Below are 56,664 nucleotides of genomic sequence, written 5' to 3'. Positions count from 1 at the left end.
GGGCGACGAGGTCGCGCAGCTCAACGACTACTCGTACCGCGATGATCCCGCCGAGGCCGGCGACAGCCGGTGGGTGCACCGCCCGCACCGCCCCGAGCAGAACTACGCCGACCGGACGGATGCCACGACCCCCGCTGGCCGCGTGTTCTCCCGGCTCACACGGCTCATCGACGTGCGCCGGTCGACGCCCGAACTCGCCGGCAACGAGCTCGTCGCGTTCGACGCGCACATCGACGCGGTCGTGGCGTTCCTGCGCCCCGGTGACGCGGGCGCGGCGGTGCTCGTGCTGGCGAACGTCGCCGATCACGCGGTCGAGATCGACGCCCTGACCCTGTCGGGCCTCGACCCGGATGCCGTCGACCTCATCGCCGGACGGCCCGTCGCGCTGGCCGGCGGGCTGACGCTCCCCCCGCACGGGGTGTTGTGGTTGCGGGTGGGAATGCGCTGATCCACCAGGATCACTCGCCCGAAGTGCCGGCTACAGGACTTGAACCTGCAACCCCCGTATTACAAGTACGGTGCGCTACCAATTGCGCCAAGCCGGCGGGACCGCCAGTCTATCGACGCTCGGGGCGTCGTTCGGAGCGGTCAGCCCGCGGGTGTCGCGGTCGGCGTCGGGGTGGGCGTAGCCGTGGAGTAGTAGGCGTTGCTGTCGACGGTGAGCACGAACTGGGCGAACTCCTTGGGGTCGTCCATCCGTCCCACGTAAGGGGTGCCGTTGACCAGCACGGTCGGAGTCGCGGTGAGCGCCTGACCCTTGGTGTCGGGCAGCCCCTTGATCGCGCGGTCGGTGGCCGCCTTCGCCCACGACGTGAACGTCTCATCCTCGATGCACGAGCGCACCGTGTCGGGGTCGCCGACGCCGGCGCCCTGCGCCATGTCGGCGAGCTTCTCGTCGCTGTAGCCGTCGGAGTCCAGCGCGGGCTGGTTCACGAGCAGTTCGTGATTGAACACGAAGAACTTGTCGGACGCGTGAGTCGCGACACAGGCGGCGGCACCGGCGGCGCGGAGGCTGTACTTCGTGCCGTTCGACTTCGAGGTGAGCATCGCCACCGGGTAGTACGTCAGGGATGCGGCATCCTGCGACACCCACTTGGAGAGCTGCTCGGCGTTGGCCAGCTGGAACTCGCGCGCCTCGGTGGAGAGGTAGTCGACGTACACGCGGATGTCGACGGGAGCCGCCGTCGTCGTGGGCGCCGGCGTGGGGGTCGCGGTGGGAGTGGCCTCGGCGGCCATGGCGGAGGCGTTGCCGTCGACGGTCTGGTCGGCCAGCGGGTCGGCGATGCCGGTCGCGGCGGTGACGACGAAACCGTCGTTGGAGGCGGCATCCGGGAGCGCCTGCGACCGCGTGTCCCGCGACGACAGGGCGTAGCCGACGCCCGCGGCACCGACCGCGACGACCGCGACCGCGCCGATCGCCACCAGCGACCGGCGGACGATGCGCGCCCGCGTTTGCCGGGCCTTCACCTGCTGCGCCTTCTCGCGCACAGCCTCACGGCGAGCGCTTTCGGCGGGCAGATTCGGCGTCTGGTCGTTGGACATGGGACCTCTCGGGCGCGGACGGAAACCGCTGACGATGATGGGAACGCACGGGTAGGCGAACGAGCACCGATGGTAGTAAGCCTGGCTGAGAAATGCCCAGACGCATGGCATACTGACCCTGCGCCCAACGTCGTGCGCGCTCGGGGTCGCCCCCGTTCATTCCATTCACTACGGATCGTCCGGCACGTACCTGCCGGTGAAGGAGAAGAAGAAATGGCGTCCGTCACCTTTGACAACGCAACCCGCCTGTACCCCGGTGGCACTCGTGCCGCGGTCGACAAGCTGAACCTCGAAGTCGCCGACGGCGAGTTCCTCGTTCTCGTCGGCCCCTCGGGCTGCGGTAAGTCCACGTCGCTGCGCATGCTCGCCGGCCTCGAAGAGGTCAACTCCGGCCGCATCCTCATCGGTGACCGTGACGTCACCGACGTGCCGCCGAAGGACCGCGACATCGCGATGGTCTTCCAGAACTACGCGCTGTACCCCCACATGACCGTCGCCGAGAACATGGGCTTCGCCCTGAAGATCGCCGGTGTCGGCAAGGAAGAGCGCGCTGCCCGTGTGCTCGAGGCCGCCAAGCTCCTCGACCTCGAGGAGTACCTGACCCGTAAGCCGAAGGCCCTCTCGGGTGGTCAGCGTCAGCGCGTCGCCATGGGTCGCGCGATCGTGCGTCAGCCCCAGGTGTTCCTCATGGACGAGCCGCTGTCGAACCTCGACGCCAAGCTCCGCGTCCAGACCCGCACCCAGATCGCGTCGCTGCAGCGCCGCCTCGGTGTCACCACGGTCTACGTCACGCACGACCAGACCGAGGCCCTCACCATGGGCGACCGCATCGCGGTGCTCAAGGACGGTCTGCTCCAGCAGGTCGGCACCCCGCGCGACCTGTACGAGAAGCCGAAGAACGTCTTCGTCGCCGGCTTCATCGGCTCGCCCGCGATGAACCTCTTCACGGTCGACCTGGCCGAGGGCGGCGTGCGCTTCGGCGACCTCGTCGTCCCCGTCGAGGCCGACGTCATCGGAAAGGCGCACGGCAGCGAGGTCACCATCGGTGTCCGCCCCGAGGACATCCAGGTCGCCCCGGCCGACGGCCGCGGCCTGTCGGTCGTCGTCGACCTCGTCGAGGAGCTCGGCGCCGACGGCTACCTCTACGGCCACACCGAGATCAACGGCAAGCGCACCGACATCGTCGCGCGCGTCGACGGCCGCCGTCACCCGAACGCGGGCGAGACGGTCGTGCTGGCACCGGTCCCCGGTCACGTGCACGTGTTCGACCTCGAGTCGGGCGAGCGCCTCACCGACAAGGCCATCGCTTCGGCCTGATCCAACGCACCGTCGCGGCGCGGGGAGTCTTCGACGACTCCCCGCGCCGCACCCGTTTTCCCGGAGGAACCGTGGCCGAATCCCTCAGCATCACCGCCAGCACCGTAGACCCGGGGCTTCTGCAACTGCCGTGGTCGACCGGTCTCGCCGAGTGGCCGAGCTCGCACATCGTGGCCCTCCCCAAGGGCATCTCCCGCCACCTCGTGCGTTTCGCGAACCTGTCCGGACGCGTGGTCGCCATCAAAGAGACCACCGAAGAGATGGCGCGTCGCGAGTACGACATGCTCGGCAACCTCGACCGTCTGGACGCCCCGTGCGTCGACCGCGTCGCCGTGATCGCGGGACGCACGGATGCCTCGGGCCGCCCCTTGCCCGCGGCCCTGGTCACCGCCCACTTGCGCTTCTCGCTCCCCTATCGCGCACTGTTCACCCAGGTGCTGCGTCCGCACACGGCCACGCGCCTGGTCGACGCGCTGGCAGTGCTCCTCGTGCGCCTGCACAACGTGGGGTTCTACTGGGGCGACGTGTCGCTGTCCAACACCCTTTTCCGTCGCGATGCGGGCGAGTTCGCCGCCTACCTCGTGGATGCCGAGACCGGTGAGCTGCACGGCAACCGTCTGACCCCGGGGCAGCGCGCGCACGACCTCGACATCGCGCGCACCAACATCGCCGGCGAGATCATGGACCTCGAGGCCGGTGGACGCCTCGAGGGCGGGGTGGATGCCGTGGCGATCGCCGACGGCCTGGTGTCGTCGTACCACTCGCTGTGGGGCGCCCTCACCGACAAGGAGACGTTCGGCGTCGACGAGTCGTGGCGCATCACCGAGCGGGTGCACCGCTTGAACGCCCTGGGATTCGACATCGGTGAGATGTCGATCCAGACCACCGGCGACGGAACGCGCGTCTCCATCCAGCCCAAGGTCGTCGACGCCGGCCATCACCAGCGTCGCCTGCTCCGTCTGACCGGACTCGACGTCGAGGAGAACCAGGCCCGCCGTCTGCTGAACGACCTCGACGAATTCCGCGCGCGCGTGTCCCGCCTCGGCGCCGACGAGGAGATGGTCGCGCACGAGTGGCTGACGCGCGTGTTCGAACCCATCGTCATGGCGATCCCCTTCGACCTCCGCGCCAAGCTCGAACCCGCCGAGGTCTTCCACCAGGTGCTCGAACACCGCTGGTACATGTCGCAAGCGCGCGGCCGGTCCGTCCCCCTGGCCGAGGTCGTCACCTCGTACATCGACGATGTGCTCAGCCACCGCCGCGACGAGGCGACGGTCATGGGCCCGCCGACCGACACGATGTCGCTCGCGACGATCTCGGATGCCGCGGCCCCGGCGACGGGAGAAGTGCCCACGACCGACACCGACGTCGTCGACTGGCGCGACCTGGTCTGAACGAACGACGAAGGCGCCGCCCCGGAACCCGGAAGCGGCGCCTCCGTGCGTGGTGTCAGTAGCCGACGGCGAAGTTGTCGCGCGAGTGGCGCGGGTTCTCGATCTCGTCGAGCACGGCGACGGCGAAATCGGCGCCCGAGATGAACGAGTCGCCCTGGTCGTCGACGACGAGCACGTGCCCGCCGTCGCGGTAGGAGCCGGTGCGCTCGCCCGGCGCCCAGGCGCCGAACCCACCGGCGGGGTGCACGTAGAACCAGTCGCGGCCCGAGGTGTCGGCCTGCAGGTCCTCGAGGATGCCGATGGCTTCCCGCGCCTCGGGCTTGTACTCCTCGGTGAAGCCCTCGGTGTCGATCACGCGCGGCCCGCCCTCGGCGACGAGCGATCCGCCCGCACCGCCGACGACTCCCAGTCGCACGTTCTCGGGCAGGACGGATGCCAGGTCGGCGATCGCGGGACGGAGCTGTCCGAGCATGTCGCCGCGCGGAGCCACGGCCGACACCACGACGTCGACACCCTCGAGCTCGGCGACCAGACCGGGGATGTCCAGGACGGTGCCCTCGATGTAGGTGGCCCCCTCCACGCGCTCCGCGGGCACCGAGCGGGCGACCGAGACGACGGTGTGGCCGCGCTGGACGGCTTCGGCGACGATGTGGCTACCGGCGTAGCCGGTTCCTCCGATGACGGCGATACGGGGCACGGGCGTTCCTCTCCTCCGGTCCGCGGACGGTCGCGGACGTATCCTCCCAGCGTGCCGGTTCCCCGCACCGTTGCGAAACGGTGCGTCCAGATCCGGGGTGACTCATAGCAGGATCTGCAGCGGATTCTCGATCCTCGCCACGAACGCCGCCAGCCACTGCGCCGCCAGCGCGCCGTCCAGGACGCGGTGGTCGGCCGACAGCGTCACCGACATCACCGTCGCGGCGGCGAGCGAGCCGTCGGCATCGACGACCGGCCGCCGGGTCGCGGCACCCACGGCGAGGATGCCGGCGTGCGGCGGGTTGATGATCGCCGAGAACGACGTCGTGCCGTACATCCCGAGGTTCGACACTGCGAACGAGCCGCCCTCGAGCTCGTTCTGCTTCAGACGCCCCTCCCGCGCCCGCTCGGCGAGATCGCGGACGGTGGTGGCGAGCTCGCCGATCGAGAGACGATCGGCCTGCCGCACCACGGGGGTGAGCAGCCCGCCGGGAACCGAGACGGCCACGGCGATGTCAGCGTTCGCGAAGCGCCGGGTGGCATCCGCAGTCCAGATGGCGTTCGCCTCGGGAACGTCCCGCATCGCGCCGGCGACCGCCTTGACGACGAGGTCGTTGACGGAGATGCGCTGCTCGCGCCCCTCGTTGATCCGCGCGCGCAGTTCCAGCAGGGCATCGACGCGGCAGTCGGCCTGCAGGTAGAAGTGCGGGACGGTCGCCTTGGACTCGGTGAGCCGTCGGGCGATCGCGCGGCGCATACCGGTGTGCGGCACGTCCTCGTACGCGGCACCGGCCGGGACGGGAGCAGTCGGAGCGGGTGCGGCCTCGGCGGGCGCGACCGGAGCCGGGGCGACGGTGGGCGTCTCGGCATCCGGATGCCGCTCGTCGCGCGCTTGCGTCCACGCGTCCAGGTCGCGGCGGACGACGCGACCGCGCGGCCCCGACCCGGGAACGTCCGCGAGGTCGACCCCGCGCTCGCGCGCGAGACGCCGCACCAGGGGTGAGGCGAAGAGGCGCTGCTCCGCGTCCGCGGCCGCAGGCGCGGCAGCGGGTCCGGCCACCGCGGCGGCGGGCGCGGCGGCGGCGTCCGCGGCCTCCTCGGGAGCGGCGGCGATCGCGGCCTCCTGTGCCCCGGAGCCTCCGCCGGCGGAGGCGAGCGCCGACTCGAGGCTCTCCCCCTCTTCGGCGAGGACCGCGATCGGCACGCCGACGGCGGCGGCATCCCCGGCGGGGAGCAGGATGCCGGCGAGGACGCCGGCGCGTTCGGCTTCGTACTCGACGACGGCCTTCTCGGTCTCGATCTCGACGATCGCCTGCCCCGCCTTCACGGGGCTGCCGACCTCGACCAGCCAGCTCTGGATGGCGGCTTCTGCCGCTCCCGTGGCGATCTCGGGCATCCGCACGACGACGGCCATCAGTTCATCCCTCCCGCGGCGCGCACGCGCTCCAGTCCCGCGACGACCTCTTCGGTGCGGGCGATGGCCGCCCGCTCGAGGACCTTCGAGATGCTCGGACTCGCCTCGCCGCCCGTGACGCGCTCGACCGGCTGGTCCAGCCAGTCGAAGAACCGGCGCTGGATCTCGTCCGCGAGCCAGCCCCCGTAGGACGGACCGCGCGAGCCCTGTTCGACGATGAGGACGGCGTTGGTCTTGCGGATGCTCTCGCCGATGGTGTCCCAGTCCAGCGAGGCCCGGTCCAACCACCGCAGGTCGATCACCTCGGCATCCGTCCCGGTCTGCTCGACGGCTTCGAGGGTGTGTCCGACCATCGACAGGTAGGTCAGCACCGTGACGTCGTTGCCCTCGCGGCGGATCGCGGCGCTGCCCGGCGGGATGACGTAGTCGAGGTCGGTGTCGGGCACGCGGTCGGGCGTGCCGTACAGGTCGACGTGCTCGATCACCAGCACGGGGTCCTCGAGCGCCAGGGCGGCGTTCATGAGACCGACGTAGTCCGCCGCGTTCGAGGCGGCCACGATGCGCCAGCCCGCCTGGGTGGCGAAGATGCCCGCCGGATCCATGAGGTGCTGCGAGCCGTACCCCGAACCCATGGCGATCTTCGTGCGCAGCACGAGCGGCACGGTGTTGTTGTCGCCGAACATGTGCCGGGCCTTGCCGACCTGGTTGAACACCTGGTCGGCGGCCACCCACATGAAGTCGGGGTACATGAACTCCACGACGGGGCGGAAGCGCCCGTCCATCGCCATGCCGCCCGCCGCACCGAAGAAGCCGTTCTCGCTGATGGGGGTGCCGATGACGCGCTCCGGGCCGTACTTCTCGACCAGGCCCTTCGTCGCGCCGTTGGTTCCGCCGCCCAGGCGATGCACGTCCTCACCGAGCACGACGATGCGCGGGTCGGTCTCCATGCGCCGGTCCATGGTCTGCGCGACGGCATCGACGAACTTCACGTCGCGCCACGGGCCGGTCCACCGCGCCGGTTCCGCGGCCGAGAGCGCGGCCAGTTCGGACGCGTCGCCCCGGATGCCGGTGTCGACGACGGCCGGGTCGGGCCACAGCTCGGGACGGATGCGACGACGTCCGGGGCGCTCGGGGTCGGGCTCCACGACGGCCGCGACCGATGTCGCGACGGCGGCGACGGCCTGCGCGCGCACGGCCTGCGCCTCGGCGTCGTCGAGGAGCCCAAGGCGGCGCATCTCGGAGGCCATCCGCTCGAGCGGATCGCGCGCCCGCCACTGCCCCTCTTCGTCCTTGGTCCGGTAGCCGAACGCGCTTCCCGGGTACGGGCCGTTCTGGTGGAAGAAGCGATAGACCTCGGCTTCGACGATCGCGGGACCGTCGCCGGCCCGCATCCGCTCCAGCGCCTCGCCCATCGCGAGGTGCACCGCGAGCGGGTCCATGCCGTCGACCCGCCAGGCGGGGATCGAGAAGCCCTGACCGCGCACCGAGAAGCGGGTGTCGGCGCTCGCCTCGTCGGCGCGGGTCGACACCGCGTAGAGGTTGTTCTCGATGAAGAACGCCACCGGCAGCTTCCACGTCGACGCGAGATTCATCGACTCCAGGACCGAGCCGATCTGGCTGGACCCGTCACCGAAGTAGTTGATCGAGACGTCCGAGGTGCCGGCGTGCTTCTGCGCCCACGCGTGGCCGGTGGCCAGCGGCGCCCCGCCGCCGACGATCGCGTTCGTGCCCAGTGCTCCGGCCTCGAGCCACTGCAGGTGCATGGATCCGCCGCGGCCACCGGAGAAGCCTGACGCCAGGCCCAGGATCTCGGACAGCGTCAGGTCGAGGAGCGTCTGCACGTCGGGGGTGACGAGGGCGTTCGGGTCCAGCACGCCGCCCGAGGCGTACTCGAGCGTCTTGGCGAGGAACTGGTGGTGCCCGCGGTGGGAGCCGTTGACGGCGTCGGTGGCCCGCAACCCGACGATGGACCCGACGGCGCCGCCCTCCTGGCCGATGCTGGAGTGCGCGGGACCGTGGACGAGACCCGCGCCCGCGAGGTCGAGCACCGCCTCCTCGAAGGCCCGGATGAGATGCAGCTGACCGAGCATCGTCCCGAGCAGTTCCGGGTCGGCGGCCTTCCAGTCCGCGGCGGTCGTCTCCAGCTGCACCCACTCGACACCGGTGTTCAGCCGTTTCCGCTTGGCCATGTCGCTCCTCACGCGTCGTTGCGTCTACCTATACAGGATGTTCATCATCACTGTACGATCGGATTGTCTCCAATACAAGGCATCCTTGTGGCGAGATACTGGTAACGGGCACCTCTAGAGGCGCCAATGGATCCAATGGAGGAACGGCCATGGCACTTCCCGGTCTGCGCGGCAGCGATCACATCGGCGTCACCGTCCCCGACCTCGACGAGGCCGAAGCGTTCCTGGTGGGCGTCCTGGGCGCCGAGCCGGTGTACACCCTCCCGGGCCGCGCGGGCGAAGGCGACTGGATGACGCGGCAGCTGGGCGTGCACCCGCGTACGCGCATCCGCGAGATCCGCTTCTATCGACTGGGGATGGGCACCAACCTCGAGGTCTTCGCGTACGACGCCGCCGACGGACAGGCCCCGCCCCCGCGCAACAGCGACATCGGCGGGCACCACCTCGCGCTCTACGTCGACGACCTGGATGCCGCGGTCGCCCACCTGCACGCCCATGGCGTCGATGTCATGGGCGAACCCGTCGTCAGCGGCGCCGCCTCGGCAGGGCAGCGCTGGATCTACTTCCGCGCCCCGTGGGGAATGCAGTTCGAACTCGTCAGCTACCCCGACGGCAAGGCGTACGAGCGCGACGCGACGACACTGCTGTGGCATCCGGCAAGGCCCGCCGAATGACCGGCGTGCTCCCCGTCGCCCGCGACCACGGCCGCGCCGGGTCCGGGATCGCCGACACTCTCCGCGGGGAGATCCTGCGCGGCATCCATCCCCCGGGCACCCGCATCCGCCAGGAGGACCTCGCGGCACGGCACACCACGAGCCGCATCCCCGTGCGCGAGGCCCTGCGCATCCTCGAGGCCGAGGGACTCGTCACGCTCGTCGCGAACTCCGGTGCGTGGGTGTCGCGGCTGACCCTCGCCGAATGCGAGGAGCTCTACCTCGTCCGCGAGCGCATCGAGCCGGTGCTGCTCGTGATGAGCGCGCCGCTGCTGACCCCGAACGATCTCGACCTGCTCGACGACCTCGCCACGCACATGGAGCGGGCGGATGCCGAGGACTTCTTGCGGCTGGATCGGGAGTTCCACTTCGCCACGTACGCCCCCACGCAGACGGTCATGCTCGGCGACACGGTCCGGGGCCTGTGGAACCGCACGCACCACTACCGGAGGGCGTTCGTGGGCGCGGCGCACGTGCGACACGATGGCTCCGCGCACCATGACCACCGACTTCTCGTCGCGGCACTCCGCCGCGGCGACGCCGAAGAGGCCGCGCACGTGCTGGAACGGCACATCCGCCGCACGCGCATCGAGCTCGAGCGGCATCCCGAGATCTTTGACAACGCGGCGATCGTCAGGTGATGCGCCACCCGCGGTCGACGTAGAGGTTGGTCGCGGAGATGCCCTCGTTGTGCAGGAGGAAGCGGGTGGCATCCACCACGTCCCTCATCGTCGCAAGCTCGCCGCCAGGCGTGCGGGACGAGTAGCCCTCGAGGACCCCCGCGGGCTTCCCGGCCCAGAACGGACTGTCACCGATGATGCCCGGGTGCAGCGCGTTGACGCGCAGCGGGGCGAGTTCGAGCGCGAGGGCCGTCGTGAGCCCCTCGACGCCGCCGTTGATGGTCGAGACCGTGACCGAGCCGGGGTACGGAGCGTCCTTCGCCCGGCCGCCGAAGAGCACGATGCCGGTCGAGCGCGCGGGCACGAGCCGGTCCAGCAGCGTGTGCACGGTCTCGGTGTACCCCACGAGCTTGAGAGTCACCAGGCGCCGGGCGCGGGCGATGTCGTAGTCGCGCACGGTGTTCGCGTCGCGCTCGATCGCGGCGAGCACGAGGCCGTCGAGTTCGCCGACGCCGGCGAGCGCGGGGGCGATGTCCTCCGGCTCCGAGATGTCGACCGCGATCCCGCGGACGTTCGGTCCGATCTCTTCGGCAATCGCCTGGGCGGCGATCGGATCGCGACCCGTGAGCGTCACCTCGTGGCCGTCCGCGGCGAGCGACGCGACGATCTCGCGTCCGATCCCGGACGTGCCACCCACCACCAGATACCTGCGGCTCATGCCGCACCTCCTTCTCGTTCGTTCTCGGATGCCGACAGGAGCCCCCGCCGGGTGACTTCGGCCGCCGCTCCCCAATCGAGGCGTGCGAGGTCCGGTTCGGCGAGTGCGCGATCGAACACCGCCGTCAGCGCCGAGAGCGCGGGCAAGTACACGCCGGACTCGGCCGCGATCTCGGCGCTCAGCCGCAGGTCCTTGGCGCCGAGGGCGACGTCGAACCCGGGCGGGTCGTAGGACTGCCGCGCGATCATTCCGCCGTAGCCGCTGTAGACGACACCGGCGAACAGCGTCGAGGTCAGGATCTCGATGAACAGTGTGGGGTCGACGCCCCGCGCCTCCACGAGCGCGACCGATTCGCCCATCGCCTGGATGGCGTGGATGATGTCGTAGTTCACGGCGATCTTGACCGCGTTCGCCGTCGACGGCTCCTCGCCCAGGGGCCACAGGCGCGCGGCGAACAGCTGCAGGTAGGGCTCGACCTCGGCGACGACCGCGGACTCCCCCGCCACGAGGATGTTCAGCCGCCCCTCGGCGGCCACCGCGGGCCGCCCGAGCACCGGGGCGGCGACGTAGCGCGCACCCGCCCCCGCGAACCTGCGCTGCAACTCGACCGCGGCGGCCGGACTGATCGACGCCAGGTTCACATGGACACCGCCGGTCGTGGATGCCACGGCCTCGGCATCCAGCACGGCCAGGGCGGCGGTGTCATCCGCGAGCATCGAGAACGACACGTCGTGCGCGAGCGCCTCGCCGGGCGTCGCGCACGGGACGGCTCCGGCCGCGACGAGGTCGTCGACCGGCCCGCGCGAGCGGTTCCAGACGTGGACGCGGTGCCCGGCGTCGACGAGGCGCCGCGCGAGCGCGGCGCCCATCGAACCGAGGCCGAGGAAGCCGACCGACGACATCACGCCTCCCCGCGACCCCAGGTCGTGTTCAGGTGCGACTGCGAGTCGCGCTGGTTGTTCAGCGGACCGCCGACGGCGATGTACCGGGGACCGGCGATCAGCAGCTCCTCCGCCGGGAACTTCGTGATCACTTCGCACCCGGTGGCGGTGACGACGACCTCTTCTTCGATGCGCGCAGCGCCCCACCCGTCGGCGGAGGGCCAGTACGTCTCGAGGGCGAAGACCATGCCCTCCTTGAGCTCCTCGGGGTGATCGAAGGAGACCAGCCGCGAGAAGATCGGCTTCTCCCAGATCGACAGGCCCACGCCGTGCCCGTACTGGAGGGCGAACGCCGCCTCTTCGTCGGCGAAGCCGAACTCCTGGGCCGTCGGCCACACCGAGACGATGTCGGCGGTCGTCGCGCCGGGACGCACGAGCGCGATCGCCCGATCCATGTACTCCCGGGCCCGGGTGTACGCGTCCCTCTGCTTCGTGCTCGCCGACCCCACCGCGAACGTGCGGTAGTAGCACGTGCGGTAGCCGTTCCAGCTGTGCAGGATGTCGAAGAACGCGGGGTCACCGGGACGGATCAGACGGTCCGAGAACACGTGCGGGTGCGGAGAGCAGCGTTCTCCGGAGATGGCATTGACACCCTCGACGTACTCCGAGCCGAGGTCGTACAGCGTCTTGGCGACGAGCCCGACCGCCTCGTTCTCCCGGACGCCCGGGCGCAGGAACCGGTACAGCTCCTCGTACGCCGCATCGACCATCGAGGCCGCCTGGGTCAGGAGCCGGATCTCGTCGCCGGTCTTGATGCGCCGCGCCTCCATGAACACCTGCTGGCCATCCACGACCTGGATGCCGACCTTCTGGAGGGCGAACAGGATCGGCAGTTCGATGACGTCGACACCGAGGGGCTGATCGGCGACGCCGAACTTCTCCAGTTCGCGCTTGATCTTTCGGGCGACCTCCTCGGCGATCCCGGCATCCGGCGGGAACGCACCGCGCAGGGTCGAGATGCCCGCCCGGGCCCCCGACTCGAGCCGCGGGCGCGTGGTGCCCTCGTGCGGCGCGTGCGGATCGGCATCCATCTCCGACGAGGTGACGTCGAGCCACGGGTTGTACAGCGCGTGGTGCTTGGCCGCCGAGCCGAAGTCCCACGAGATCGGATCTGTGTTGCGAGTGAGCAGGCTGAAGCGGATCAGCTTGTCCATAGCCCACGTGCCGATGTGGGTGGCGGTCATGTAACGGATGTTGGAGAAGTCGAACGCGAGAACCGCGCCGAGGTCCGAGCGCTCCAGCTCCGCCTTCACTCGCGCGAGGCGGTCGTCGCGGAGGCGGTCGAAGTCGACGCGCGCCTCCCAGTCGACGCCGTTGGTGCCCGTGGTTCCGGTGTTCTTCATGATGGCCTTCCTGATGCCTGAGGGATTCCGATGGGATGCGGGGCGACCGAGACGCTCAGCCGGCCCGCACCCTCGATGAGCGACCGCGGCGCACGAGCACCATGACGAGGGGGACGACGGCGGCGAACAGGACGAAAGCGCCCTGGATCCAGTACTGCCACGACAGGCCGAGCGAGAGGAACGCCAGCGCGCTCGTCACGGTCTGCAGCAACAACCCGGCCGCGGCCACGGCGAGCGCGGAACCCGAGCCGCCGAAGATGCTTGCGCCGGCGATGACCACCGCGGTCACCGAGGTGAGGGTGAGGGCTTGCGCGGCATTGGCGTCGCCGATGCCGGAGCGCGAGTACACGGCCAACCCCGCGAGGGCGGCGAGCCCGCCCGCCGCGACCGAGGCCAGCAGCCGGGTGCGCGGAACGCGGACGCCCATGCGGTTGGCCTTGACGGGGTCGGAGCCGGCGGCGCGCAGCGCGCGTCCGCCGCGGGTGCGCTGGATCACGAACCACATGACCACCGCGATCGCGACGGCCAACGCCAGGATCATCGGCACACCGGCCACCGCGAGGCCGAGGGTCGTGAGCACGTCCGCGCGGGCGGCTCCCCCGGGGCTGGGCCGGAGCACCTGCGCGAGGCCGAGGACGGCGATCGAGCTCACGAGTGTGGCGATGACCGGGGGCAGCGAGAGGCGCGTCACCAGCAGACCGTTGACCCACCCGACCGCGGCTCCCGCGGCGAGGGCGAGGACGACGCCGATGAGGAAGAACCCGATCCCCTGTTGCGCGAAGAACGACAGGATCACCGCCGACAGCGCGACCACCGATCCGATGCTCAGGTCGATGCCGCCGGTCATGACCACGACCAGCTGCGCGAGACCGACGAGGATGAGCACGCTTGCGGCCGCCAGCAGCTGACTGATGCTCAGGGGACTGAGGAACGCCGACGACACGAACGACGTCACCACCGAGAGCGCGACAGCGAGCCCCAGCAGGACCACCGCTTGCGTCTCTCCCGCGAGGATGCTGCGCGAACGCGGACGACGTGCGGTCACGGCGACCTCCACGGACGCGGTCTCGGACGACAGCACCGCCGCCCCCGTGATCGCGCGCTCGTCGACGTCGTCACCGATCAGGGTGGTCTGCACGCGACCGCGCGAGAACACCACGACCCGGTCGCACAGACCCTCGAGCTCGACGGCATCCGTCGACAGCACGACGACGGCGACGCCCGACGCCGCGAGTTCGCGCAGGAACGCGTAGATGTCCACGCGGGCACCGGCGTCCACGCCCTGCGTGGGGTCCTCGACGAGGAGCACCTTGGGGTTTCCCAGGCGTCCGCGGGCGAGCAGCACCTTCTGCTGATTGCCGCCCGAGAGCGCCGAGACCGGGACTTCGAAGTGGGGCGTCTTGACGGCCAGGCCGGCCACACCGTCGCGGGTCAACTCGTACTCGCGGCTGCGGCGGACGAACCCGCCCGGCATCGCCGCGCGCAGGGCTCCGGCGACGGCGTTCTCGCGGATCGACATCTTGCCGAACATCGCTTCGCCGATGCGGTCCCCGGGGAGGAACACCACGCCGGCAGCGGCCGCCGAGCGGCGCGAGCGGGTCGAGATCTCGTGCCCGCCGACGAGCACACGGCCCCCGGTCGAGCCGCCACCGGCGATCCCCCGGAGGACCCGGCGCTGGCCGTTGCCCTCGACGCCGGCCAAGCCGATGATCTGCCCGGGGAAGACCGAGAACGAGACGTTGTCGTAGCCGGGGCCGCTGAGCTCCAGCACCTCGAGCGCCGGCGCCACGGACGCGGCGGGGGCGGCGGGCTTGTCGGGGAAGGTCGTCTCCAGCGACCGACCGACGATGAGCTCGACCACCTCGTCGGCGGTGAAGTCGGCGACCAGGCCCCGGCCGACGACGCGGCCGTCGCGGAGCACCGTGAGGTCGTTGCCGATCTCCATCACCTCGGGGATGCGGTGGGTGATGTAGACGATCGCGACGCCCTTCTCGAGCAGGCCCCGGACCTGCGCGAACAGCCAGGCCGTCTCCTCGGGACCGAGGGCCTCGGTCGGCTCGTCCAGCACGAGCACACGGGGATCGGATGCCAGGGCGGCGGCGATCTCGACCAGGTGCGCCTCGCGCAACGACAGCGACGACACCAACGCGTGCGGGTCGATCTTCAGCGACAGCCGTTGGAAGTGGGCCGTGACCCACGCGGCGGCGGTCCGGCGCGAGGGGCGCTTGCTCGCCGGGAGCAGGAGGAGCACGGCATCCACCACGCTCAGAGAAGGCGCCAGCGCGGGGATCTGGTACACGATGGCGAGTCCGGCCTCGCGCGCCTCGGCGGGCCGGATGCGGTCGAACTCGCGGCCGGCGAGGCCGATGGTGCCGGAATCCGGCACCACCGACCCCGCCGCGATCCCCACGAGGGTGGACTTTCCGGCGCCGTTCTCGCCGAGCACGGCGTGCACGCGACCGGCGGCGATGTCGACCGAGACCGCGTCCAGCGCGGTGACACCGGGGTAGGTCTTGGTGATGCCCGAGAGAGTGAGTGCGGATGCCACGGTCGTGGGGGTCTCGTTCATCAGCCGAAGAGCTTCGTGATCTCGTCAGCGGTCAGCAGCGTCGACGGCGTCGCGTCGGAGGGCGCCGAGGACAGGCACGCCTTGTCGGGGGTCACGGCGCCGGGAGTCGTGCCGGTGGAGTCCTCGAACAGGGCGAGTTCGTACAGCGAGGGCTCGGCATCCTTCCCACCGAACTTCGCGGCGAGAGCCTTGCGCAGGGCGACGCGGCCGATCCAGGTGCGCGACGAGACCGTGGCGAGCTCGTAGCCCGGGTTCTTGGCCTTGAGGTCGGCGAAGCCGCAGCTGAGGGAGTTGTCGTCCGTCGAGGTGAGGATCGGCAGAGGCTGGCCCGCGGCCTCGTACGCACGGATGACACCCGAGGCCGATGCGCCGTAGTCGGCGATGATCGCGTTGATGGGCTGGCCCTGCGAGAGCACGCCGGCCATCGCCTGCTGGGCCTGAGCGGGGTCCCAGTTCGTCCAGATCGGCTCGGTGTTCACGAGCGTGATCTGCGGGTTGGCGTCGAAGACCTCTTTGGCGCCGGCGAACTCCTGCGTCGAGACCAGGGCGCCCGAGGGGCCACCGAAGAAGACGACGTTTCCGCCCGCGCTGCCGAGCTGATCGACGATCCACTGGGCCTTGGACTTGCCGACGAACGTCGGGATCTGGTCGGTGTAGTCGAGGTAGTCGGTGCCGGCGGTGCCCTGCGGGTCGGAGGCGAAGTTGACCACGATCGACCCGGCCTGGGTGGCCTGCCGGATGGCGGGGAGGTGCGCCTCACCGGGACCGGCATCGGGGATGACGAGGATGATGTCGGTGCCCTTGGCGGCCAGGCTCGTGATGCCCGACGTGGTCGCCTCGAGGTCGCCGCGGCCCGCGATGAACTCGACGCCCGAGATGGCGTCGCACTTGGCCGCTTCGCTCTCGATCTCGGCGAGCACGGTCTTGGACCACGTGTTGGTGCCGTAGCCGTCGACGACGCCCACCGACACCTTCTCTCCGTCGGCGGGGCAGATGTCGGCGATGCTGGCGAACTGGTCCATCGTCCCGACGCTGCCGGCGGCGATGTCGGCGGTGAGGTTGTTCGCGCCCTCGGTGCCGCCGCCGGCGCTGTTGGTGGACGAACAGCCGGCGAGCACGAGCGCGCCGAGGGCGATGACGGCGAGACCTGCTCGCCGTGCGGGTGCTGTGGTGATCATGGGGGTACTCCTCTTCGAGTGGGTGATCGGGTGTGCAGGAACGTGTGGGGGCGCGACGGATCGCCCGTCGACCCGGGCGGGTCGCGGTGGTGGGGTGAGCCGCGGTCAGGCTCCGGGACGCCGTCGCATGAGATTCCGGATGCGGGAGGTGGTGCCGCCCAGTTGCAGTTGGGCGACGATGCCGACGCCGATGATCAGCGCCTGGACGATGTTCTGCACGGCGGTGGCCTGCGTGAACGTCTGGACGAGCTGGGTGAGCTGCGCCAGGAAGAGCGCGCCGAGGGCGGTGCCCACGACGCTGCCGCGCCCGCCGGTCAGCGCGGTGCCGCCCAGGACCACCGCGGCGATCGAGGGCAGCAGGTAGTCGTCGCCGGCGGTGAGGGTCGGCGTGCGCAAGAGCCCCGCCAGCAGAACTCCGCCGGCCGCGGCGAGCGCGGACGAGAGCACATAGGCGACGATCGTGTATCCGCGCGTGCCGATCCCGAGGTTCGCGGCACTGCGGGGGTTCTCCCCGACGAGCTCGAACCGGCGACCGACGCGGGTGAGTTTGAGCACGACGTGGACGATCAGGGTCAGCGCGAGCGCGAAGAACACCAGGACCGGGATGCCGCCCCACCGACTGAGTGCGAACTGGTTCAAGGCGTCCGGGCTCTGGGTGGCGAAGCCCCCCGAAAGCGCCTGCACGGTGCCGATCATCAGGGCGTTCACCGCGATCGTGACGACGAGCGGCGGCAGACCGAACAGCGTGATGACGAGGCCGCTGGCCAGGCCGAAGGCGGCGGTGGCGATGATCGCGGCGGCGATGGCCCCCGGCAGCCCCAGAGCGTCGTCCGCACCGAAGCGGGCGACGATGAGGGCTCCGAGCGTGACGGCGCCGGGGATGGAGAGGTCGAGTCCGCCCTGCTGGATGACGAGCGTCTGCCCGACCGCCACGATCGCGATGAGAGCCGCGAACGGCAGCATCGAGACGATCGCCGTCGGCCCCACGCTCCCCGGCGCGATCACCGGGCTGATCAGGAACAGCGCCGCCACGGCGATGAGCGCGCGGGTCCCCGGCCAGGCCAGGACCATCCGCGCCGTGGGACCGTGGTCCTTCGGCGCGATGCGGGCGGGAGCGGCGAGGTCGGTCATGCCGTCACCAGTGTGGGGTGCCAGGTGCCGTCCAGGCGCGCCTCGGGCATCTCGCCCAGCAGGTAGCTGCGGGAGGCCTCGGCATCCGCCTTCAGGCGGCCGAGGTCCACCCCCACGAGCTCGCCGTCCTTCTTCACCCGGCGCCCCTGCACGAAAACGTCGCGCACGAGACCGGGGTGGGCGGAGTACACGAGGCTGCCGATCGGGTTGTTCAGCGGCGTCAGTGCGAGCGAACGGTCGTCGAGGACCACGATGTCGGCGGCCTTGCCCACGGCGATCGAACCCGTGGTCTCGGCCAGGCCCGCGGCGTGCGCGCCGTCGATCGTGGCGAACTGCACGACGTCGGCGCACGTGAGGCTGATGCGTTCGAGGACCTCGCCGGTGTCGACCGAGGGGGCGTTGTCGAGGGCGCGCTGCATCCCGATGGCGGTGCGCATCGTGGCGAACATGTCGCCGCCGTTCGAGCTGCACACGTCGATCGAGAAAGTCGGGCGGATGCCGGCGCGCAGCAGACGGCCGGTGGCCGGGAAGCCGTGACCCATCTGCATCTCGACGTCGGGCGCGACCGAGGCGGTGCCGCCGCTGTCGGCGATGAGCCGCAGCTCGTCGTCGCTGAGGGTGCAGCAGTGCACGTACGTGGTGCGGTCCGACAGGAGTCCGTCGGCGGCGAGCTTGTGGATCGGGCCGGACTTGCCCCAGTAGCCGTCACCGGCGTGCATCGTGACGCGCAGGTCGAGGTCGGCCGCGAGCCGGAAGTCCAGGACGTTGACCTCGGGGGTGACGAACTGCGGACCGCGCAGCGCGAGCGCCATCGTGACCAGCCCGTCGCTCGAGGCGAAGTGCTCGTCGCGGACGCGGCGGGCGTCCTCGGGGTGCGGGTTGGCCGATGGGAGGCTCCCCCACTGGTCGGCGCCGCCGCCGTGCGCGAACACGGCGCGCATTCCGGTGTCCTTCAGGGCGGCGACGGCGGCGTCGGCGTGCTCGGGGGTCGCGAGGTTGTGCGACCAGTCCACGAGGGTCGTGATGCCGGAGTCGAGGGCCTCGAGGGCGCCGAGGTAGTTGCCGGTGTAGGTGTCCTCGGGGCGGAAGTGCTTGCTGAGCCCGGAGTGCAGTCCCACCAGGTACTCCGTGAGCGACCAGTCCGACGCGAGGTTGCGGACGACCGACTGCCACGTGTGCCGGTGGGTGTCGACGAAGCCCGGGTGCACGATGCGTCCGCGCACGTCGATGACCTCGGCACCCGCGGCATCCAGACCCTGTCCGATGGCCTCGATCGTCCCGTCGGCGCCGATCAGGATGTCGGTGTCGGTGAGGACCTCGCCGGGGCGGACGGCCGTGATGACGGTCCCTCCCCGCAGCAGCGTGCGCTCGCTCATGTGGTGGTGACTCCCTCGTCGAACCGGAGCGTCCTCGCTCCGGTGGTGTGCGTTGATTGGATGCTAAAAAGCCAGACTGAACATGTCAAGTATTTGTTATCACTATGTGCAGTTCGTCCAGCAGGACTGAATTCAGGCGCGCTCGCGGTACAGCGGGATGTCGATCGGCGGCTGCGGGATGAAGGAGCCCGCGCCGCCCATTCGCTCGTACAGGTACTCGTGGGAGCGCTCGAGGGTCGCCGTCGCGGCCGACAGGTCGACGTGAGACAGTGTGCCGCCGCGCTTGACGATCCGGCCATCCACGAACACCGTGTCGATGCAGCCGGCGTGCGCCTGCGAGATGACCGCCCCGGTCGGGTCGGCCCGGTTCCACCCCACCTGGCTGATGCCCGACATATCCACCAGAACGATGTCCGCGCGTTTGCCCGGGGTGAGCGAACCGACGAGATGGTCCACCCCCGCGGCCCGCGCGCCGTTCAGCGTCGCCCATCGCAGCGCGTCCTGCGTCGTCCACGACATCTCCTGCGGTGCCCGCATCTCCGCGTACCCCGGCTCATCGGCGCGATAGCGCGAGGCCTGCAGGACCAGCCGGCTGTGCGAGACCATGTCGCCGCCGTTGCCCGACACGCAGTCGATGCCGAGAGTCGGCCCGGGAGTGAAGGCGGTGGCCTCGCTGATCGCCGGATACCCCATGCCCATCTGCATCTCGGTCTCGGCGCACACCGACACCGTCACGCCGCTGTCCTTCAACAGCTCCCACTCGCGGGGGGTGTTGAAGGTGCAGTGCACGAGGAGCAGATCGTCGGCGAGCAGGTCGTGGGCGTGCAGCACTTCGACGTCCTGGAACAGCTGACGCACCATGACCTGATTGGCGTGCATCGTGACGCGGGCCCCCAGGTCCCGCGCAAGGCGGAACTCGGCGGCCACGTCGGCCACGGGGGCGATCGCCAGCTCCTGGGGCGCGATCCCGAACCGCAGCAGCTGGTCGTCGCTCGCGAAGTACTGGTCCCGGATCTCGCGCGCGAGCCGCGCCCGCGTGGCCAGGGCTGCCGGATCCGATCCGGCCTCCGACCCACCCCGCGACTGACTCCACGTGTTCGTGGTGATCGGGGTGAGCCCGTGTCCGTAGAGCGCCCGGATGCCGGCATCCCGGAGCCCCGTCACAGCGGCGTGGGCGCCGTCGGGGTCGAGGATGTTGTGGCAGTAGTCGACGATCGTGGTGATGCCGGAGTTGAGCGCGTCGAGGGCGCCCACGTAGTTGCCCGCGTACATGTCCTGGGCACGGTAGAGCGGAGCCATGTGCAACCGGATGCCGCGCAGGTAATCGGGGATGTTGCCGTCGGCCAGGATGCCGCGCAGAGCGGTCTGCCAGGTGTGCCGGTGCGTGTCCACCATGCCGGGGATCGCGATCTTGTCGCGCCCGTCCACGATCTCGGCGTCGGCGACCGCGATGTCGGGGCGGATCTCCCGGATGACCCCGTCCTCGATGAGGATGTCGGTGCGGGTCAGGTCCCCCAGGTCGTCATCGACCGTGGCCGCCGCCACGTTGCGGATGAGTGTGCGCATTCTTGCTCGCTCCCTCGCGATCCGTTCGGGTCTTCCTCGACCCGACGTTGTGCTGAACTACACACGAATGTACAGTCGCTCCCAAATTTGTAAAGCAGCAGCGAACGTTTTAATGGCGTCGAGGAGGACCCATGAACACAACGACCCCCCGTATCGCCGTGCTGGGCACGGGCGCACAGGGAGCGAGCATCGGCGCGGATCTCCTGCGCGCCGGGCTCGACGTGACGTACATCGAGCAGTGGCCCGCCCACGTCGAGGCGATGCGTGCCCACGGGATCGAGGTGCGTCTCCCCGACGAGACGCACGTGACCCCCGTCCACCCCCTGCACCTGTGCGAGGTCGCGACGTTGCGGGAGCCGTTCGACATCGTCTTCATCGTCGTGAAGGCCTACGACACTCGCTGGGTAGCCGAGCTCATCGCCCCCCACGTCGCCGACGACGGACTCGTGGTCGGGCTGCAGAACGGGATGACCCAGGATGCCATCGCCGCCGCCGTCGGCGCGCACCGGACCATGGGCGCCGTCATCGAGGTGGCTTCGAACATGTTCGAGCCCGGCATCGTGAACCGGCAGACCCCGGTCTCGGGCTCGTGGTTCGCCGTCGGCGCGTACGACGATGCCGCCCGCGGCCGGGAGCACGAGGTGCAAGCGGTCCTCTCGCACACGGGTCGCGTCGACGTGTCCCCCGACATCCGCTCCTCCAAATGGATGAAGCTCGTCGCCAATGCCGGGGAGCTCGTCCCCTCCGCGATCCTCGACCTCCCGCTCGCGTCCGCCGTCGCCCTCCCCGGCGTCCACGACTTCATGATCGAGTGCGGAAAGGAAGCGGCACGCGCGGCCCTCGCCGACGGGAGCCGACTGGTGCCGATCTTCGGCCTCTCCGACGAGGCCGTGACCGACCCCGATCGCTACGCCTCCGACCTGTTGGGCGAGGTGCTCGACAGCTTCTCGCTTCCCGACACCAAGACCACGGTGCTGCAGGACTGGATGAAGGACCGGCACGCCGAGTACGACGAAGTGAACGGCCTCGTGGTGTCGGTGCTCGCCGCCGCCGGGCAGGCAGCCCCCTACAACGCGCATACGGTCCGCCTCGCCCGCGAGATCGAGGCGGGCCGGATGACGCGCTCCGCCGCCAACGTCGACGTCCTGCTGGACGTCCCCGGGATCGGGTGAGGCCCCGCCGTGTTCAGGCGCGGCGCACACGCTGTGTGCAGAGCGGCGGGTAGCGTGGTGCTCCAAGAGGCGGGACCCCGATGATCGGAGTCGCCGCCTTCGGAAGAGGAGGCGCCGACATGACCGACGACATCGGTGGCAGACTGCGGGACGCGCGGCTGCAGCGGGGGCTGAGCCTGCGAAGCGTGGCGAGTTCACTCGGCGTCTCGGCCAGTCTCATCTCCCAGGTGGAGACGGGCAAGACCCAACCGTCGGTGTCGACGCTGTACGCCATCGTCACTCATCTCGGCATCTCGATCGACGAGCTCCTCGGGGTCTCCGCGAGCCCCGCGGCCGGTGCCGCGGCCCCCGCGCCCGAACCCGCGCTCGCCGACCCGACGGTGCAGCCTGCCGCCGACAACGCCGTGCTCGACATGGAGAACGGGGTGCGGTGGGAGCGCCTGGCCGCCGGCGTCGGCCCGGCCGACGCGCTGCTGGTGACGTACCAGCCCGGCGCGTCCAGCTCCGTCGAGGGCAAGATGATGCGCCACGCGGGCATGGAGTACGCCTATCTGCTCGAGGGCGAGCTGACCCTGCGCTTGGAGTTCGACACGTTCACCCTGCGGCCCGGCGACAGCCTGCACTTCGACTCGGTGCGGCCGCACCTGTACGTCAACCAGAGCGACGCGATCGCGCGCGGCATCTGGTTCGTCGTCGGTCGCCGCGAACAGAACCAGGCCATGCCGTCGGCGGGGCAGCAGCTCGGCGCCCCGCGCGAGACGATCGAGTCAGCGGTCGACGTCCTCCGGGCGATGGACGACCTCGACCGCTGACCGCGCTCAGCGCGTCACGCCGTGACGCGCGGACCGACGCCGCGTCGCGGTGGGGTCGATGATCGTCTTGATCTGCCGTGCGCCGCCGTGGGTGAGCGGACCGAGAGCACCCTCGGCCACGTCGTCGAGCGGGAGCACTTCGTCGGCGACATCCGTCCAGTCCTCCCGAGCCGCGAGCAGTTCGACCGCCCGCGGAAGATCGGCGGCCATCGCGTGGGCGACGGTCCCGACGATCGTGTACTCGCGCAGCGTCCACGATCCCAGCGGAACGGGGACGTCTTCGCGTTGGATGCCGACCGGCACCAGGACCGCACCGGGCAGGGCCGCCGCCACGATCTCGTCCCAGCCGGCGCGCGATCCGCTGACCTCGAACAGCACGTCGGCCTCCCACCCTGCCGCGGCGAGCTCGGCGACGACGGTGCTCTCCCCCGCCACGAACGTCCGCTCGGCGCCGAGGTCGCGCGCGAGGGCGAGCCGCGCCTCGGAACGGTCCACCGCCATGACGCGTGCGCCGACGGCCGCGGCCGCGACGGTCAAGAAGGCCCCGATGCCGCCGATGCCGAGGATCACGGCATTCTGACCCGCCGACAGTCCACTGCGGGCGACGGCGTGGACGGCGATGGCCATCGGCTGCGCCAGGGCGAGCGTGTCGGATGCCAGCCCCCACCCCGTGACGTCCAGCAGTGTGGCAGCGGGGACGCGGACGAATTCGGCCAACCCGCCGTCCACCTGGAGCCCGGCCGTCCGGTAGTGACGGCACAGGTTGGTCCGACCCGACCGGCACGGCTTGCACTCGCCGCACGAGATCCCGGCGCCGCACACGACCTGCGCTCCGACGGCGAGGTCGACTCCCTCGCCGACCGCTTCGACGGTTCCGGTGAACTCGTGCCCCAGGACGACGGGCAGCTGCGTGAGCACCGGCCCCCGGGAGTACTCCGTGGCATCCGATCCGCACACCCCGCACCCCGTCACGCGGACGAGCGCCTCTCCGGGACCGGGCGTCGGCACAGCGCGGCTTTCGACGCGCAGATCGCCCGCTCCGTACAGCACCGCGGCCCGCATGTCGGTCACAGGGTCGTTCCGTCCGGCACGGCGAGCTGCACGGCCTGGCGCGACTCGATCATCCGCGACAGGTGCGCGTCGTACACCGCGGCGTGCGCGGGCGAATCGAGGTACGCGGCGAGCGCCTCCTCGTCCTCGACGAGCGCCACCACGGCGTAGTCGGCGGGGCTCGGACGAAGACGGAGGTTCACGCCGCAGCGATACCCGTGGAGCATGGGCAGACCGGATGCCATCTCCTCCAGCGCCGCGGTCAGCGCCTCCACCTCCTCCGGGCGGACCTCGGGTCTCCAGGTGAACAGTGCGGCGTGCAGGATCATGCGGTCCTCTCAGTCGTCGGAGCGGGCGACGACATGAGCGTCGCCGTCCGTGTAGCGGTAGGGATTCTCGATCTCCTCGTCGACGGGGATCTCGGGGTGCATCCCCTCGGCCCACGCTTGCTCCCCCAGCTTCGAGCGCACGTACTCCACGGAGGCGGCGACCTTGTCGCGGACGGGCGCGAGCGGCAGACCGATGCGCGTGCCCTGGTACTTCACGACCTTGCCGTCGACGACGACCGTGTGTACGTCGGCCGTTCCGGCCTGGTACACGACGTGCGCGTAGGGGTGCAGGATCGGGGTCATCGCGGGCGACTCGTCGTTCTTGATGAGCACGATGTCGGCACGCTTGCCCGGGGTGAGCGAGCCGATGCGGTCCTCCATTCCGAGCGAGAGGGCGCCGCCCATCGTCGCCATGCGCAGCACGTCCTCGGCGCGCAGCCGGTTGGCCACGATCGTCTCCCCGCGCGCGTGCGCCTCGAGATGATCGCGCGAGCGGTCGGCGCTGAGGGTCGCCCGCATGGCCGAGAAGAAGTCAGCGCTCCACCACACGCTCGTGTCCATCGAGAGGGATGCCGAGATGCCGTGCTTGCGGATGGCCCACGTCGAGGGATACCCCTGCCCCGCACTCTGCTCGGACTCGGTCGCGACCGAGACGGTGCCGCCGGTCGCGGCGATCTTCTGGTAGCTCTGCTCGTTCAGCGACGCGGAGTGGACGTAGCAGATCTCGGGAGTCATGAACCCGGCCTCGTACATCTGCGTGATGGCGGTGTCGGTGGTGGCGCCCCACACGCCCGCGTGCGTCGTGACGCGCAGACCGAGCTCGCGCGCGGCTTCGAACGCGCCGCGCTCGGGGAAGTCGGAGGCCCCGGGCACGTCGAAGGCCAACTGCAGGCCCATCATGTCGTTCTGCGCCGAGAAGTTGCGCGAGACGAAGTCGCGGAACTCGGGGGCGTTGGCCCACTCCCACGGCGCCCCGAGGTAGTTGCCGTACCCGAGCACGAAGCGGCCGGGGATCTCGCGCAGCGCCTGCAGCGCGGCCTCGCCGTACTCCGGAGTGCGCAGTCCGTGAGACCAGTCCAGCGTCGTCGTGACCCCGGTGTCGACCGACTCCAGCGCGCTGAGCAGGTTCCCGGCGTACACGTCCTCGGGACGGAAGACCTCACCCCAGTTGAGGTAGTAGAAGACGAAGTACTGGCTCAGCGCCCAATCGCCGCCGTAGCCGCGCAGAGCGGACTGCCACATGTGGCGGTGCGTGTCGACGAAACCAGGAGTGACGATGCCCCCGGAGGCGTCGATCTCGAGGGTGCCCTCGGGCACGTCGAGACGGTGCCCGACCGCGGCGATGTCGCGGCCGATCACGAGGACGTCGGCGTCCTCGAGGACGCCCTGTTCGTCCATGGTGATCACCGTCGCATTGCGGAAGACGAACGGGCGATCTGCCGAGAACTGCTCGGCGGCGGGTGTGGTGTCGGTCATGGCCTTCTCCCCATCGAGAATGTTCGTTCCTGGTTTACACTCTCTGCAAGGCAGAGGCAAGAGCGCGATTTCCGTTCAGTCGGATTGGATGATCGGCGCAACATCCCTCGCCCACGTACGCCCACACTCCAACGAAGGAGCATGATGTCCACACCGTCCATCGCCGTGCTGGGCGCCGGTGCCAACGGCGCCTCGATCGGTGCAGATCTCATCGACGCGGGCCTGGATCCGGTGCTCATCGAGCAGTGGCCCGCGCACGTCGAGGCCATGCGTCGCGACGGTCTGCGTATCGAGATGCCGTCGGGAACGCGCCACGTCCACCCGCGGACGCTGCACCTCTGCGAGGTCGCCACGCTCCGCGAGACCTTCGACCTGGTGCTGCTCGTGACGAAGGCCTACGACGCCCGCTGGGCCGCGACGCTCATCGAGCCGTACCTCGCCCAGGACGGCGCGATCGCCGCGGTCCAGAACGGCATGACGACGCAGACCGTCGCCGACGTCGTCGGCGCCGACCGCTGCGTCGGAACGGTGATCGAGATCTCCTCGACCATGACCGACCCCGGTGTCGTCCACCGTCACGTCGACCCCGAGCGTTCGTGGTTCGCGGTGGATGCCACCGCCCGGCGCGGCCACGACGTCGCCGACGTCCTCTCCCACGCCGGAGAGGTCGCCCGCGTGGACGACATCGCCTCGGCGAAGTGGATGAAGCTCGTCAGCAACGCCTCGGTCCTGGTTCCGACGGCCGCGCTCGGCCTCCCCATGGTCGACGCGATCGCGGTGCCCGGCATGCGCGACCTCATGCTCGAGGCCGGACGTGAGGCCCTCCGGGTCGCCGGAGACCACCGGGTCCTGCCGATCTTCGGGCTCACCCCCGCCTCGATCGCCGCGTCGCCCGACGTCGTCGTGACGATGCTCGACGCGCTCTACGAACGGTTCACGGTGCCCGGGGCGACGACGACCGTGCTCCAGGACTGGCGCAAGGGCCGACACAGCGAGGTCGACGACATCAACGGCACCGTGGTGGCGGCCGGCCGCCGACTCGGCATCCCGACTCCCGTCAACGAGGCGATCGTCGCCGTCGGCCATGCCATCGAGCGCGGCGAGGTCGAACCCTCCCTCGACGCGCTCGCCCTCCTGCGGGGCGGCGGAGCCGCTTAGCCGGCGTTGCGCAGCGTCGACACCTGATAGAGCGCGACGGATGCCGCGATCCCGGCGTTGAGGGACTCGGTCGCCGTCGAGATCGGGATCGACACGACCTGGTCGCACGTCTCGGTGACCAGGCGCGAGAGGCCCTTGCCCTCGGAGCCGACGACGATCACGACGGGGCGGTCCGCGAGCTCGAGCGAGGGCAGCGACACGTCACCGTCACCGGCCAGACCGAGAATGAAGACGCCCTGCTTCTTGAAGTCCTTCAGCGTCGCGGTGAGGTTCGCCGCGAGAGCGACGGGGACGCGCGCGGCCGCGCCGGCGCTGGTCTTCCACGCCGCGGAGTTCACGCTCGCCGAGCGGCGCTGCGGGAGGATGAGGCCCTGTCCGCCGAACGCGGCGGTCGAGCGGATGATCGCGCCGAGGTTGCGCGGGTCGGTCACACCGTCGAGGGCGACGAACAGTGGCAGGTCCCCGCGATCGACGACCTTCTCGAGCATGTCCTGCGGGTGCGCGTACTCGTAGGGCGGCACCTTCAGCGCGACGCCCTGGTGCACGCCGTCGAAACCGGCCATGCGGTCGAGCTCGGGACGGGTCACCTCGAGCACCGGGATGCCACGGTGCGTGGCGATCGACAGCATCTCCTTGACGCGGTCGTCCATCTCGACGCGCTGCGCGATGTAGAACGCCGTCGCCGGAATCTTGGCGCGCAGGGCCTCCAGCACCGAGTTGCGGCCGGTGACCGTCTCGGTGTCGTCGGTCTGCTTGGCGCGAGCGCGACCCTGCGAGGAGCCGACCGGACGGACGCCCGGCTTGCCCTTGCCGCCGGCGGCGGCGTAGCGCTCCTGCGCCGCCTTGCGCTTGCCGGCGACGTGCCAGGCGCGGTCCTCGGCCTTGGGCGTGGGCCCCTTGCCCTCGAGCGCCTTGCGCGAGTGTCCGCCGGTGCCCTTGAGGGGCCCCTTCTTCTTGCCGGGGTTGCGTGCTCCCGGGCGTCCAGGCTTAGGCATCGATACTCCAATTGGTTCCGGCCGGAGTGTCCTCCAGCGTGATTCCGGCGGCGGCGATGGCATCTCGGATGCGATCGGCGGCCGCCCAGTCCTTGTCGGCGCGGGCGCGGGCGCGCTGCGCGATCATCTCCTGCACGAGGGCGTCGAGGGCGGATGCCGCTGCCGCTCCTCGCATGGCTCCGGTCGCCGCAGCGTCTTCAGGGGCGAGCCCGAGCAACTCGACCATCCCGCGCACGTCGGCGGCAAAACCCTCCATCTCGACAGAGGGGTCACCGCTCCAGTCGTACGCGCTGTTGCCCGCCCGGACGGTCTCGTGCAGCACGGCCAGTGCGCGGGGGACGTTGAGGTCGTCGTCGAGTGCCTCGGCGAAGGCATCGGGCAAGGAGCGCGGGCCGGCCGGGTCGACGACACGGTCCATCGCTTCGAGGAACGTGTCGATGCGACCGAGGGCGGCAGCCGCCTCCTCGAAGGCGCGGTCCGAGACGTCCAGGCTCGAGCGGTAGTGGGCCCCCGCGAGGGCGTACCGCACGACCCGCGCGTCGCGCTCGGCGAGCACGTCATCGGCGAGGACAAAGTTGCCGAGCGACTTCGACATCTTCTGCCCGTCGACGGTCACGAGCCCGTTGTGCACCCAGTAGCGCGCGAACGCGTCGCCCGCGGCGGTCGACTGGGCGATCTCGTTCTCGTGGTGGGGGAAGCGCAAGTCGAGGCCGCCGCCGTGGATGTCGAACTCGGGCCCGAGGTAGCGCCGCGACATCGCCGAGCACTCGATGTGCCACCCCGGTCGTCCCGCGCCCCATGGCGACGCCCACGTCGCCGACGCCGGCTCGCCTTCCTTCGCGCCCTTCCACAGCGCGAAGTCGCGGGGGTCGCGCTTGCCGCGCGGGTCGGCGTCGGCGGCGGACTCCATGGCATCCACGCTCTGGCGCGTGAGCTCGCCGTAGGCGGGCCACGACCGCACGTCGAAGTAGACGTCGCCGGCGGCGGCGTAGGCGTGTCCGCGATCGATGAGCTCGGCGATGAGCTCCTGCATCTGCGTCACCGAGGCGGTGGCACGGGGCTCGTAGGTGGGGGGAAGGATGCCGACGGCGGCGTACGCGTGGGAGAACTCCTGCTCCATGCGGTACGCGAGCGCCCACCACGGCTCGGTGTCGGTGGCGTTGGCGAGCACCTTGTCGTCGATGTCGGTGACGTTGCGCACGAACGTGACCCGACCGAAGCGGTGCACGAGCCAACGGCGGAGCAGGTCGAACGCGAGCGCGGCGCGGACATGGCCGATGTGCGGACCGGACTGCACGGTGGGACCGCAGACGTACATGGTGACGTTCGCGGGGTCGACGGGGACGAAGTCGCGCAGAGCCTGCGCTTTCGTGTCATACAGCCGGACGGTCACCGCACAAGCCTACCGGCCGCCCCTGACGGCGACCCGTGCCCGAAACACGCCGCCGTTAGTGTCTCGGCATGGCCCTCGAGATCCACCCTGACGACCTGTCCGCCGCCGACACCCGTGCCCTCGTGACCGCGCACGTCTCCGGCATGCTCGAGGACACCCCGCCCGAGAGCTGCCACGCGCTCGACGCGGACGCTCTCGTCCACCACGGCGCGCTGCTCTGGGCGGCGCGAGTGGAGGGAGAGCTCGCGGGCATCGGCGCGCTGGCGGCCTGGGGCGAGGATGCCGGAGAGCTGAAGTCGATGCGCGTCACCGAGGCGTTCCTGGGGAAGGGCATCGGCCGGGCGATCCTCCGGCACATCATGTCCGAGGCGCGGGCACGCGGCATCCGGAGCCTGTGGCTCGAGACCGGCAGCGGCGACGAGTTCGCCGCTGCGCGCGGCCTCTACGCGAGCGAGGGGTTCGTCGAATGCCCGCCGTTCGGGGCGTACCGCCCCGACCCGCTGTCGACGTTCATGACGCGAGAGATCTAGACCGGGACGACCAAGGCGGTCGCGAAGGCGGCGACGCCCTCGTTGCGGCCCGTGAAGCCCAGCCCGTCCGTGGTCGTCGCGCTCACCGAGACCGGCGCTCCCCCGAGGGCCGCCGACAGGACGCGCTCCGCCTCGTCACGGCGCGACGCGAACCGCGGACGGTTCGCCTGCACCTGCACCGAGACGTTGCCGATCCGCCAGCCGGCCGCCGCCACGAGGTTCCGCGTGTGGGCGAGGAAGGCCTCGGCGTGCGCGCCCGCGAACTCGGGCCGATCGGTGCCGAAGTGAGTCCCGATGTCACCGAGTCCTGCCGCCGCGAGCACTGCGTCGACGATCGCGTGCGCAACGGCATCGCCGTCGGAGTGGCCGGACAGCGCCGGCTCCCCCGGCCATTCCAGACCAGCGAGCCACAGCGTGCCATCCCCACCGAAGCCGTGGACGTCCGTGCCGATGCCCACGCGCGGGGTTCGTTGCGGCGGGGACGGGTGGGCCGCCGGAAGCGGAGCCGAGAGCAAGGCGCGGGCGCGGTCGAGGTCGGGGCTCGTCGTGATCTTGAACGAGGTCGCATCGCCGTCCACCGTGATCACGTCGTGGCCGGCGGCGGCCACGAGGGCGGCGTCGTCGGTGTGGTCGGCGTCGGCGGAGACGAGCGCCTCCTCCAGGACACCGCGCCGGAAGCCCTGCGGGGTCTGCGCCGCGGCGAGCTCGGACCTGTCCACCGCCGCGACGATCGCGCCCGTGGCATCCACGCGCTTGATCGTGTCCACGACGGGGACGGCCGGGATCACCGCGTCGGCTCCCCGTTCCAGGGCCGCCACCACCCGCTCGAACACCGCGGGGGGCGTGAGGGCGCGCGCCGCATCGTGCACCAGGACAGTGTCGACGTCGGCCCAGAGCGCGGCCAGCCCTGCGGCGACCGAGGACTGGCGCGTGGCACCGCCCGGCACCACCGACACCAGGTCGGCCCGGTCGCCGGCCGCCTCGCGGGCGTCGGTGAGGGCGGGACCCTCGAAGCCGGCGGGCACGACGATGACGACCTGTGCGCGCGGCGCGGCGAAGACGCCCCGCAGCGCGTGCCGCAGGATCGTGTGCTCGTCGAGCCCGACGAATGCCTTCGGAGCGCCGCCGGCCAGGCGTGTGCCGGAGCCGGCGGCGACGACGATGACGGCCAGACGCGGAACGGGTGAGGGAATCACCCGACCACGCTAGCGCGGACGCGCGGACGAACCGCGCGCGGGATCAGGACGCCAGGACCTCGTCGAGCACAACGCTCGCGCGGTCTTCGTCGGTCTTCTCGGCGAGGGCGAGCTCCGAGACGAGGATCTGCCGGGCCTTGGCCAGCATGCGCTTCTCGCCCGCGGAGAGACCACGGTCCTGATCGCGACGCCACAGGTCGCGCACGACCTCGCTCACCTTGATCACGTCGCCCGAAGCGAGCTTCTCGAGATTCGCCTTGTAGCGGCGCGACCAGTTGGTCGGCTCCTCGGTGAAGGGGGCACGCAGCACTTCGAACACGCGGTCGAGACCCTCTTTGCCGATCACGTCACGAACGCCGACCAGGTCGACGTTGTCGGCGGGGACCTCGATGACGAGGTCGCCCTGCGTGACGTTGAGCTTCAGGTACTTCTTCGTCTCGCCCTTGATGACGCGTTCTTTGACCTCGATGATCGTGGCCGCGCCATGGTGCGGGTAAACGACGGTCTCGCCAACCTCAAAAAGCATGGAGTTATGTCCTTTCGGCAACATCCAGGATACCACAGGGCCCGATGCGCTAAGGTTCCGCCCCACCCCGGACGATCCCTCCTCCACGCGCGCGAGGAGGCCCGCGGCGGGCGGGCGGCGCGTCCGGACCCCGTAGGATGATCAGGATGCCGTTTGTCGTTCCGGGAGGATCCGTGAAATCGCGCCTGTTCGCGTCTCTGGCCGTTGGTGCCGCTGTCGTTCTGGGCACGACGGGATGCAACCTCGTTGCCCCCCAGGCGACCACCATCGACTACTCCGCCTCCGACGGGGTGAACGTTCCCGAGTCGGGCCCCTTGCAGGTGCGCAACGCCCTGATCGTGGCCGATGAAGAGGGCACGGTCGGCAACTTCGTCGCCGCCATCGTCAACGACACCACGAAGTCGCAGATGCTGCGGCTCGAGGTCGGCGAGGGCAGCAGCGCCGTCCGCGCCTCGGTGAACGTCGCGGCCGGCCGCACGCTCAGCCTCGGCGACCTGGCGAACGACGTCGCGCCTCTGCAGCTCGACGGCATCGATGCCGTCCCCGGCTCGACGATCCCGATCTTCTTCCAGTCCGGCGATGCCGAGGGTGCCCTCATCCAGGTGCCCGTGCTCGACGGCGCGCTCGAGTACTTGCGCCCGCTCGCGCCGACCCCGACGCCGACGCCCACGCCGTCTTCCTGACCGCACACGACGAAGGCGCCGACGGGATCCCGTCGGCGCCTTCGTCGTGTGCGGCGGGTCAGGCCTCGAAGCGGTAGCCGAGACCGCGCACGGTCACGAGCATCGACGGCTCACTCGGGCTCTGCTCGATGCGCGACCGGATGCGCTTGATGTGCACGTCGAGCGTCTTGGTGTCGCCGAAGTAGTCGGTCCCCCACACGCGGTCGATGAGCTGGCCGCGCGTGAGCACGCGACCGGCGTTGCGCATGAGGACCTCGAGCAGCTCGAATTCCTTCAGCGGCATGTTGATCTCGGCGCCGTCGACCGAGACCGTGTGCCGGTCGATGTCGAGGGTCACGCGACCGCCGGTGAGGATGCGCTCGTCGAGGTCGGACTCCTCCGGGCTCCGGCGGCGCAGCACTGCGCGCATGCGCGCGAGCAGCTCCCGGGTCGAGTAGGGCTTGGTGACGTAGTCGTCCGCGCCGAGCTCGAGCCCCACGACGATATCCACCTCCGAGTCCTTGGCGGTGAGCATGATGATCGGCACCTGCGACGTCAGCCGCAGCTGACGGCACACCTCGGTGCCCGGCATCCCGGGCAGCATCAGATCCAGCAGGAGGATGTCGGCACCGCGCTCGCGGAACGCGGTGAGGGCCAGCGCACCGTCCTCGGCGATCTCGACCTCGTACCCCTCCCGTCGCAGCAGGTAGGCGAGCGGGTCTGCGAGATCGGGCTCGTCCTCGACGATCAGAACGCGGGTCATGCGGTGTCTCCCTTCACGGGTGCGGGGCGGGCGGCGGAGCCGGTCTTGCGGCTCTTGCGACGCGCCTTGGGACGAACGAGGTCGAGGTCGGGCGCCTCGGACCGGGGCAGTCGGATGGTGAACGTGGACCCGCGTTCGGGGCGCGACCACAACCGCACCTCGCCGCCGTGGCGCTGCACGGCGTGCTTGACGATCGACAGTCCGAGGCCGGTGCCACCGGTGCGACGGGATCGCGCCTGATCCGCGCGGTAGAAGCGCTCGAAGACGCGGTGCTGATCGATCTCGGGGATGCCGATACCGCGGTCGGTGACGGCGATCTCCACGACGTTCTCGTCGAGTTTGACCCCGACGCCCACCTTGGACCCGTGCGGCGAATACGCGATGGCGTTGGCGATGAGGTTGCCGAGCGCCTCGGTGAGGATCTGCGGCTCCCCGCGCACCCACAGGCCCTTCGTGCCACCGCGCACGACGGTGACCTGCGCCGAGTCGGCCTGGATCGTGTGCGACTCGATCGCCGCGGTGACGACCTCGTCGATCGAGACGTCGCGGACCTCGCTGAGCTCGTCCGAGGCCTGCAGCCGCGACAGGCTCAGGATGCGATTGGTGAGCGCGGACAACCGCGAGATCTCGGCCTGGAGCCGCCCGGAGAAGTACCGCACCTGCGGAGGGTCGTCGGCGGCGGACTCGATCGCCTCGGCCAGCAGGCTCACGGCACCGACGGGTGTCTTGAGTTCGTGGCTGGTGTTGGCGACGAAGTCGCGGCGCATCTCCTCGACGCGCTCGCGTTCGGTGATGTCGCGCAGCACCAACAGCACGAGGCGAGCCGAGACGGGTGCGGCACGAACGGCGACCAGGCGCGGCTCGGCGGGGGCCGCTCCCCGCCGGAGGCGCAAGTTCTCGCTCACGGCGGCGCCGTTGTCGCGGGCCTCGCGCGCGACGCGGCGCAGATCCTCGTCGGCGATCGCGCTGCCGGCATCCAGCCCGAAGACCTCGGCGGCGGGCGAGAGCGCCAGCACCGTGCCCGACGTGTCGCACACGACAGCGGGGTCGTCGAGGGCACCGAGCACGGACTCCACCCCCTCGGGGAGAACCGACGAGCCCTGGGCGGCCGCCCGGTCGCGAACGCGCTGCGCGGCCACGACGAGACCCACGACGGAGCCCCCGACAATGATTCCCACGAGGAGCGCGAGCAGCGAGAGCTGCGTCTGATCCATGGCACCAGCGTAGAGCCGCCCATCGGGCGTCACCGTCCGTTCAGACGGGGAGGGCGGTGGCGAGAGGCTACTATTCACTGTCACAGCACCACTCGTTAACCTTCGCTGGGAAGAATCCCTCGAGGGTCGCGGAACGTTTGTGTGCCGTGCCGCCGACGAGGAAGGTACCGCGATGCGCGAAGTATTCCATCAGTCCCTCGAGGACGTCCAGGGCCGACTGGTCGAGATCGCCGACCTGGTGGCGGTCGCCATCGACCGTGCCACGCGCGCGTTCGGCACGAGCGACGTCGCCCTCGCCGAGGAGGTCATCGAGGCCGACGCGATCATCGATGAGAAGGCACTGGCGCTCGACGAGCTCGCCATCGAGATCCTCGCCCGCCAGCAGCCGGTCGCCCGCGACCTGCGGATCGTCGTCACCGCTCTGCGCGTGAGCGCCTCGCTCGAGCGCATGGGCGACATGGCGGAGCACATCGCGCAGCTCGCGCGCTCGCGGTTCCCCGAGCGGGCGATCCCCAAGGGCCTGAAGAGCACCTTCACGCGCATGGGCGAGCTCGACGTGGAGGTCGCGCGCAAGCTCGCCGAGCTCCTGCGCACGCAGGACCTCCGGATCGCAGAAGAGATCCGCGACAACGACGACGACATCGACGAGCTGCACGTCAGCGTGTTCGAGAAGGTCCTCGGCGATTCGTGGAAGGGCGAGGCCACGGCCACGGTCGACGCCACGCTCGCCAGCCGCTACCACGAGCGCTTCGCCGACCACGCGGTCTCGGTCGCCAAGAAGGTCGTCTACCTCGCCACGGGCGACTGGGCGGGCGCCGACGACGAGACTCCGATCCCGGTCGTCTGACGCAGAACGACGAAGAGGGGGTGGATGCCACGGCATCCACCCCCTCTCGCGTTGCGGCTCGTCAGCCCTTCGAGCCCTGCGCCGCGACGGCGGCGGCACCGGCGGCGGCGGCCTCGGGGTCGAGGTACTCACCGGGGCCGAGCGGCGCGAGGTCGTCGTCGAGACGGTAGACCAGCGGGATGCCGGTGGGGATGTTCAGCTCGGCGATGTCGGCGTCGCTGATGCCCTCGAGGTGCTTGACGAGGCCGCGCAGGGAGTTGCCGTGCGCGGTGACGAGGACCGTCTTGCCGGCCTGCAGGTCGGGGACGATGTCGCTGTGCCAGTACGGGAGCATGCGGTCGATGACGATCTTCAGCGACTCGGTGTCGGGCACCTCGCCGTCGATGCCGACGTAGCGCGGGTCGCCGACCTGGCTGTACTCGTCATCGGCGGGCAGCGGCGGCGGCGGCACGTCGAACGAACGGCGCCAGAGCATGAACTGCTCGTTGCCGAACTCTTCGAGCGTCTGGGCCTTGTCCTTGCCCTGCAGAGCGCCGTAGTGGCGCTCGTTGAGGCGCCACGTGCGCTTGACCGGGATCCACAGACGGTCGGCCGCGTCGAGGGCGATGTTGGCGGTCTGGATCGCACGGCTGAGCACCGAGGTGTGCAGCACGTCGGGCAGGACGCCGGACTCCTTCAGGAGTTCGCCGCCGCGCTGGGCCTCGGCCTTCCCCTGGTCGGTGAGCCGGACGTCGACCCAGCCGGTGAACTGATTGGTCTTGTTCCACTCGCTCTGCCCGTGGCGGAGGAGGATCAGCGTGTGAGGCATGACTCCATGCTAGCGACGCCGTGCGGTCGTCCCCGAGCGTGCGCCTGGCATCATGTCGGAGTGAGTCCCTCCCCCGTCGGCCGCCCGACACGCGGCACGACCGGGGTCAATCGGCTGCGGCGGGTCGACCGCTGGATCGCGCGGCATCCCGTGCTCCGCCGCGCCGACGACCCCCTCGTCGTCGACCTCGGGTTCGGCGCCAGCGCGGTCACCCCGCTCGAGCTGCACGCGCGGCTCACACGTGTGCGACCGGATGCCACGGTGCGGGGCCTCGAGATCGATCCCGAGCGCGTCGCGCGGGCGCGCGCCCAGGCTGCGGGGGTCACGGGCATCGACTTCGCGGTCGGCGGATTCGAGGTGCCGATGCCGCACGGTCGGCGTCCGGCCATCATCCGGGCCATGAACGTACTGCGGCAGTACGACGAGGCCGACGTCGCCGCGGCCTGGGAGCGGATGTGCGGGCGACTGGCTCCCGGCGGCATCCTCGTCGAAGGCACGTGCGACGAGATCGGCCGCGTCGTGACCTGGGTGGAGGTCGGCCCGGATGCCGCACCCCGAACGCTGACCGTGTCGCTCCGGCTCGCGGGTCTGGAGGATCCCGCGATCCTGGCCGAGCGCCTCCCGAAGGCGCTCATCCATCGCAACGTTCCCGGCGAAGGCGTGCACGAGTTCGTCACCGCGCTGCAGCGGGAGTGGGTTCGGGCGGCGGCGGTCGCGCCGTTCGGCGCCGTCCACCGGTGGCGCACCTCCGTCGAGGCGCTGGCGTCCGCGGGATGGCCGGTGCGGGGACGCTCGCGCTGGCGACTCGGCGAGGTCGGGGTCGACTGGAGCGCCGTCGCGCCGCGCTGAGGCTCTCAGACCCGCGGCAGCAGCGCCTGGGCCTCGGCGGACGGCATCCCCGTCGCCACGAGCAGGTCGACGGTGAGCGGCCGCATCGCCGAGATGAGGTTGAGTTCGCCGATGTTGCCGTCGGGCAGGATCGCGGCCGGATCCAGACGCGCGGCCAGCGCGGCGAGCGCGGCACGGGCGGCCGGTTCCATCGCCACGTCGTCGAGGGCGTCACGAACGAGCCCCGCGCCGCGTTCGATCTCGCCGAGGAGGTCGGCCGACACCGCGCGGGGCTGCCCGTCGGCACACAGATACGCCGCGCGACGGGCGACGACGCGCAGGTTGCGGGTGGCGAGATCCATCGCGGCACGGACGCGGGCATGCCGGTCGAGCTCGGTGCGCTGGCGCCGTAGGAACGGCGAGATGCGCGCCACCTCCTGCCCCGACTCGAGCGAGCCGTTCCAGGCGTCCACGTACGTCTGGAGGGCGCGGGCCCGCTCCAGACCTCGGTCGGCGCGGACGCGGTCTCCGCGACGGAGGGCGCGCACGATCGTGGCGGTGGCCACGTCGAACGCGTCGAACAGCTCGTCGGCGTCGCGCAGCTCGGTGCGGCGGAGCGTGCGCGGGATGAGCGCCGTGACCAGCAGCGCCGCCGCTCCCCCGACCGCACCGTCGATGAGCCGCACGAAAGGGACGCCCGTGACGAGCACGAGGGCGATGAGCGACTGGACCACCGCGGCGAGGGCGAAACCGGGCTGCGGTGACAGGAATCGCGCCACCAGCAACGTGACCAGCATCGCCAGTCCGATCTGCCACCAGCCGGCACCGGCGATCAGCAGCACCAGCTCGGCGAGCAGGATGCCGACGAGCATGCCCGCGACGGTCTCGGCGACCCGCCACGGACGCGCGTCGCGCACCAGGCCGAGGCTGGACACGGTGACGGTCGCCGCCAGCAACGGAACGGGGTGTCCGAGGACCGCGTGCGCGAACGCGTACGCGGCGGTGGCGGCCACCACGATCTGCACGATCGCGGGAAGGGACTCGCGGACGCGGCCCAGGCGACGCCGCAGGGTCGTACGCAGGCGCGACCGTGGCACGACGACCCCGATGGTCGTCGAGGAACCCTCGTCGGTCATTCCGCGGGGCGGCGACGGCCCAGGCGCGGGAGGCGCGGGACGCCGGCCGTGGCGCCCGCGTCGGCGGGCACGACCGTCTCCGCAGAGGCGGCGATCGGGCCGTCGGCGGTATCGACGACGTAGGGCACGTCGGCCGCCGCGGTGCGCTTGACCAGCGCGAGGGCGATGGGCCCGTCCTCGTAGTGCAGGGCGACCGAGGTCACGGCGCCGACGGCGTCGTCCCCGATGCGCACGACGTCGCCGCGCGCCGGGAGCACGCTGTCGCTGCCGTCGAGCTGCAGGGCGACGACGCGGCGCGGCGGGTGCCCGAGATTGTGCACCTTCGCCACGGTCTCCTGACCGCGGTAGCAGCCCTTCGACAAATGCACGGCGGTGCGCAGCCAGTCCATCTCGTGCGGGAGCAACCGCTCGTCGGCGTCGACCGACACGCGCGGACGCCACGCGGCGACCCGCAGCGCCTCGACGGCGTCCCGACCGGCGAGAGCGACCTCGCCCGCCACCGCGGCGGCGACGATGCGGTCGAACTCCGCGGCATCCACCACGGCCTCGGCCCAATCGCGCTCCGCACCGGGGTGGTCCTCGACGCGGGCGTACGCCCAGCCGCCCGGCGACACGTCCGGCCAGGGATCGACCCACACGACGGGGGAACCGGCCGGGGCGACGGCGGCGAGCGCGCTCACGGCCGCGCGCGTCCCTCCGATCACCGACAGTTCGTCGGAGCGGTCGCGCACCTCCACCCGCAGGCGGAAGCGCATCCGGCCGAGCCACGCCGCCAGGGGCTCGGCGTCAGCGGCATCCACGAGGAGCCACGCGGTCTCACCGTCGTCGACGACCGCGGCGGCGTGCTCGACGCGGCCCTGCGGGTCGAGGATGAGCGTCTCGGTCGAGACGCCCGGGGGCAAGTGCGTGAGCGCTTGCGACGACAGGGAGTCGAGCCAGCTCAACCGGTCGGGACCCGAGACCGACAGCACGCGGCGATCGCCCAGGGGCGCGAGGGCGGAGCCGGATGCCAGGCGTCGCTGCTCCGCGAGAGGGGCACCGACATGACGCAGTCCGGCATCGTCGACGACGGCCCCGGGCACCTCGGAAAGGGGCGCCATCACTCCGCCCGAGCCAAGCGTGCCGAGGCGTGCGACGCGCGTTCGCGTCCGAACGCCGCGATGTCCCAGGCCCACAGCAGGTGGTCGTCGACCAGTCCGTACAGCCGTGTCGCGGACGTGTACGGCTTCGCCCCCGCGGTGCGGACGACTGCGTCGGTCGCGAGGTCGATGCGGGGTCCGCGGACCTGACCGAGGTAGAGCTCGAGGATGCCGTCGGAGTGGGCCAGGCTCACCTCGAGGGGGAAGCCTCCCTCGGCGGTGCGGAGCGTCTCGACGTCGTCGGCGGTGCGGGCCGCGGCGGACGCGGTGGGCGGCAGGAGCGCCGGACCGGCGTCGGCGTCGGCGGCCGGCCGCGCAACGCGCCAGTATCCGGTCTCGGACACGAGGGGCCGACGACTCTCGCCGTCGAGAAGCCACGCGTGACCGGTGTAATTCACGAAGTCGCCGCCGTCATGGCTGAAGCTCACGCGGTGCGCGAACTCGCCGGAGAACGTGCGGCCATCGGCCTCGTAGTCGATGACGCCGGTGCCCTCCCACACGCCGATCAGCCACGAGAGCGGGACGAGGTCGGCGGGGAGGTCGGTCGGGATCTCGATCACGACGGCGCTCGTCAGCGCTGGCCGCGGTAGAGGTTCCAGATGACCGTTCCGGAGACGAAGGCGATCGCCAGCGATGCGAGGCCGAGAAGTCCCACGAAGAAGAGTTCGAGCGCGAGGAGGTCCATGGCCCAACTCTACCGGGGAACGATGGATGCCAGACCGAACCCGGCCGTGATCAGACCCAACACGATCAGGGCGCCCAGGACACTGGCCGCGACCCGCTGGATGAACGCCTGCGACCGCCCGCCCCAGAGCTGCACCGCGAACGCGGCGATGACGCACCCGCCGAGCGCGACGGTGATCCACTGCGCGCGCCATTCCGTCGGAACGAACAGTCCGATCGCGACGCCGGCCACGAGGGCCAGCACCCAGACCGCGACGATCCCGCCGAACGTGCGGCGCGGCGCGAGGTCGGGGGTCGACATGCCCTCCATCATGGCGCACCCCGGGCCATTCGTGCGCCCGGGCATGTTCGGGGCGCGTCGCACGCGAGGCCGTGACGGTGCGAACGCGCCGCTGACCCTAAGATGGGGCGGGTGCGGCAGGCCCGCACTGGGAGGTCCGTTTGGCTCAGCTTCTGGTACTCAGCTCCGCCCCCGGCGGCAGCGCCGTGCTGCCTGCGCTCGAGCTGTTGAGCCACCGCGTGCGGCAGATCCCCGCCGAACCGGCCCAGCTGGTCAACGCGCCGAGCGCCGATGTCGTCTTCATCGATGCGCGCGTCGACCTCGTCGGTGCCAAGTCCCTGTGCAAGATCCTCACGACCACGGGCATGGAAGCACCGCTCGTCCTGGTGGTGACCGAGGGCGGGCTGACCGCCGTCTCCACCGACTGGGGCGTCGACGACGTCGTGCTCGTGGGAGCAGGGCCGGCCGAGATCGACGCGCGCATCCGCTTGGCGATGGGCCGCCGCAGCGCGGAGCAGGTGTCCTCGCGCATCTCGACCTCCGGCATCACGATCGACGAGTCCTCGTATTCGGCGAAGGTGCACGGCAAGCCGCTCGACCTGACGTACAAGGAGTTCCAGCTCCTGCACTTCTTCGCCACGCACCCGTCGCGGGTGTTCACCCGCGAGCAGCTGCTGAGCGAAGTGTGGGGCTACGACTACTTCGGCGGCACCCGCACCGTCGACGTCCACGTCCGTCGCCTGCGCGCAAAGCTCGGCGACCTCGAGCAGCTGATCGGCACCGTGCGCAACGTCGGGTACCGCTTCAACGTCTACGAGGACGAGCAGCCGCCCGTCCCCGCACCGTCCGCCTGATCCCCGCCGCGCGGTTCCGTTCACGCGCGTGTCACCGACCCCTGCAATGATGAGGGAATGATCGAACACGACGTGCTCGACGCGGGCCTGGGCGACGCGGACGACGACGATTTCGACGAGGCCGTCGAGGCCGCGGACGAGCAGCTTCCCGACCATCGCTATCTCGATCGCGAGATCAGCTGGCTGTCGTTCAACCAGCGCGTGCTCGAACTGGCCGAGGACCCCACGGTTCCGGTGCTCGAACGCGCGAACTTCCTCGCGATCTTCGCCAGCAACCTCGACGAGTTCTTCATGGTGCGCGTCGCCGGCCTGAAGCGCCGCATCGTCACCGGCCTCGCCGTGCCGACGAACGTGGGCCGGGCTCCGCTGGACGTCCTCGCCGACATCTCGGCCGAGGCCCACCGTCTGCAGCTGCGGCACGCCGCCGCCTGGACCGACCAGGTGCGCCCGGCTCTCGCGGACGCGGGCATCGAGGTCGTGTCCTGGGATTCGCTCGACGAGGACTCCGCGTCGCGGCTCACCGAGTACTTCCAGCGCAACGTCTTCCCGGTGCTCATGCCGCTCGCGGTCGACCCGGCGCACCCGTTCCCGTACATCTCGGGCCTCTCGCTGAACCTCGCGATCCGCATCCGCAACGCCCGGACCGGTCGCCAGGAGTTCGCCCGACTCAAGGTGCCGCCGATGCTGCCGCGCTTCGTCGAGGTGCCCAGCAACGGCCGCGGAGTGCGGTACCTGCCGCTCGAGGAGCTCATCTCCAATCACCTCGGCGATCTCTTCCCCGGGATGGAGGTGCTCGACCACCACGCGTTCCGCCTCACCCGCAACGAAGACATGACGATCGAAGAGGATGAGACCGAGAACCTCATCCAGGCGCTCGAGGCCGAGCTGCTGCGGCGCCGATTCGGTCCGCCGATCCGACTCGAGATCACCGACGACATGGACGATCTCACGCGCGATCTCCTGCTCAGCGAACTCGACATCACCGATCAAGAGGTCTACCGCCTCCCCGGTGCGCTCGATCTGCGCGGCCTGTTTGACCTGTCGCGCATCGACCGCCCCGATCTGCACTACCCGCCGCACGTGCCCAAGACGGCCCTGCCGTTCCAGCCGCCCGAGCAGAACGGGCGCGCCGACGTCTTCGGCGCGATCCGCAAGGGCGACGTTCTCGTGCACCACCCCTACGAGTCGTTCGCGACGAGTGTCCAGGCCTTCCTCGAGCAGGCCGCGAAGGACCCGAACGTCCTCGCCATCAAGCAGACGCTGTACCGCACCTCGGGCGACAGCCCCATCGTGCAGGCGCTCATCGACGCCGCCGAAGCGGGCAAGCAGGTGCTCGCACTGGTCGAGGTGAAGGCGCGCTTCGACGAGGCGAACAACATCGTCTGGGCGCGCAAGCTCGAGAAGGCCGGCGTCCACGTCGTCTACGGTCTCGTCGGGTTGAAGACCCACTGCAAGCTCGCTCTCGTCATCCGCGAAGAAGAGGGCCGTCTGCGGCACTACAGCCACGTCGGCACCGGCAACTACAACCCGAAGACGAGCCGCATCTACGAAGACTTCGGCCTGTTCACCGTCGACGACCAGGTCGGCCGCGATCTGACGCGCCTGTTCAACGAGCTGAGCGGTTACGCGATCGAGAAGAAGTTCAAGCGTCTGCTCGTCGCCCCGTTGCACCTGCGCAAGGGTCTCCTCCGCCACATCGAGAAGGAGCGCCAGAACGCACTCGCGGGCAAGCCCTCCGGCGTGCGGATCAAGGTCAACTCCATGGTCGACGAGCAGATCATCGACGCGCTGTACCGGGCGAGCCAGGCCGGTGTCCCCGTCGAGGTGTGGGTGCGCGGCATCTGCTCGATCAAGCCGGGTGTCGAGGGCATGAGCGAGAACATCCGGGTGCGTTCGATCCTCGGCCGCTACCTGGAGCACTCCCGCATCTTCGCGTTCGCGAACGACGGCGACCCGCAGCTGTTCATCGGAAGCGCCGACATGATGCACCGCAACCTCGACCGTCGCGTCGAGGCACTGGTGCGCGTGGTGGACCCGAAGCAGATCCAGGAGCTCTCCGACCTGTTCGATCTGGCGATGGACGACGCGACGAGCTCGTGGCATCTTCGCCCCGAAGGAGAGTGGATCCGGCACAGCGTGGGGGCCGACGGCACGCCGCTGATCGACCTGCAGGAGCACACGATGGCGCGGATCCAGCGCAAGCGGCGCTCGCGGGCGGTCCGGTGACCGAAACCGCCGTCTACGCCGCGGGCGGAGTGGTCTGGCGCCTGGTCGAGGGCAAGTTCCGTGTCCTGCTGATCCATCGCACCAAGTACCGCGACGTGACGCTGCCCAAGGGCAAGGTCGATCCCGGCGAGACGCTCGCCGAGACCGCCGTGCGTGAGATCCGCGAAGAGACCGGCATCCGTGTCTCGCTCGGGGTGCCCGTCGGCGTCTCGCGCTACCGGATGCCGAGTTCGCGGACGAAGATCGTGCACTACTGGGCGGCCGAGGCCACCGACGCCGCGGTGCGCACCTCGACGTTCGTGCCGAACAAAGAGATCGCGGCGATCGAGTGGGTGGGCCTGAAGAAGGCGCGCAAGCACCTCAGCTACCCCGTCGACATCGAGATCCTCGACGAATTCGTCCGCCTGGTCGATGAGCAGGCACTCCCGACGTTCCCGATCGTCGCCCTGCGGCATGCCAAGGCGCGGCCGCGCGAGGAGTGGGATGCCGAGGATTCCGCGCGCCCGCTCAGCCCGCGCGGCCGCCGTCAGTCGAATGCGATCGTCGGGCCGCTCTTGGCCTTCGGAGTGCGGCGGATCGTGTCCAGCCCCGCCGAACGTTGTGTGCGCACCGTCACTCCCCTTTCGGCGGCGCTCGCTCAACGCATCCAGGTGACCGAGGCGATCAGTCAGGACGCGTGGGAGAACGGGCGCAGCGACGCCCGGACGATCGTCGGCGAGCGCGTACGCGCCCGCAAGCCGGTGGTGCTGGTCAGCCACGGTCCGGTCCTGCCCGACATCATGCACGAGCTCGCCTTGGCCACCGGGACCATGCGGGGCTCGTATCTGGGCAGTTCGTCGGCTCTCGAGCCGGCGGCGTTCTCGGTGGCGCACGTTCCGGTCGCCCACCCGGGGTCGGGGATCGTCGCGATCGAGACGCACGAGCCGCACGTGTGACCCTCCCCGCGGAGGTCGAGGTCCGGTGGCGTCACGTGCCCGAGGGCACCGCCCGCCGCGCCGTCTCCCGCGCCCTGCTGGCCGAGCTGCTCCCGGGGGCGTCGTTCGCCGCGCGGTGCGCCCGCTGCGGGGGCGACCACGGCCGGCTCCGGGTGTCGGGGGCGGATGCCGCGGTCTCGGTGTCCTACGCCGAAGGATGGGCGCTCGTGGTGGCGGCCTCCGGGGCGTCGCGCGTGGGCCTGGATGCCGTGCCGGTCGCGGTGACGGGTCTGGAACGGGTGCTCCCCGGCGCTGACGCGCGGTCGTGGGCGCGTGTCGAGGCGGTGCTCAAGGCCGACGGGCGGGGGCTCACCGTCGACCCCGCACGCGTCCGTTTCGCAGCGGACCCGGCCGGGGCGGACTGGAGCGCCCGCGTCGGCGACGGTCCCGCGCTGACGGGGTGGGACGTCCCCGGACCGCCCGGGGTCGTCGTCGCCGTGGCGCTGCCCACGCGGGGCTGACACACCCTGGGTGATTCGCGCGCGCTCCGCGGCGCGGCATCCGGAGGACGCAGGCTCCGAATGTCAGGGCAGCGGCGGCAGCTCGGTGCGGTCGAGCCAGCGCGACAGCACCTCGACGGCATCCGGTCCCCCCGCCGTCCGCACCGCGGCGCGGAAGTCGTCGGTGCTCACGAGGGCGTGGCGGTGCTCGGCGGTCCAGCGTCGCAGCAGGTCGAAGAACGCCGCATCACCCAGCGTCTTCCGCAGTGCGTGCAGCGCGAGAGCGCCGCGCTTGTAGACGCGGTCGTCGAACATGTCGTCGGGGCCCGGATCGACCAGCAGCAGGTCGCGCGGCTTCGCCGCGAGGCGGGCGTAGTGGGTGCGGACGCACGCGTCCGCTGTGGGCCCCCCGGAAGCCTCGGACCACAGCCACTCCGCGTAGCAGGCGAACCCCTCGTTGAGCCAGATGTCGCTCCAGCGCCCGATGCCGACGCTGTTGCCGAACCACTGATGCGCCAGTTCATGCGCGATCAGCCGCTGCGCGGCGGGCACGAGGTGGTTCATGCCGAACACCGCGAGCCCCTGGGCCTCGAGGGGGATCTCGAGCTCGTCGGCCGTGACCACGAGGGAACACGCCTCCTGCGGATAGGGGCCGAACAGTCCGTCGAACACCCGCAGCATTTCGGGCACGGTCGAGAACGCCCGGTCCGAGGCCGTTGCGAGGGCCGCCGGAGCCGTGACGCTCACGGCGGGCACCACGCCGACTCCCGTTCCGGCCAGCGGCCGCGTCCGGTAGCGGCCCACGTGCACCGCGGCGAGGTAGGTCGCGGTCGGCACGCTCGAGGTGAAGGTCGTGGTGACGCGCCCGCCGGTGCGGGTGGAGACACCCGTCACACCCGTGGCGGCGACCGCGTATCCCTCGTCGACGGTGATCTTCATCGTCATCCGGGCGCGATCGTCGGGGCGGTCGTTGCACGGGAACCACGTCGGCGCGCCGATCGGTTGTCCGGCGACGAGGGCACCGTCGGCGAGCTCCTCCCAGCCGACCGCGCCCCAGCGCGAGCGCCGCGGGGCGGGTGCCCCGGCGTACACGACCTCGACGGTGAAGGGCTCCCCCGCGGCGAGGGACGCCGCCGGCGTCACCCGCACCTTCCCCGCCGCCGCCGTGAAGCGCGCGGGCGCACCATTCACGCGCACCCGCGACGCCCGGAGACCCACGAGGTCGAGGGCGATGACCGAGAGTCCCTCCACCGCGACGGCCGCGAGGAGGGCCGTCCCCTCGAGCCGGTTGGTGCGGACGCGGTAGCCCAGAGTGAGGTCGTACGACTCGACGCGGTACCCGGCGTCGCCGCTGTGCGGAGCGTACGGATCGACCGCGCTCACGTGGTCGACTGGTAGGCGCGCACCTTCACCGCGCGCCAGGGGCCGATGGGGTTGCCGCTCCACCGCGAACCCACGGGGACGGTTTCTCCGCGCATCACGAGGGACGCCGGTCCGACCGTGGCGTGCGCCCCCAGGGTCGAGGCCGGCAGCACCACGCTGTGCGGCCCGAGGGTCGCACCGGGTTCGAGCTCGACGGTGTCCATACTCATGATTCGATCATGGAAGAGGTGGGTCTGGACGACGCACCCGCGGTTGACCGTCGATGCATCGCCCAGAGTCACCAGATCCGGCTCGGGCAGCCAGTAGCTCTCGCACCACACCCCGCGTCCGATCCGGGCGCCGAGGGACCGCAGCCAGACCGCCAGCGCCGGCGTCCCGGCCGCCGCCCGGGCGAACCAGGGCGCGGCGACCATCTCGGTGAACGTGTCCGACACCTCGGTGCGCCACACGAAGCTCGACCACAGCGGCTGCTCCCCCGCACGGATGACACCGACGATCGCCCACTTCGCGATCGTCGACACGCCCGCCGCGACCGCTCCCGCGGCCAGGAGCACCACGCCCGAGAGCAGGAGCGTCCAGACCGGTCCGACGGTCTCCCACAGGGCAGCGAGCGCGAACAGCACCCCGAGCCCGATTCCGCACGTCACCACGACCGGCACGAACCGGCACAGCTCCCACAGGGTGCGCGCCAGGCGCAGCGCGGGCGTCGGGCGATACGTGCGCGACGCGTCGCCCTCGGCCGAGAGCCGTCGCAGGCGGACCGCGGGCGAACCGAGCCACGAGGATCCGGGCTTGGCCTTCAGCGGCGCCGCCGACAGCACGGCGACCAGGCCGTCGCGGGGAACCCGGTGGCCGGGGGCGGCCATCCCGGAGTTGCCGAGGAACGCGCGCTTGCCGATCCGCACGGGACCAACGCGCAGCCACCCCGCCCGCAGCTCGTACGACGCCACCATCGTGTCGTCGGCGAGGAACGCCCCGTCCTCGATGCGCGTCATCGTCGGCAGGAGCAGGACCGTGGATGCCTCGACGTCATGGCCCACGCGCGCGCCCAGCAGCCGCAACCAGACGGGGGTGAACAGGCTCGAGTACAGCGGGAACAGGATCGTGCGCGCCGAGTCCAGCAGGCGCTCGATCGTCCAGGCCTGCCACGCGACGCGGCTGCGGACGGGGAACGTCCCTTCGACCAGGCCGATCGAGAACAGGCGCACGAGCAGCAGCACGGAGGCCGCGAACACGAGGCCGGTCGCGGCGACCCCGGGCACGAGCCACGCGAACGCCGCTCCGGCAGCCGCCGCGAGCGAGTCCGCTCCGCGCATCCCCTGCGCGATGACGAGACCGCCGACGGCGAAGGACGACAGCGGGAGGAGCGCGAGCAGGACGGCCGACGCGGCGAAGGCCCACAGCCATCGGGTGGGTGCCGCCGGGCGACCGGTCGGCCAGCCCTTCGCGGTGCCGCCGACGCGGACCGCGGGCGATCCGGCCCAGGCCTGGTCCGCCTTGACGCGACCGAACACCGCCGAACCGGGGGCGATCTCGGCACGACGACCGATGCGGGTGCCGGGCGCGAGTGTCGAGCGCGCACCCACCGTGGCTTCGGCGCCGATGCGCACTTCGCCGATGCGGACGAGGTCGCCGTCGATCCAGTAGCCGGTGAGGTCGACTTCGGGTTCGATCGAGGCGCCGTCTCCCACGACGAGCATGCCCGTCACGGGCGGCAAGGCGTGGAGGTCGACGTTGCGGCCGATGCGGGCACCGAGCGCCCGGGCGTAGTACGACACCCACGGGGCTCCGGCGAGGCCGACGGCATCCACCTGGGCGGCGATCTGCTCGGCGAGCCACAGGCGCACGTGCACCCAGCCGCCGCGCGGGTAGTCGCCCGGGCGGAGCCCCGCGAGCAGCACCCGCGCCGACACCACCGCGATCGCCATGCGGCCGAAGGGGGTGGCGAACAGCAGGAGACCGATCACCAGAACCGGCCACGGGACACGAGGCAGCACCTCGAAGTCCGGCACGAGCTGCAGCAGTGTCGAGGCGGTGAGCAGGTACAGCAGCCACCGCACCCCCGAGAGGATGAACAGCGGCACGCCGAGGAGGGTCTGCACCCACTGCGTCGCCCGGGGCGTCGGCGCCGGACGGTGGAAGGCCGCCGGAGCGTCGTCGCTCAGCTGCGGTCCCAGCGCCTTGGCCATCGCGCCCAGGCGCGGGACGTCATAGATGTCGGCGACCGAGAATTCCGGTACGCGCGCGCGGATCCGCGAGACCAACTGCGCGGCGGCGAGCGACCCTCCGCCGAGGTCGAAGAAGTCGGCCTTGCGGTCGGTGACCGCCAGCCCGAGCACCGCCTGCCACTGCGCGGCGAGCCATGCCTCGTCGTCCGAGAAATCGGTGGATGCCGGAGCGTCGACGCCGGGAAGCGGCCACGGCAGCGCGGCACGGTCGACCTTGCCCGATGTCCGCACCGGCAGCTCGTCGACGACGCCGAGCAAGGGGATCGTCGCGGCCGGGAGGCGCTCGACCAGCAGCGCACGGGCGGCCGCGCGGTCGAGCTCGGCCCCCTCCTCCATCACGAGGTAGCCCACGAGGACGGGCACTCCGGCCTCGGTCGTGCGCACCGCGACGGTCGCGGCAGAGACCCGGGGAAGATCCTGCAGCGCGGACTCCACCTCGCCCAGCTCGATCCGGCGTCCGCCGACCTTGACCTGGTCGTCCGCACGCCCCTGGAACACGAGGCCGGCGCTCTCGAAACGCACGAGGTCGCCGGAGCGATACGCGCGCTCCCAGCCGAGTGTCGGCATGGGCGCGTACTTCTCGGCATCCTTGGCCGGATCCAGGTAGCGGGCCAGGCCCACTCCCCCGATGATGAGCTCGCCCACCTCACCCTCGGCCACGGGCTGCCCCTCGGGGTCCACGACCGCGAGAGCCCAGCCGTCCAGCGGCAGGCCGATGCGCACGGGGAGCGACCCGTCCAGCGGGGCGGCACAGGCGACGACGGTGGCCTCGGTGGGCCCGTACGTGTTCCACACCTCGCGTCCGTCGGCGACGAGTCGGGCGGCGAGCTCGGGCGGGCACGCCTCGCCGCCGAAGATCAGCAGGCGCACGTTCTCGATCGAATCGGCCGGCCACATCGCCGCGAGGGTCGGGACGGTCGAGACCACCGTGATCCCCTGCCGCAGCAGCCACGGCGCGAGATCCTCGCCGGAGCGCACGAGCGAGCGGGGCGCGGGCACGAGGCAGGCTCCGTGCCCCCACGCGAGCCACATCTCCTCGCAGGACGCGTCGAAGGCGACCGACAGCCCCGCGAGCACGCGGTCGCCGGGACCGAGCGGTTCGGGCTGCAGGAAGAGTCGCGCCTCCGCCTCGACGAAGGCCGCCGCGGACCGGTGGCTCACCGCGACGCCCTTGGGCACCCCGGTCGATCCGGAGGTGAAGATGATCCAGGCGTCGTCGTCGACGGTCGGGGGCGCCACGATCGGCACGGCGCTCGTGCTCGGGTGCGGAGCTTCCCCGTCATAGAGGCGGACGAGATCGTCGTCCTCTCCGACGTACTCACCGTTGCCCGCGATGATGCCTCTGACCCCGGCCTCTCCGAACACGAGGCGGGCGCGCTCGTCGGGGTCGTCGGCATCCACCGGGACGTACGCGGCGCCCGCGGCCATGACGGCGAGGATCGAGACGTACAGCTCCTTCGATCCCGACGGCATCCGCACCCCGACGCGATCGCCACGGCGCACTCCCGCCCCGTGCAGCGCCGCGGCGGTCCGCCACACGCGCGCGAGCAGCTCGCGGTAGCTGAGCGCACCCGAGCCGTCGTCGATCGCGGAGGCCTCCGGATGCCGCGAAGCGACGTCGGAGAGGATGTCGATGAGCGTACGCGGAGGCGCGGCGGCGCCCGTGCGGTCGAGCAGCTCCTGGCCGGAGAATGCGGGGGTCGTCACGGAGGTGAAGCGTATACCGGCCAGGAAAACACCCCGGACGGGCCATCCTGGTTCACCTTCCGTTCACCCGTGCAACGCACTCTGGTAAGAGTCGGTGTTTACCGTGCGGGAGAACCCTGCACCGGGTTCGTGTCCCCGACATGCGAAGGATTCACACAGTGAAGCTCTCCCGACTCGCCCAGCTGGGCACCGTGGCCGCCGTGGCCTCTCTTGCTCTGGCCGGCTGCGCCTCCTCCAGTGGCGGCACCACGGAGTCCTCCCCGTCCGCCACCTCCTCGGACGTGGCGTTCACGATCGACCCCAACCTCTCCGGCACGATCACCGCCGGTGGTTCCAGCGCCCAGTCCAACGCGCAGGCCGCGTGGACCACCGCCTACAACGCCACCGCCAAGGGCGTGACGATCAACTACGACAAGTCGCAGGGCTCCGGCGGCGGTGTCACCAACTTCCTCAGCGGCGCGTACGACTTCGCCGGTTCGGACTCGCCGCTCAACGCGGACCAGACCACGCAGTCGCAGGCCCTCTGCACCGACGGTGGCGTCAACATCCCCGTCTACCTCGACGGTGTCGCGATCATCTTCAACATCCCCGGCGTGACCGAGCTCAAGCTCAGCGGCGAGACCATCGCGAAGATCTTCGCGCTGCAGATCACCGACTGGTCCGACCCGGCCATCACCGCCGACAACGGCACTGCGCTCACCGCCGGCCCCATCACCACCGTCGCTCGTTCGGACGGTTCGGGCACGACGCAGAACTTCACCAACTACCTCGCCGCGACCCAGTCGTCGGTCTGGACCGCTCCCGCGGGCAAGGACTGGCCGATCGAGGGCAACGTGTCGAAGCAGAAGGGTGGCTCGGGCGTCGTCGAGGCCGTCAAGGCCGGCACCGGCACCATCGGCTACGCCGACCACTCGGCCATCGGTGATCTCAACGCCGCCGCCATCATCCAGGACGGCACCGCGATCCCCTACAGCCCCGAGGCCGTCACCGCGACCTTCGCGGCCGCGGCCGTGGACGCCTCCAACGGCGTGACCGGCGACCTGTCGAAGAAGTTCGACTACAGCAAGCTGACCGCCGAGACCTACCCCATCCCGCTGGTCTCGTACGCCATCACCTGCACCGAGTTCAAGGACACCAAGCAGGCTGAGCTCGTGAAGTCGTACCTCGGCTTCGTCACCAGCACGCTCGGCCAGTCGGTCGCGGCGAAGAACGCCGGTTCGGCTCCGCTGCCGGACTCGGTCCTCGCCGACGCCGCGAAGACCCTCGAGGCGATCAAGTAAACATCTCTCGGATCCGAACCGGTCCGCACACACGTGCGGGCCGGTTCGGGCTGATCAGAAGCGTCGACGTCCGCGTCGACGCTTCCGCTGAGCCCGATCATCCTCAGAGAGAAACCCGACCCGAGGAGCACACCATGACCACTGCCGAGCACGAGGTCAGCCGTGGCTGACACCGTCTCTGCGCCGCCCGCGGCGGCCCGCTCGACCATCGTCGGCAAGCGCCGCGCAGGAGACACGGCGTTCCTGGGTCTGTCCATGACGGCCGCCGTCTCGATCATGATCATCCTGGCGGGCGTCGCGATCTTCCTGATCATCAAGGGCCTGCCCGCCATCACGGGTAACTGGACCGAGGGCGACCTCGCCGGCTACCAGAACGGCTCGTGGACGAACTTCTGGGAGTACGTCGGACCGCTCCTGTGGGGAAGCATCTGGGCCGCTCTGATCGCCATGGTGCTCGGTACGCCGGTCGCCATCGGCATCGCCCTCTTCATCTCGCACTACGCCCCGCGCCGCATCGCCGGCGCGCTCGGCTATGTCGTCGATCTGCTCGCGGCGGTCCCCTCGATCGTGTTCGGCCTGTGGGGCATCATCGTGATGCGCCCCCTGCTGATCCCGCTGGGCGAGTTCCTCAACACCTACTTCGGATGGATCCCGCTGTTCCAGGGCCCCGTGTCCAGCACCGGCTCGACGATGCTGACCGGTGGCGTGGTGCTCGCGGTCATGATCCTCCCGATCGTCACCTCGATCACGCGTGAGATCTTCCTGCAGACCCCGCGACTGCACGAAGAGGCCGCTCTGGCGCTCGGCGCGACGCGGTGGGAGATGATCCGCCTGTCGGTCTTCCCCTACGCCCGCAGCGGCATGGTCTCAGCCACGCTCCTGGGCCTCGGTCGCGCCCTCGGCGAGACGATGGCCATCGCGTTGATCATCTCGCCGAGCTTGATCTACTCGGTGCTCGTCCTCACCGACGGATACAACTCGCAGACGATCGCCGCCAACATCGCGCTGAACTTCCCCATCGCCACCGACCTGCAGCGCTCCGCGCTCATCGGGACGGGCCTGATGCTGTTCGTCGTGTCCCTCGCGGTGAACATCCTCGCCCGCTACATCATCAGCGCGACCGGCCCGGGGGCAAAGGGTCGCCGGAAGGGGAAGCGCTCGTGACCACCACCAACGCCCCGCAGGCGCCGTCGGCCTCCGCACCGCTCGCCCTGACCAGCGGACGCCTTCCCGCCTACATCGAGCCGGCGATCCTCGTCGGTGTCGCGGTGCTCATCGCCGGAGTGCAGCTGCTCCTGGGCGGCTTCCACCTTCCGAGCTGGCTGATCCTCACCGCCCTGCTGTACCTGATCGCGATCGGCGTCGGCTCCTCGATCGTCGAGAGCCGGCGCAAGGCGGTCGACCGCGTCGTGCGCGGGCTCGTCACGGCTGCCTTCCTCCTCGCGGTCGCGCCGCTCATCTCGACCCTGTGGACCGTCGTGTCCAAGGGCCTCGCGGTCGTCAACTGGAACTTCATCACCCAGACCGGCGGCAGCGCGTTCGACCCCGAGACGCTCGAGGTCGTCGCGACCCCCGGTGCCCTCCAGGCGATCGTGGGCACGCTCATCATCACCGGTATCGCCGCCCTCATCTCGGTGCCGATCGGTGTTCTGGCCGCGGTCTACCTCGTCGAGTACGCCCTGCCGACGAACCCGCTGCGGCGCACCATCACGTTCCTCGTCGACGTCATGACGGGTATCCCCTCGATCGTCGCGGGTCTGTTCGCGTTCTCGTTCTTCGCGCTGATCGTCGGACCGAAGGCGTTCAGCGGGTTCTCGGCATCCATCGCCCTGTGCGTGCTGATGATCCCGATCGTCATCCGCTCCACGGAAGAGATGCTGCGTCTGGTCCCCGCCGACCTGCGCGAGGCGTCGCTCGCCCTCGGTGTGCCCCGCTCGGCGACGATCGTGAAGGTCGTGCTGCGCACGGCCGCGAGCGGCATCATCACCGGCGTGGTGCTGGCCGTGGCCCGTGTGGTCGGCGAGACCGCGCCGATCTTCATCGCCGCCAGCTTCACCGACAACTTCAACTCCAACCCGTTCGACGGTCCGATGCAGACCCTCCCGGTCATGGCGTACACCGCGTACAGCTTCCCGGGACAGGACATCGACGCTTCTCAGGCCCAGGCCTGGGGCGCGGCGTTCCTGCTGGTCGTCCTCGTCGTCATCTTCAACCTGATCGCCCGCATCGTGGCCTCGGTGTTCGCGCCGAAGTCCCGCTGATTCCAGGAAGGCATCCGTGTCCAAGCGCATCGAGGTCGAAGACCTCAACGTCTACTACAGCGACTTCCTCGCGGTCGAAGGCGTCTCCATCGACATCCAGCCCCGCACCGTCACGGCCTTCATCGGCCCGTCGGGGTGCGGCAAGTCCACGTTCCTGCGCACGCTGAACCGCATGCACGAGGTCATCCCCGGCGGTCACGTCAAGGGCCGCGTGCTGGTCGACGGTGACGACCTGTACGGTCCCGGGGTCGACCCGGTGCTCGTGCGCCGCCACGTCGGCATGGTGTTCCAGCGCCCGAACCCGTTCCCCACGATGTCGATCCGTGAGAACGTGCTCGCCGGGGCGAAGCTGAACAACAAGCGCCTCTCCAAGAGCGACGGCGACGCGCTCGTCGAGAAGTCCCTGCAGGGCGCGAACCTGTGGAACGAGGTCAAGGACCGTCTCGACAAGCCGGGTGGCGGCCTCTCCGGCGGTCAGCAGCAGCGTCTGTGCATCGCCCGCGCGATCGCGGTCTCGCCCGACGTCCTGCTGATGGACGAGCCGTGCTCGGCTCTCGACCCGATCTCGACGTTCGCCATCGAGGAGCTCATCAGCGAGCTGAAGAACCAGTACACGATCGTCATCGTCACGCACAACATGCAGCAGGCGTCGCGCGTGAGCGACAAGACGGCGTTCTTCAACATCGCCGGCACCGGCAAGCCGGGCAAGCTCATCGAGTACAACGACACCGCGACGATCTTCACCGCGCCCACCGTGCAGGCGACCGAGGACTACGTATCGGGACGCTTCGGGTAAGCAGCGCTCCCCCGCGATGGCCCCGCTTCGGCGGGGCCCTCGTCGTTTCCGGCGTCAGTCGCGCGGAGACAACAAGTAGGCGTTGAGTTCGTCGGTGAGCACGCGGTCGATCGCCTTCGCCGCGCCGTCGACCGCCGCGATCGGCGCCGCGAGGCGCACGCTCGAGAGCAGCCAGGCGGCGTCCGCGCGCGCGAGGTCGGCCACGGCCACGGTCTCGTACGCGGTCGCGAAGCCGCGCTGCTCCAGATGGCCGAACAGGCTCAGCTGCGTGGTGCCGTGCAGGATGCCGGCGCTCGGTGCCGGGGTGACGAATCGGTCGCCGAAGCGCAGGACGACGGATGCCGTGGGCGCTTCGAGCACGAACCCGTCGGTCGTGACGAACACGGCGTCATCGGCGTCACGGCGCTTCGCTTCGCGGATCGCGGCCATGTTGACCGCGTACGACAGGGTCTTTGCCCCCAGCAGCAGCCAGGGAGCCCGATTCGGGACCTCGAGGGGGTATCCGCGGTCGAGGGTCACGACGCGCACGCCTTCGTTGCGGGCACGGGCATTGTCGGGCGCCGTCGCCAGTGTCACCCACGCGGTGGGCGCGGCTCCGTCTTCGAGCCCGCGGCTCAGGATGAGCTTGATCACGCTCTCACCGGTGCCGGCCTCGGCGGAGACGCGGCGGATCGCGGCGCGCCACTGGTCGAGATTCGGTTCCGGCAGGTCGCACAGTTGCGCGGAATGCGCAAGGCGCGAGAGATGGGGCTCGACCTCTTGCGCGTGCCCGTCGACGACGCCGATCGACTCGAAAACCCCGTCGCCGCGCTGGGCGCTGAGCTCACCGACGGGCAGGGCGGGAGCCGTCGGATCGATGACGGTGAAGGTGTCGGCGTGGTCGTCCCGCCGGACGTCGGATGCCACGGGATCGATCACGAGCGCGAAACGCCAAGCCATGCAACGACCCTATGCCCTGCCACCGACACGCCCGGGTTGCGCCAACCGGCCCGGCCGAGGGAATGCCTCGGCGCAGCCCTTGTTACACTTCCATAGCCGGGCCGCAGTAACCCCGGGCTCCATCTTCTGCCGCTGTGAGCGGCCTTGCGCCGAGAGGCGTTCTGCGGCCCGGCACTTTCTCTTTCCGGCGCGCATCGCCGGCGTCCCGTCGTATCGTGCCGCTCCTCCGGTATCCCGGCCGCGCACGCACGCAGGGCTCAGGTCAGCGCGTCGCGCCGCCACAGCGCCGCCGCGGCCGACAAGTCGTCGGCATAGGTCGACAGGCGCAAGGCACGCGTGGTGAGGGCGCTGGCGCGTTCGGACTCGGTGTTCTCGTAGTCGTCGGCGAGATGCGTCGAGCCCGAGGCCTGGACCCGGCAGAACGCCGCCGCGCGGTCGAGGGCGACGGCGAAGTCTCCCTCGAACAGGCCGCGCAGGATCGTGTCGATCAGCTGCACGAGCTCCTCGGGTCCGGCGGGGGCGGGCGCTCCGACCACGACCGGGTCGACCGTGGCCATCTCCGCGCGCCCGCGCTCGAAGAGCAGCGCCGCGGTGGGCGCGTCGTCGTGGATCATCAATTGCAGCAGATACAGCCGCCAGAGCGCCCCCGGCAGCGAGCGCGCGGGAGACCGCGACCATAGTTCGGCGATGTCGTCGATGCCGTGATCGTCGGTGAACGCGACCAGTCTCTCGACCACGTCGACGGTCGGGTCGGCGCGCACACGAGACAACAGGGCCTGAGCCGTGCTGTGCGCGACACGCGACACTTCGGCCGGGTCCTCGGCGGCGAAGAGGCGGTCGAACAGCTCGGCGGGGCGCCGCACGGGCTTGTGGAACTCGCGAGGGGAATCGCTCATCGTTCCAGGCTAGAGCGTGAGCGATTCGCCCCGGGCCGGGCAGGGACGACGTTCAGGCAGTGGCCACCGCGATGACGGGAGCCGAGCTCGGCGTACCGTCGGGCGATCCTCCCGCAGGCTCCACCGTGACGGCGATGATGTCGCCCGAGTGGAAGTCGCCCTGCAAGATCGCGGTCGCGCGACCGTCGGCATCCGTCTCGAAGATCCCGGCGGCGATCGGAGTGTCGTCCCGGACGAACCACAGCTCATAGGTCTGGTCGCTGGGAAGCGAGGGCATGCCCTCGGTCACGAGCACGCTCTGACCGGTGGATGCCGACCAGTGCGCCGTCGCGACGGCTCCACCGGGCATCGTCGCGGTCGCCGACTGGGCGTCGGGGGCCGTCGTGACCTGCTCGAGTGCGATCAGGGTGGCGGGACGCGTGAGCTGTTGACTGACCGTGACGGCCCCGAAGCCCAGCGCGAGAACCGCGACGATGGATGCCGCGAGCGTGAACCAGCGACGCGGTCCCCAGCCCGAACCCGAGGTCGAGCCCGCGCTGGCCGCTTCGGACTCCGAATCCACCGGCGCGGGGCCTGCGGCGGCGAAGTCCTCGAGGGCTGCGGTGTCGAACACCGGTTCGGGCGCCGTGTTCTGCGGAAGTTCGGTGATGCGAGCCAGGAGCGAGTCACGGACGGATGCCGGGGGCTCTACGGGCTCGATCGTCGCACTGATCGCGGCGACGGCGTCAGCGGCATCCCGGACATGGGAGGACCAGTGCGGATTGCCCGCCAGTGCCTCCTGGTATGCGCGCTCGTCTGCTTCCGATAGCGCGTTCAGCGCGTGACCGGCAGCGAGGTCGGCGAAATCCCTCTCGTTCACTTGTCCACCCCCATCTCGATTCTCAAGCGCGACAATCCGTCACGCATTCTGGTCTTGACCGTACCGAGCGGCGCCCCGACGAGGGTAGCGATCTCGCTTTGGCTGTACCCACCGAA

At 70.6% G+C, this 56,664-nt stretch carries 52 protein-coding genes and 1 tRNA gene (2 of these 53 only partly in view); 20 read left to right on the top strand and 33 right to left on the bottom strand.

Going from position 1 to position 56,664, the window contains the following annotated elements; all coding sequences use genetic code 11:
• Positions 1-448: the end of an amylosucrase gene (locus tag AC3E6M_RS05855; RefSeq protein ID WP_490529329.1), read on the top strand. 1,460 nt of this gene lie to the left of the window's left edge; the window shows 448 of its 1,908 coding nt (coding positions 1,461-1,908); the start codon falls outside the window, past its left edge; the stop codon is at positions 446-448.
• 24 nt (positions 449-472) lie between these two features.
• Here the strand turns inward: AC3E6M_RS05855 and AC3E6M_RS05850 are convergent.
• Positions 473-545 (bottom strand) — tRNA-Thr (locus AC3E6M_RS05850).
• A 43-nt stretch (positions 546-588) separates the two neighbouring features.
• Positions 589-1,542 carry a DsbA family protein gene (locus tag AC3E6M_RS05845; RefSeq protein WP_490529328.1) on the bottom strand — a complete coding sequence of 318 codons (954 nt, stop codon included), beginning with the start codon at positions 1,540-1,542 and terminating at the stop codon, positions 589-591.
• Between the two features lie 213 nt (positions 1,543-1,755).
• Here AC3E6M_RS05845 and AC3E6M_RS05840 point away from each other — a divergent pair, with 213 nt between their 5' ends.
• Positions 1,756-2,859, top strand: a complete 1,104-nt coding sequence (locus AC3E6M_RS05840) for an ABC transporter ATP-binding protein (RefSeq protein ID WP_490529327.1) — start codon at positions 1,756-1,758, stop codon at positions 2,857-2,859.
• Positions 2,860-2,930: 71 nt separating this feature from the next.
• Positions 2,931-4,253, top strand: coding sequence for a DUF4032 domain-containing protein (locus AC3E6M_RS05835; protein WP_138172676.1), 1,323 nt, complete (start codon positions 2,931-2,933; stop codon positions 4,251-4,253).
• Positions 4,254-4,308: 55 nt separating this feature from the next.
• Here AC3E6M_RS05835 and AC3E6M_RS05830 read toward each other — a convergent pair whose 3' ends face one another.
• From AC3E6M_RS05830 to AC3E6M_RS05820, 3 genes are all read right to left on the bottom strand, one after another.
• Positions 4,309-4,950 (bottom strand): NAD(P)-dependent oxidoreductase, encoded by a 642-nt coding sequence (locus AC3E6M_RS05830; protein ID WP_138172678.1) that lies wholly within the window; start codon positions 4,948-4,950, stop codon positions 4,309-4,311.
• Positions 4,951-5,052: 102 nt separating this feature from the next.
• A complete protein-coding gene (locus tag AC3E6M_RS05825) occupies positions 5,053-6,363 on the bottom strand; it encodes a 2-oxo acid dehydrogenase subunit E2 (RefSeq protein WP_490529326.1) in 1,311 nt (436 codons plus the stop codon).
• The gene (locus AC3E6M_RS05820) at positions 6,363-8,552 is read right to left on the bottom strand and encodes an alpha-ketoacid dehydrogenase subunit alpha/beta (protein WP_490529325.1); all 2,190 of its coding nucleotides are present in this window, start codon (positions 8,550-8,552) and stop codon (positions 6,363-6,365) included. The genes AC3E6M_RS05825 and AC3E6M_RS05820 overlap by 1 nt, the downstream gene beginning before the upstream one ends.
• 149 nt (positions 8,553-8,701) lie before the next feature.
• Here AC3E6M_RS05820 and AC3E6M_RS05815 point away from each other — a divergent pair, with 149 nt between their 5' ends.
• Together AC3E6M_RS05815 and AC3E6M_RS05810 are read left to right on the top strand one after the other, a co-directional pair.
• On the top strand, positions 8,702-9,226 hold the full coding sequence (locus AC3E6M_RS05815; protein ID WP_490529324.1) for a VOC family protein: 525 nt from the start codon (positions 8,702-8,704) through the stop codon (positions 9,224-9,226).
• Complete coding sequence (locus AC3E6M_RS05810; RefSeq protein ID WP_490529322.1) at positions 9,223-9,906, top strand: GntR family transcriptional regulator; 684 nt, start codon at positions 9,223-9,225, stop codon at positions 9,904-9,906. Before AC3E6M_RS05815 ends, AC3E6M_RS05810 begins: the two co-directional genes overlap by 4 nt.
• Here the strand turns inward: AC3E6M_RS05810 and AC3E6M_RS05805 are convergent.
• The 8 genes from AC3E6M_RS05805 to AC3E6M_RS05770 form a co-directional block, all read right to left on the bottom strand.
• The gene (locus tag AC3E6M_RS05805; RefSeq protein ID WP_490529321.1) at positions 9,899-10,603 is read right to left on the bottom strand and encodes an SDR family NAD(P)-dependent oxidoreductase; all 705 of its coding nucleotides are present in this window, start codon (positions 10,601-10,603) and stop codon (positions 9,899-9,901) included. The two genes, AC3E6M_RS05810 and AC3E6M_RS05805, sit on opposite strands and share 8 nt — an antisense overlap.
• Positions 10,600-11,505: an NAD(P)-dependent oxidoreductase gene (locus tag AC3E6M_RS05800; protein WP_490529320.1), complete on the bottom strand. Its 906-nt coding sequence runs from the start codon at positions 11,503-11,505 to the stop codon at positions 10,600-10,602. The genes AC3E6M_RS05805 and AC3E6M_RS05800 overlap by 4 nt, the downstream gene beginning before the upstream one ends.
• Positions 11,505-12,887, bottom strand: coding sequence for a M24 family metallopeptidase (locus AC3E6M_RS05795; protein ID WP_138172685.1), 1,383 nt, complete (start codon positions 12,885-12,887; stop codon positions 11,505-11,507). The genes AC3E6M_RS05800 and AC3E6M_RS05795 overlap by 1 nt, the downstream gene beginning before the upstream one ends.
• 55 nt (positions 12,888-12,942) lie before the next feature.
• Positions 12,943-15,456 (bottom strand): ATP-binding cassette domain-containing protein, encoded by a 2,514-nt coding sequence (locus tag AC3E6M_RS05790; protein ID WP_138172687.1) that lies wholly within the window; start codon positions 15,454-15,456, stop codon positions 12,943-12,945.
• Complete coding sequence (locus tag AC3E6M_RS05785) at positions 15,456-16,634, bottom strand: substrate-binding domain-containing protein (protein WP_138172688.1); 1,179 nt, start codon at positions 16,632-16,634, stop codon at positions 15,456-15,458. The genes AC3E6M_RS05790 and AC3E6M_RS05785 overlap by 1 nt, the downstream gene beginning before the upstream one ends.
• 105 nt (positions 16,635-16,739) lie before the next feature.
• Entirely contained in the window at positions 16,740-17,765 is a 1,026-nt protein-coding gene (locus tag AC3E6M_RS05780) for an ABC transporter permease (RefSeq protein ID WP_138172689.1), read from the bottom strand.
• On the bottom strand, positions 17,762-19,141 hold the full coding sequence (locus AC3E6M_RS05775; RefSeq protein ID WP_490529319.1) for an amidohydrolase family protein: 1,380 nt from the start codon (positions 19,139-19,141) through the stop codon (positions 17,762-17,764). The genes AC3E6M_RS05780 and AC3E6M_RS05775 overlap by 4 nt, the downstream gene beginning before the upstream one ends.
• 132 nt (positions 19,142-19,273) lie before the next feature.
• On the bottom strand, positions 19,274-20,707 hold the full coding sequence (locus tag AC3E6M_RS05770) for an amidohydrolase family protein (protein WP_490529318.1): 1,434 nt from the start codon (positions 20,705-20,707) through the stop codon (positions 19,274-19,276).
• Between the two features lie 131 nt (positions 20,708-20,838).
• Between AC3E6M_RS05770 and AC3E6M_RS05765 the strand changes: the two genes are divergently transcribed.
• Both AC3E6M_RS05765 and AC3E6M_RS05760 read left to right on the top strand, forming a co-directional pair.
• Positions 20,839-21,879, top strand: coding sequence for a ketopantoate reductase family protein (locus tag AC3E6M_RS05765; protein WP_490529317.1), 1,041 nt, complete (start codon positions 20,839-20,841; stop codon positions 21,877-21,879).
• Positions 21,880-21,998: 119 nt separating this feature from the next.
• Positions 21,999-22,691: a helix-turn-helix domain-containing protein gene (locus tag AC3E6M_RS05760; protein ID WP_252370878.1), complete on the top strand. Its 693-nt coding sequence runs from the start codon at positions 21,999-22,001 to the stop codon at positions 22,689-22,691.
• 6 nt (positions 22,692-22,697) lie between these two features.
• On the opposite strand, the gene AC3E6M_RS05755 is transcribed toward AC3E6M_RS05760, so the two are convergent.
• From AC3E6M_RS05755 to AC3E6M_RS05745, 3 genes are read right to left on the bottom strand one after another with little or no spacing between them, the layout of a single operon-like run.
• Positions 22,698-23,753: a zinc-dependent alcohol dehydrogenase gene (locus AC3E6M_RS05755; RefSeq protein ID WP_252370880.1), complete on the bottom strand. Its 1,056-nt coding sequence runs from the start codon at positions 23,751-23,753 to the stop codon at positions 22,698-22,700.
• Positions 23,754-23,758: 5 nt separating this feature from the next.
• Positions 23,759-24,070 (bottom strand): Dabb family protein, encoded by a 312-nt coding sequence (locus AC3E6M_RS05750; protein WP_490529316.1) that lies wholly within the window; start codon positions 24,068-24,070, stop codon positions 23,759-23,761.
• A gap of 9 nt (positions 24,071-24,079) precedes the next feature.
• On the bottom strand, positions 24,080-25,546 hold the full coding sequence (locus tag AC3E6M_RS05745) for an amidohydrolase family protein (protein ID WP_490529315.1): 1,467 nt from the start codon (positions 25,544-25,546) through the stop codon (positions 24,080-24,082).
• Positions 25,547-25,687: 141 nt separating this feature from the next.
• On the opposite strand from AC3E6M_RS05745, the gene AC3E6M_RS05740 reads away from it, so the two are divergent.
• Positions 25,688-26,704, top strand: a complete 1,017-nt coding sequence (locus AC3E6M_RS05740) for a ketopantoate reductase family protein (RefSeq protein ID WP_490529314.1) — start codon at positions 25,688-25,690, stop codon at positions 26,702-26,704.
• Here AC3E6M_RS05740 and rlmB read toward each other — a convergent pair.
• Positions 26,701-27,699, bottom strand: coding sequence for a 23S rRNA (guanosine(2251)-2'-O)-methyltransferase RlmB (gene rlmB, locus AC3E6M_RS05735; RefSeq protein ID WP_490529312.1), 999 nt, complete (start codon positions 27,697-27,699; stop codon positions 26,701-26,703). The two genes, AC3E6M_RS05740 and rlmB, sit on opposite strands and share 4 nt — an antisense overlap.
• Complete coding sequence (gene cysS / locus AC3E6M_RS05730) at positions 27,692-29,092, bottom strand: cysteine--tRNA ligase (protein WP_490529311.1); 1,401 nt, start codon at positions 29,090-29,092, stop codon at positions 27,692-27,694. The genes rlmB and cysS overlap by 8 nt, the downstream gene beginning before the upstream one ends.
• A gap of 68 nt (positions 29,093-29,160) precedes the next feature.
• On the opposite strand from cysS, the gene AC3E6M_RS05725 reads away from it, so the two are divergent.
• Positions 29,161-29,622, top strand: coding sequence for a GNAT family N-acetyltransferase (locus AC3E6M_RS05725; RefSeq protein WP_490529310.1), 462 nt, complete (start codon positions 29,161-29,163; stop codon positions 29,620-29,622).
• Here AC3E6M_RS05725 and ispD read toward each other — a convergent pair.
• A complete protein-coding gene (gene ispD, locus AC3E6M_RS05720) occupies positions 29,619-30,818 on the bottom strand; it encodes a 2-C-methyl-D-erythritol 4-phosphate cytidylyltransferase (RefSeq protein ID WP_490529309.1) in 1,200 nt (399 codons plus the stop codon). The genes AC3E6M_RS05725 and ispD overlap by 4 nt on opposite strands.
• 43 nt (positions 30,819-30,861) lie before the next feature.
• On the bottom strand, positions 30,862-31,344 hold the full coding sequence (locus AC3E6M_RS05715; protein ID WP_056229249.1) for a CarD family transcriptional regulator: 483 nt from the start codon (positions 31,342-31,344) through the stop codon (positions 30,862-30,864).
• A 173-nt stretch (positions 31,345-31,517) separates the two neighbouring features.
• Here AC3E6M_RS05715 and AC3E6M_RS05710 point away from each other — a divergent pair, with 173 nt between their 5' ends.
• Positions 31,518-32,027 carry a DNA modification methylase gene (locus tag AC3E6M_RS05710; RefSeq protein WP_490529308.1) on the top strand — a complete coding sequence of 170 codons (510 nt, stop codon included), beginning with the start codon at positions 31,518-31,520 and terminating at the stop codon, positions 32,025-32,027.
• 58 nt (positions 32,028-32,085) lie between these two features.
• Here AC3E6M_RS05710 and AC3E6M_RS05705 read toward each other — a convergent pair whose 3' ends face one another.
• Complete coding sequence (locus AC3E6M_RS05705; RefSeq protein WP_138172703.1) at positions 32,086-32,769, bottom strand: response regulator transcription factor; 684 nt, start codon at positions 32,767-32,769, stop codon at positions 32,086-32,088.
• Entirely contained in the window at positions 32,766-33,983 is a 1,218-nt protein-coding gene (locus AC3E6M_RS05700; protein WP_490529307.1) for a sensor histidine kinase, read from the bottom strand. Before AC3E6M_RS05700 ends, AC3E6M_RS05705 begins: the two co-directional genes overlap by 4 nt.
• A 172-nt stretch (positions 33,984-34,155) precedes the next feature.
• On the opposite strand from AC3E6M_RS05700, the gene phoU reads away from it, so the two are divergent.
• Positions 34,156-34,830: a phosphate signaling complex protein PhoU gene (phoU, locus tag AC3E6M_RS05695; RefSeq protein WP_138172705.1), complete on the top strand. Its 675-nt coding sequence runs from the start codon at positions 34,156-34,158 to the stop codon at positions 34,828-34,830.
• A gap of 61 nt (positions 34,831-34,891) precedes the next feature.
• On the opposite strand, the gene AC3E6M_RS05690 is transcribed toward phoU, so the two are convergent.
• On the bottom strand, positions 34,892-35,638 hold the full coding sequence (locus AC3E6M_RS05690; RefSeq protein ID WP_138172706.1) for a phosphoglyceromutase: 747 nt from the start codon (positions 35,636-35,638) through the stop codon (positions 34,892-34,894).
• A 60-nt stretch (positions 35,639-35,698) separates the two neighbouring features.
• On the opposite strand from AC3E6M_RS05690, the gene AC3E6M_RS05685 reads away from it, so the two are divergent.
• Entirely contained in the window at positions 35,699-36,487 is a 789-nt protein-coding gene (locus AC3E6M_RS05685) for a class I SAM-dependent methyltransferase (RefSeq protein WP_490529306.1), read from the top strand.
• Positions 36,488-36,492: 5 nt separating this feature from the next.
• Here AC3E6M_RS05685 and AC3E6M_RS05680 read toward each other — a convergent pair whose 3' ends face one another.
• The 4 genes from AC3E6M_RS05680 to AC3E6M_RS05665 all read right to left on the bottom strand — a co-directional run bounded on the left by AC3E6M_RS05680 (position 36,493) and on the right by AC3E6M_RS05665 (position 39,726).
• Positions 36,493-37,602, bottom strand: a complete 1,110-nt coding sequence (locus AC3E6M_RS05680) for an FUSC family protein (protein WP_490529305.1) — start codon at positions 37,600-37,602, stop codon at positions 36,493-36,495.
• The gene (gene ygfZ / locus AC3E6M_RS05675; protein WP_490529304.1) at positions 37,599-38,702 is read right to left on the bottom strand and encodes a CAF17-like 4Fe-4S cluster assembly/insertion protein YgfZ; all 1,104 of its coding nucleotides are present in this window, start codon (positions 38,700-38,702) and stop codon (positions 37,599-37,601) included. Before ygfZ ends, AC3E6M_RS05680 begins: the two co-directional genes overlap by 4 nt.
• Positions 38,702-39,301, bottom strand: a complete 600-nt coding sequence (locus AC3E6M_RS05670) for a nitrobindin family protein (RefSeq protein WP_490529303.1) — start codon at positions 39,299-39,301, stop codon at positions 38,702-38,704. Before AC3E6M_RS05670 ends, ygfZ begins: the two co-directional genes overlap by 1 nt.
• 134 nt (positions 39,302-39,435) lie before the next feature.
• On the bottom strand, positions 39,436-39,726 hold the full coding sequence (locus tag AC3E6M_RS05665) for a hypothetical protein (RefSeq protein ID WP_138172710.1): 291 nt from the start codon (positions 39,724-39,726) through the stop codon (positions 39,436-39,438).
• Positions 39,727-39,866: 140 nt separating this feature from the next.
• Here AC3E6M_RS05665 and AC3E6M_RS05660 point away from each other — a divergent pair, with 140 nt between their 5' ends.
• From AC3E6M_RS05660 to AC3E6M_RS05645, 4 genes are read left to right on the top strand one after another with little or no spacing between them, the layout of a single operon-like run.
• On the top strand, positions 39,867-40,559 hold the full coding sequence (locus AC3E6M_RS05660) for a response regulator transcription factor (RefSeq protein ID WP_138172711.1): 693 nt from the start codon (positions 39,867-39,869) through the stop codon (positions 40,557-40,559).
• Positions 40,560-40,616: 57 nt separating this feature from the next.
• Entirely contained in the window at positions 40,617-42,785 is a 2,169-nt protein-coding gene (locus AC3E6M_RS05655) for an RNA degradosome polyphosphate kinase (RefSeq protein WP_490529302.1), read from the top strand.
• Entirely contained in the window at positions 42,782-43,720 is a 939-nt protein-coding gene (locus tag AC3E6M_RS05650; protein WP_138172713.1) for an NUDIX hydrolase, read from the top strand. The genes AC3E6M_RS05655 and AC3E6M_RS05650 overlap by 4 nt, the downstream gene beginning before the upstream one ends.
• Positions 43,717-44,220 carry a 4'-phosphopantetheinyl transferase family protein gene (locus AC3E6M_RS05645; protein ID WP_490529301.1) on the top strand — a complete coding sequence of 168 codons (504 nt, stop codon included), beginning with the start codon at positions 43,717-43,719 and terminating at the stop codon, positions 44,218-44,220. Before AC3E6M_RS05650 ends, AC3E6M_RS05645 begins: the two co-directional genes overlap by 4 nt.
• 63 nt (positions 44,221-44,283) lie before the next feature.
• On the opposite strand, the gene AC3E6M_RS05640 is transcribed toward AC3E6M_RS05645, so the two are convergent.
• Both AC3E6M_RS05640 and AC3E6M_RS05635 read right to left on the bottom strand, forming a co-directional pair.
• Positions 44,284-45,582 carry a M1 family metallopeptidase gene (locus AC3E6M_RS05640; protein ID WP_138172715.1) on the bottom strand — a complete coding sequence of 433 codons (1,299 nt, stop codon included), beginning with the start codon at positions 45,580-45,582 and terminating at the stop codon, positions 44,284-44,286.
• The gene (locus AC3E6M_RS05635; RefSeq protein WP_490529300.1) at positions 45,579-49,517 is read right to left on the bottom strand and encodes a Pls/PosA family non-ribosomal peptide synthetase; all 3,939 of its coding nucleotides are present in this window, start codon (positions 49,515-49,517) and stop codon (positions 45,579-45,581) included. The genes AC3E6M_RS05640 and AC3E6M_RS05635 overlap by 4 nt, the downstream gene beginning before the upstream one ends.
• A 158-nt stretch (positions 49,518-49,675) precedes the next feature.
• Between AC3E6M_RS05635 and AC3E6M_RS05630 the strand changes: the two genes are divergently transcribed.
• The 4 genes from AC3E6M_RS05630 (at position 49,676) to pstB (ending at position 53,854) form a co-directional block, all read left to right on the top strand.
• On the top strand, positions 49,676-50,797 hold the full coding sequence (locus AC3E6M_RS05630) for a phosphate ABC transporter substrate-binding protein PstS (protein ID WP_138172717.1): 1,122 nt from the start codon (positions 49,676-49,678) through the stop codon (positions 50,795-50,797).
• 162 nt (positions 50,798-50,959) lie between these two features.
• Positions 50,960-51,961 (top strand): phosphate ABC transporter permease subunit PstC, encoded by a 1,002-nt coding sequence (gene pstC / locus AC3E6M_RS05625; protein WP_230005301.1) that lies wholly within the window; start codon positions 50,960-50,962, stop codon positions 51,959-51,961.
• Positions 51,958-53,058, top strand: coding sequence for a phosphate ABC transporter permease PstA (gene pstA / locus AC3E6M_RS05620; RefSeq protein WP_138172719.1), 1,101 nt, complete (start codon positions 51,958-51,960; stop codon positions 53,056-53,058). Before pstC ends, pstA begins: the two co-directional genes overlap by 4 nt.
• Before the next feature lie 16 nt (positions 53,059-53,074).
• Positions 53,075-53,854, top strand: a complete 780-nt coding sequence (gene pstB, locus AC3E6M_RS05615) for a phosphate ABC transporter ATP-binding protein PstB (RefSeq protein ID WP_138172720.1) — start codon at positions 53,075-53,077, stop codon at positions 53,852-53,854.
• 54 nt (positions 53,855-53,908) lie between these two features.
• Here the strand turns inward: pstB and AC3E6M_RS05610 are convergent, their stop codons facing one another.
• The 4 genes from AC3E6M_RS05610 to sigK form a co-directional block, all read right to left on the bottom strand.
• Positions 53,909-54,793, bottom strand: a complete 885-nt coding sequence (locus AC3E6M_RS05610; protein WP_490529298.1) for an aminodeoxychorismate lyase — start codon at positions 54,791-54,793, stop codon at positions 53,909-53,911.
• Positions 54,794-55,050: 257 nt separating this feature from the next.
• Entirely contained in the window at positions 55,051-55,689 is a 639-nt protein-coding gene (locus AC3E6M_RS05605; protein WP_138172722.1) for a DNA-directed RNA polymerase subunit beta, read from the bottom strand.
• A 52-nt stretch (positions 55,690-55,741) separates the two neighbouring features.
• Positions 55,742-56,548: an anti-sigma factor gene (locus tag AC3E6M_RS05600; protein ID WP_490529297.1), complete on the bottom strand. Its 807-nt coding sequence runs from the start codon at positions 56,546-56,548 to the stop codon at positions 55,742-55,744.
• On the bottom strand, positions 56,545-56,664 hold the 3' end of the coding sequence (sigK, locus tag AC3E6M_RS05595; protein ID WP_490529630.1) for an ECF RNA polymerase sigma factor SigK. Its footprint extends 483 nt past the window's final position; 120 of the gene's 603 nt are visible here — the last part of the coding sequence; the start codon falls outside the window, past its right edge; it ends in the stop codon at positions 56,545-56,547. The genes AC3E6M_RS05600 and sigK overlap by 4 nt, the downstream gene beginning before the upstream one ends.

This window comes from Microbacterium sp. SCPM-O-B-15248 (M128) (assembly GCF_058214835.1).
This window is presented reverse-complemented; position numbering and strand designations above follow the sequence as displayed.

Coding starts and splice junctions, on each gene's coding strand:
- AC3E6M_RS05815 (WP_490529324.1), top strand. CDS start 8,702: ATGGCACTTCCCGGTCTGCGCGGCAGCGATCACATCGGCGTCACCGTC.
- AC3E6M_RS05840 (WP_490529327.1), top strand. CDS start 1,756: ATGGCGTCCGTCACCTTTGACAACGCAACCCGCCTGTACCCCGGTGGC.
- AC3E6M_RS05790 (WP_138172687.1), bottom strand. CDS start 15,456: ATGAACGAGACCCCCACGACCGTGGCATCCGCACTCACTCTCTCGGGC.
- AC3E6M_RS05750 (WP_490529316.1), bottom strand. CDS start 24,070: ATGATCCTGCACGCCGCACTGTTCACCTGGAGACCCGAGGTCCGCCCG.
- AC3E6M_RS05765 (WP_490529317.1), top strand. CDS start 20,839: ATGAACACAACGACCCCCCGTATCGCCGTGCTGGGCACGGGCGCACAG.
- phoU (WP_138172705.1), top strand. CDS start 34,156: ATGCGCGAAGTATTCCATCAGTCCCTCGAGGACGTCCAGGGCCGACTG.
- AC3E6M_RS05755 (WP_252370880.1), bottom strand. CDS start 23,753: ATGCGGGCCGCGGTGCTGTACGGAGCGGGCGATCTGCGCGTCGAAAGC.
- AC3E6M_RS05760 (WP_252370878.1), top strand. CDS start 21,999: ATGACCGACGACATCGGTGGCAGACTGCGGGACGCGCGGCTGCAGCGG.
- AC3E6M_RS05725 (WP_490529310.1), top strand. CDS start 29,161: ATGGCCCTCGAGATCCACCCTGACGACCTGTCCGCCGCCGACACCCGT.
- AC3E6M_RS05795 (WP_138172685.1), bottom strand. CDS start 12,887: ATGAAGAACACCGGAACCACGGGCACCAACGGCGTCGACTGGGAGGCG.
- AC3E6M_RS05800 (WP_490529320.1), bottom strand. CDS start 11,505: ATGTCGTCGGTCGGCTTCCTCGGCCTCGGTTCGATGGGCGCCGCGCTC.
- AC3E6M_RS05740 (WP_490529314.1), top strand. CDS start 25,688: ATGATGTCCACACCGTCCATCGCCGTGCTGGGCGCCGGTGCCAACGGC.
- AC3E6M_RS05770 (WP_490529318.1), bottom strand. CDS start 20,707: ATGCGCACACTCATCCGCAACGTGGCGGCGGCCACGGTCGATGACGAC.
- AC3E6M_RS05745 (WP_490529315.1), bottom strand. CDS start 25,546: ATGACCGACACCACACCCGCCGCCGAGCAGTTCTCGGCAGATCGCCCG.
- AC3E6M_RS05810 (WP_490529322.1), top strand. CDS start 9,223: ATGACCGGCGTGCTCCCCGTCGCCCGCGACCACGGCCGCGCCGGGTCC.
- AC3E6M_RS05655 (WP_490529302.1), top strand. CDS start 40,617: ATGATCGAACACGACGTGCTCGACGCGGGCCTGGGCGACGCGGACGAC.
- AC3E6M_RS05605 (WP_138172722.1), bottom strand. CDS start 55,689: ATGAGCGATTCCCCTCGCGAGTTCCACAAGCCCGTGCGGCGCCCCGCC.
- rlmB (WP_490529312.1), bottom strand. CDS start 27,699: ATGCCTAAGCCTGGACGCCCGGGAGCACGCAACCCCGGCAAGAAGAAG.
- ygfZ (WP_490529304.1), bottom strand. CDS start 38,702: ATGGCGCCCCTTTCCGAGGTGCCCGGGGCCGTCGTCGACGATGCCGGA.
- AC3E6M_RS05700 (WP_490529307.1), bottom strand. CDS start 33,983: ATGGATCAGACGCAGCTCTCGCTGCTCGCGCTCCTCGTGGGAATCATT.
- AC3E6M_RS05820 (WP_490529325.1), bottom strand. CDS start 8,552: ATGGCCAAGCGGAAACGGCTGAACACCGGTGTCGAGTGGGTGCAGCTG.
- AC3E6M_RS05705 (WP_138172703.1), bottom strand. CDS start 32,769: ATGACCCGCGTTCTGATCGTCGAGGACGAGCCCGATCTCGCAGACCCG.
- AC3E6M_RS05690 (WP_138172706.1), bottom strand. CDS start 35,638: ATGCCTCACACGCTGATCCTCCTCCGCCACGGGCAGAGCGAGTGGAAC.
- AC3E6M_RS05780 (WP_138172689.1), bottom strand. CDS start 17,765: ATGACCGACCTCGCCGCTCCCGCCCGCATCGCGCCGAAGGACCACGGT.
- AC3E6M_RS05845 (WP_490529328.1), bottom strand. CDS start 1,542: ATGTCCAACGACCAGACGCCGAATCTGCCCGCCGAAAGCGCTCGCCGT.
- AC3E6M_RS05680 (WP_490529305.1), bottom strand. CDS start 37,602: ATGACCGACGAGGGTTCCTCGACGACCATCGGGGTCGTCGTGCCACGG.
- AC3E6M_RS05825 (WP_490529326.1), bottom strand. CDS start 6,363: ATGGCCGTCGTCGTGCGGATGCCCGAGATCGCCACGGGAGCGGCAGAA.
- AC3E6M_RS05775 (WP_490529319.1), bottom strand. CDS start 19,141: ATGAGCGAGCGCACGCTGCTGCGGGGAGGGACCGTCATCACGGCCGTC.
- AC3E6M_RS05715 (WP_056229249.1), bottom strand. CDS start 31,344: ATGCTTTTTGAGGTTGGCGAGACCGTCGTTTACCCGCACCATGGCGCG.
- AC3E6M_RS05610 (WP_490529298.1), bottom strand. CDS start 54,793: ATGGCTTGGCGTTTCGCGCTCGTGATCGATCCCGTGGCATCCGACGTC.
- AC3E6M_RS05805 (WP_490529321.1), bottom strand. CDS start 10,603: ATGAGCCGCAGGTATCTGGTGGTGGGTGGCACGTCCGGGATCGGACGC.
- AC3E6M_RS05785 (WP_138172688.1), bottom strand. CDS start 16,634: ATGATCACCACAGCACCCGCACGGCGAGCAGGTCTCGCCGTCATCGCC.
- AC3E6M_RS05665 (WP_138172710.1), bottom strand. CDS start 39,726: ATGTCGACCCCCGACCTCGCGCCGCGCCGCACGTTCGGCGGGATCGTC.